Below are 56640 nucleotides of genomic sequence, written 5' to 3' on the forward strand. Positions count from 1 at the left end.
TTGAGGCGCAGGTCGGCGGTGACCACGGCCGGAAGCTTGACCTCGATGGTCTGCAACCCGCCGTCGACCTCGCGGGTGACTTTCGCCGCGCCGCCGTCGATCTCCAGCTTCGAGGCGAAGGTCGCCTGACCCCAGCCCAGCAGCGCCGCCAGCATCTGGCCGGTCGCGTTCATGTCATTGTCGATCGCCTGCTTGCCGGCGATGATCAGCTCGGTGCCCTCGGCTTTCGCCACCGCCGCGAGGATCTTGGCCACCGCCAGAGGCTCGATGTCCTGATGCACATCATCGGCCGCGACCACCAGGATCGCCCGGTCCGCGCCCATCGCCAGCGCCGTGCGCAGCGTTTCCTGCGCCTGCTTCACACCGATCGAGATCGCGATGACCTCTTCGGCCTTACCCGCTTCTTTCAGACGGATCGCCTCTTCCACCGCGATCTCGTCGAAGGGGTTCATCGACATCTTCACGTTCGCAAGATCGACACCCGAACCGTCAGCCTTAACACGGGCCTTCACGTTGTAGTCGATCACGCGCTTCACTGGCACGAGAACCTTCATGATTTCCTCTTGATTTTGATCAGCAGACAGAGCGGAAGCGCGTGACGATGGTGTCGAGCACTTCACCCGGATCGCGTCTCCACCAGTTACCTGCCGAAAAGATCTCGACCTCGCAGAGGCCCTTGTAGCCCGCCGCTTCGACCGCTGAGCGGATGGCCTTCAGATCGGCCACGCCATCGCCCATCATGCCGCGATCCAGAAGCACGTCCGAGGTATCGGCCAGCCAGTCGCAGAGGTGATAGCCAAGAATGCGACCGCCCGCGCGGGCCAGTTGACGCGGCAGATCGGTGTCCCACCAGACATGATAAACATCGACCGCCACGCCAAGGTTCGGCGCGCCGATGGCATCGCAGATGTCCAGCGCATCGCGCAGGGTGGTCAGGCAAGAGCGATTGCCGCCATAGACCGGATTGAGCGGCTCAAGCGCCAGCCTGACGCCGCGCGCGGCGGCATAGGGCGCGGCCTCGGCCACGCGGTCGGTGACGATCCGCAGGCTGTCGGCAATGCCGCGGGTGCCGGGCTCAACCCCGCCGGTCACGATGGTCAGGACAGGCGCGCCGAGTTCGGCGGCCATGTCGATCGAGGCATGGAAGTCGTCCATTACCGCCTGACGACCTTGCGGCGCGAGGGGACCGACGAGGAAGGGCGTTCGGCAGAGCCCCGCAACTGCCAGTCCGGCAGCACGGGCATGGGCGGCGATTCTGGCAGCATTGGACCCAATCTCGCGCCGCCAGAAGACGATGCCGCCATAGCCGCGCGCGGCACAGGCGTCGATGGTGCGCTCGGGCGACCAGCCAGCGCCTGCGCCCTCGACATTATGCCCAAGCGTGGCGGTGTTCAGGGCCAATGCCGAGATGTCACGACTGAAATCGCGCATCATCAGGCCCCATAGACCGCCAGCAGGGATTTCATCCGCCGCACCGCAAGTTCCGGATCGCGCAGAAGACCCGAGCCATCGGCCAGCCGGAAGACTTCTGTGAAATAGGGCAAGGGCCGCATGGCGTGATGGCCGTTCAGCATGATGAAGTGATCCTGAAAGCCGTTCAGCCAGGCGAGGAAAACCACGCCGGTTTTGTAATACTGCGTCGGTGCGCGAAAGATGGTGCGGGCCAGCGGCACGGTCGGGTCCAATGTGGCACGGAAACCGGCCTTGTCGCCTTCCGCCAGCCGGTTCACCGCGAAGGCGGCGGCGGGGGCCAGCGGGTCGAAGATGCCCAGCAACGCATGGCTGAAGCCCTGCTCATCGCCCTCGATCAGTTCAGGATAGTTGAAATCATCGCCGGTATACATCTTCACGCCCGCAGGCAGGCGGCGACGCAGGGTGATTTCCTTGTCCTTGTCCAAGAGCGACATCTTGATGCCGTCCACCTTGGCGAGGTTTTGTTCGATCACCGCCAGAACGGTTTCCAGCGTGGCGTCGAAATCCGCGCCGCCCCAATAGCCCGCGAGCGCCGGGTCGAACATCTCGCCCAGCCAGTGCAGGATGACCGGCTGATCGCAGGCCGACAGCACCCGGCCATAGACATGCAGGTAATCCTCGGGGCTGGTGGCGACGCGGGCCAGCGCGCGGCTGGCCATCAGCACGATGCGGCCACCGACCGCCTGGATCGCCTCGACCTGCTCCAGATAGGCGCGGATGACATCGTCCAGCGTCTTTGCGTCGGCCGGGACCAGATGATCGGTGCCGCAGCCATTGCCAACCAGCGCCTCGGGCAGTTCAGCCCTGGTGCGCCGGATCAGCTCCAGCGCGCCCGGCCAGTCAAGGCCCATGCCGCGCTGCGCCGTGTCCATCGCCTCGGCAATGCCAAGACCAAGGCCTGCAAGATAGCGACGGAAGGCCATGGTCTTATCCCAATCCACCGCCGCGCGCCCGGAAGGATCATTGGCGGTGAAGGGGTCGGCCACCACATGGGCGGCAGAATAGACGATGCGGGCGGGGTTGGCGGGCAGCACGGCCTGCGCGATGGGCGTACCGTTCAGCATGTAATCGGCCATGCGGCCTTCGGCATCGGGAAGTGCAATCTTCATGGCAGCGCCTTTTCAGAAACGCGGAACCAGCATCCCAGCATCAGCCGAGATCGCCTGTCCGGTGGTATAGGGAAGCCGACCCGAGGCCAGCGATGCGATGATGGCGCCCATATCCTCGGGCTGGCCCACGCGGGGAAACAGCGTCAAACCGGCCTCGGCGCGCAGGCGATAGCCGTCGATCACGGGCGCGGTCATCTCGGTCGCGATCAGGCCGGGCTGCACGTCATAGACGGCGATGTTTTCGGGGCCGAGCCGCACGGCCAGCGCCTTCGACACCATCGCGGCAGCGGCTTTCGAGGCGCAATATTCCGCCCGCTGCACCGCCACCGCCACCGCGTTCGACGAGGTGACATTGACGATGGAATGAAACAGCGACGCGGGGCGCTCTCGCGCCATCAGGCGACGGGCGAAGGCTTGCGACAGGAAGAACATCGCCTTGCTGTTGACGCTGAGGCAGCGGTCCCAGCTGGCCTCGCTGACCTCCAGCAGGTCGCCGCGCTGCATCACACCCACGCCCGCATTGTTGACCAGCGTGGTCAGGGGTCCAAGCGCCTCCTCGATCCGGTGCAGTGCGGCGTCATGTCCGGCAATATCCGTCACATCGAAGGGTGCTGCGACGGTCGGCACGCCCAGAGCGGCGATGCGGGCCACCGCTGCCTGCAATTCGGCATCATCGGCGGGGCCATTCACGGCGACGGCGAAACCTTCGCGGGCCAGTGCCTCGGCAGCAGCCAGACCGATCCCACGCGATGAGCCGGTGACAAGGGCGACCTGTCTCATGCCTGCGCGCCCTTCTTCAGCAGTTCCCGCGCGATGATCATGCGCTGGATCTGGTTCGTGCCCTCATAGATCTGGGTGATCTTGGCGTCGCGATAGAGGCGCTCGACCTCGAAACCACGGATATAGCCCGAGCCGCCGAAGACCTGCACCGCATCCGCCGTGCGCGCCACCGCCATGTCGCCCGCAAAGCATTTCGCCATCGAGCAGGCCTTGGTCGCGTCCTGACCATGGTCGATCTTGGACGCCGCCGAATGAACCAGCAGCCGCGCGGCCTCGATATCCTTGGCCATGTCGGCCAGAAGCCATTGCACACCCTGGAACTCGGCGATCTCTTTGCCGAACTGCTTGCGCGTCCCGGCATAGTCCAGCGCGGCCTCCAGCCCCGCCTGACCGATACCCACGGCCAGCGCGGCAATGCCGACCCTGCCCTTGTCCAGCACGCTCATCATCATGTGAAAGCCGCGCCCGGCCTCGCCCAGCATCGCATCCGCACCCAGCCGCACATCGGTGAAGTTCAGCGCCCCCACCTGACTGGCGCGCTGACCCATCTTGTGCTCCTTGGGGCCACGCTCGACCCCCGCCGCATGCAGATCGACGATGAAAATCGACATGCCGCGATTGCCCGCCTCTTTGTCGGTGCGGGCCAGAACGAAGCCCAGATCGGCGACGGGCGCGTTGTGGATCCAGATCTTGCCTCCGTTCAGCACCCAGCCGTCGCCATCACGCTCGGCCGTGGTGCGGATGCCCGAGACGTCGGTCCCGGCCTCGGGTTCGGTGATGCAATAGGCCACCTTCTGCTGCATCGAGAGGATCCCAGGCAGCAGCTTGCGCTGCGCCTCGGTCCCGTGGCGCACCAGCAGCGTCGAGATCAGTTCCAGCAAACCACATTGATCGGCGACGCTGGCATAGCCGCGCGACAGCTCTTCCATCACCACGGCATAGGTCAGGGTGTCAAAGCCCGGCCCGCCCATGCCTTCCGGCACGCCGATGCCGAAAAGCCCCAGCTTCGCCATCTCGTCATAGATCTCGGCCGGGAAACGCTCGTCACGGTCCAGCGCCTCGGCGGCAGGCCGGATGACCTCATCGGCGAAAGCGCGGGCCATGTCGCGCACCTGCAACTGGGTATCGCTCAGATACATTCTCGAATCCCCTCCCGGTATGTAACTATCCGGTTACTTTATTTGAGGCGAGTTCAATGCGTCAAGCGCCAAAACCGACAGTGGTTTGGAAATCCACTTGATCCGCGATGCTGGCTCATGCCATTTATAACTGAATAGTTACTTAAGGGAGGAAGCTGATGACGCCATCCGACACACGCAAATTCGGCCGCACGGATCTGGAGGTGACCAGCTTCGCCTTCGGCACCGCGCCGGTCGGCAATATCTTCCGCGAGATCGACGACCAAACCTCGCGCGCCATGTTCGATCACGCCTGGGATGCGGGCGTGCGCTATTTCGACACCGCGCCAATGTATGGCCATGGTCTGTCCGAGCTGCGCACCTCCGAGGCCCTGCGCTGGCGCAACCGCGACGACTACGTCCTGTCCTCGAAGGTTGGCCGCCTGCTGCGCCCGGCGCGGCGCGACAGCATCGACTTCGCGCCCTGGGTCAATGCGGCGCCCTTCGAGATGGAGTTCGATTATAGCTACGACGGCACGATGCGCTCATTCGAGGACAGCCTGCAGCGGCTGGCGTTGGAGCATATCGACATCCTCTTCATCCATGACATCGACGTCTATACGCGCGGCGCCGCGCAGCCCGAAGTGTTCCGGCAGGCGATGGACGGTTGCTACAAGGCCCTGGCCCAGTTGCGTGACGAGAAGGTCGTGAAGGCCATCGGTGTCGGCGTGAACGAATGGCAGGTCTGCCATGAGGCGCTGAAGCAGCGCGATTTCGACTGCTTCCTGCTGGCCGGTCGCTATACGCTGCTGGAGCAAGACGCGCTCAATGAATTCCTGCCACTCTGCGAGGCGCGCGGCGCGGCGGTGGTCGTGGGTGGCGGCTTCAACTCGGGGATCCTCGCCACGGGCGCGACACCGGGCGCGAAATACAACTACGCCCCTGCCCCGGCTGAAATCATGGACCGGGTGGCGAAGATCGAGGCGGTTTGCGCCGAATACGGCGTGCCTCTGGCGGCGGCGGCGCTGCAATTCGTCGTGGCGCATCCGGCTGTTCCTGCCTTCTGCGCGGGCACGCGCACCGTCGAGCAACTCGATCAGAACCTCGCGTGGTTCCAGCACCCCATCCCGGTCGACTTCTGGGTGGCGCTGAAAGGAAAGGGCTTGCTGCGCGAGGATGCCCCGGTTCCTGCCTGAACCTGAGGGGCGCCGGTGTCGCCACCGGCACCCCTTGACGTGATCAGCCGCACCAAACAGCCCGGCAAGGGAATCTTGTTCCTCGGCCTTCACTCGGCTTTCTGTGACCCGCTGATCCTATCAAACCTTGCGGGTCGTTTCTCGCGAAACGCCGAAAGCCCTTCGCGCAGATCGCTGGAGGCAGCAGCCACGCCGCCCGCTAGCACCTCAAGCACGCGCTCGCGTTCCTCACCTTCCGCCGCGTTGATCAGCATCTTGGTGATTTCGGTAGCACGCGGCGCGCGGGCGGTCACCTTCGCGGCCAGCGCCTCGGCGGCAGCCATGCCCTCGCCTGTCGGAACCACCTGATCGACCAGCCCAAGGCGCTGCGCCTCCTCCGCGTCGAAAACCTCGCCGAAAAGCGCCATGCGCCGCACCACACCCGCGCCGAAGCGCCGCACCGTACGCTGCGTGCCCGACCAGCCGGGAATGATGCCCAGCGAGGTTTCGGGCAGGCCGATCCGGACATGCGCCTCGGCCAGCCGATAGTCGGCGCAGGCGGCCAGTTCCAGCCCGCCGCCCAGGCAATGCCCGTTCAGCACGGCGATCACCGGCTGCACCAGACGGGCCAGCGCGTCGAACGCGGCATGGCCGTCGCGCAGCCAGTGGCGGCTAAAATCGTCTGGCGGCAGTTGCGACCAGGCGGCGATATCGCCGCCTGCGCAGAATGAGCGCCCACCCTCGCCTGTCAGGATCACCACCCGCGCATCGGATCGCTCGATCCGGTGGCAGAGCGGCAGCAGTGCCTCGACCATATCGGCATCCAAAGCGTTCAGCTTATCGGGCCGACGAATGGTCAGTCGCGCGATGCCCGCGTTGATGGACAGGTCAAGACGCGGGTCCACGGTCACAGTGACAGCCCCATCGGGGCATCGCGAAACAGCGCCGCATCCATCTGCTTCAGATCCGCCGCCACGCGCAGCGGCGTCGCAGCCTGATCCAGCACGTCGCGTTGCAGATCGATGCCCGGCGCAATCTCGGTCACCACCAACCCCTCGGGCAGCAGGCGCAACACGCAGCGCTCGGTCACATAGGTCACCTCCTGCCCCTGCGCCACCGCGCGACGACCCGAGAAGCTGACCTGATCAACCTTCGGCACGATCTTGGCCACCTTGCCCTCGCGGTCGATCACAAGCTGGCCGGCATCGACGCGCATCTTGGCCCCGGCGTTGAAATTCCCCGAGAAAACGATCCGCTTGGCGCGTGCGGTAATGTCCACGAAACCGCCCGCGCCCGCCGTCCGGTGCGGCGTTGCGGCAAGGCGGCTGACATTGACCGAACCCTCGGCGTCGATCTCCAGGAAGGACAGCAGCGAGCAATCGAACCCGCCCGCCTGAAAATAGCAGAATTGGTGCGGCGAGGCGACGAAGGCCTCGGCATTGCTGGCGCAGCCGAACTTAAAATCCAGCAGCGGCACACCGCCGACCGCGCCCTGCTCGATCACCCAGGTGACCGCGCCGTGCAGCCCCTCCTCGATCAGGATGCGCGGCACATTGGCCGAGATGCCGAATCCGATGTTCACCGCCCAGCCCGTCCGAAGCTCTTGCGCGACGCGGCGGGCAATGACCTTGCCCGGATTGAACTCGGCCGGGCTGAAACTCGACAAGGGCCGGAAGACCTCGCCCGAGATGGCCGGGTCGTGCGGCGTCGCGGTGGTCTGCAGCTGATCCGGCGCCTCGACGATGACATCGACCAGAATGCCCGGAACCTTCACATCATGCGGTTTCAGCGTGCCCTGCGCCGCAATACGCCGGACCTGAGCGATGACGATGCCGCCGCAGTTATGCGCAGCCAGCGCCATTTCCATCGCGCCCAGCGTCGCGCCCTCATCCTCGAAGGTCAGGTTGCCATTCTCATCTGCCGTCGTCGCGCGGATCAGCGCCACATCGGGGCGCAGCGCGGGAAAGTAGAGCCAATCCTCGCCCTCGAAGGCCACACGCCGGACGATGGGGGTGGCGCGGGCGGTGTCATTCATCGCGCATCCGTCCAGCGCGGGATCGACAAAGGTGTCCATGCCCACCTTGGTCAGCACGCCCGGGCGCTGCGCCGCGCCCTCGCGCAGCATGTCGAAGACCACGCCCGAGGGCACGTTATAGGCCGCTACCTCTTCCGCCAGGATGCGCTGCCAGATCTTCGGCGGCTCGGCATTGGACGGCCCCGAAGGATAGGAGCCGCCGATGATCCGCGTGATCATGCCGGGATGGGCGATGTGATCGACGCCCGGAGTGCCGAACATGTCGCCAGCGGCAATGGGATGGATCGTCGTCAGGTCGCGCGGGGCACCATCTTGCGCAAACCGCGCACCCAGTGCCGCCAGAAGCCGATCCGGGCACAGCAATCCCGAAGACGAATTCACCGCGATCACCGCGCCATCGCGGACCAGTTCTGCTGCCTGACTGGCGGTCCGGATTTTGGACATTGCGCTCCTCCTTCGTAATTGCGTCTAAGTAACTAACTGGTTATCTATATATCTATGATCGACCCGCCTCGACAAGAGGAAAACCGGGACCTATGCAACGCAAGAAGATGAAAGGGGAGGACCAAGATGAACATTCTGCTGCAACCCGATTTCGTGCAGGGATTCGGCACGTTTCCCTTGAAAGGGGACAGCCTGAGGGACGCCATCCATACGGCGGTCGAGGCAGGCTACCGCACCTTTGACACGGCGCAGGCCTATGAGAATGAGGCGGAAACGGGTGCCGCCCTGAAAGAGACCGGCATTGCACGCGACAAGTTTTGCATCACCACCAAGGTGAAGAACGACAATTTCAGCGAATCGCACTTCCTGCCCTCGGTCGAGGCCAGCCTGCGCGCCCTTCAGGTCGACCGGGTCGACGTGCTGCTGCTGCACTGGCCGCCCGCCGGGGGCGAGATCACGCCCTCGCTGAAGCTGTTGCAGAAGGCTTATGACGCCGGGCTTGCCAGCAACATCGGCGTGTCGAACTATACGGTTGCGATGATGCGGCAGGCGCGGGCCATCGTGGACGCTCCGCTGGTCGCCAATCAGGTCGAGTTTCATCCGCTGCTGGATCAGTCGCGCCTGCTGGACGCGGTCGAGGAAACCGGGATCCCGCTCTCGTCCTACTGCTCGCTGGCGCGCGGTGAGGTCTTCAAATATCCACTGTTCGCCGAAATCGGCCAGACGCATAGGAAATCCGCCGCTCAGGTCGTCTTGCGCTGGATCCTGCAAAAGGGTGTCAGCATGAACACCATGTCCACCAAGCCGGAGAATATCCGCGCCAATCTGGAGATCACGGATTTCACGCTTTCGACCGAGGAAATGGCCCAGATCGACGCGCTGAACCGCGTGAACTACCGCATCGTGGACCGCGACCGGGTGCCCTTCGCGCCCGTCTGGGACTGATCCGTCGGGGCGCGGCGACGGCCGCGCCCCGAAAACGCTTCAGCGATTACCACGGATCATGTCAGATGCCTTTTCGGCAATCATGATCGTCGGCGCGTTGGTGTTTGACCCGACCAGCGAGGGCATGACCGAGCTGTCGCAGATCCGCAGCCCGTCGAGCCCGTGGACGCGCAACTGCGGATCGACCACCGACATCTCGTCCCGGCCCATCTTGCAGGTGCAGGTCGGGTGGTAAGAGGTACGGCCGTACTGGCGCGCATAAGCCTCGTAATCCGCCTGCGTGCGCACATTCGTGTCGGGAAAGCGCAGCTCGCGGATGTATTTCCCCAGCGAATGCTGGCTGAAGATCTCACGGCTCAGCTTCACCCCTTCGGCCGAGATGCGCAGATCCTCTGCCTCGGCCAGGAAGTTCGGGTCGACCACAGGATTGTCGCGCGGATCGGAGGAGCGCAGTGTCACCGTGCCGCGCGATTTCGGACGCAGGGTATAGCTGTTGAGCGTGATCCCCGAAGAGCCCTTCGGCACCGATGGCACCCCCGCCTCGGCCCCCGCTCCGGCCAGGAAATGAAATTGCAGATCGGGACAGGGGGCGCTCCGATCCGCATACCAGAAGGCCCCGCCCTCGACCACGTTCGAAGCCACCGGCCCCGAGTTGAACAGCAGATATTGCAGCCCGGCCCAGATCATCCAATGCGGCTTGCCATAGCGGTCAAGGCTTTCATGCCCCTTCAGCTCGGCCACGATGTCGATGCCGAAATGGTCCTGAAGGTTCTGGCCGACGCCGGGCATATCCTGCACCACCTCGATGCCATGACTGCGCAGGTGATCGGCGGGGCCAATGCCCGACAGCATCATCAACTTGGGCGTGCCGATCGCGCCCGAGGTCACGATCACCTCCTGCCCGGCCCGCGCCACCACCGGAGTGCCGCCCTTGCCAGCGATATATTCGACGCCGACCGCGCGGCTGCCCTCGAACACCAGCCGCAGCACCAGCGCGCCGGTCAGCACCGTCAGGTTCGGGCGGGACAGCACCGGGCGCAGATAGCCGACAGCCGCCGAGCAGCGCCGGTTGTTGCGGATCGTCGTCTGATAAAGGCCCGCCCCTTCCTGCCGCGCACCGTTGAAATCGGGGTTATAAGGGATGCCAGCCTCCTGGCAGCTCTGCACGAAGGCGCGGCTCATGGCATTGGGGCTCGTCAGGTTCGACACGCCCAGCGGGCCATCCGTGCCGTGCCATTCGCCCGAAAGGATCGTGTTCCCTTCCGAGCGATGGAAATAGCGCCGCACCTCATCCGAGCCCCAGCCCTCGGCCCCCTCCTCGACCCAGCGGTCGTAATCGGACGGGTGGCCTCGGGTGAAGATCTCGGCATTGATCGAGGAACCGCCCCCCAGAACGCGCGCCTGCGCATAAGGGATCTCTCGGTTGTTGGCATGGCGCTGTGGCGCGGTCACCAGCCCCCAGGTCAAGGGCCCGGTGGTCATTTTGGCGAACCCCACCGGCATATGGATCAGCGGATTGCTATCCTTGCCCCCGGCCTCGATCAGGCAGACCCGCGCCTGACTGTCCTCGGACAACCGCGCGGCCAGCACGCAACCCGCCGAGCCGCCGCCGATGATGACGTAATCATATCCCTGCGCCATGATGCCTCCTTCAGCCGATCCAATGCGTGCGCTTACCGATCTCGACATGGACCGACTTGATCTGGGTATATTCCTCGACGCCATAGATCCCGGCCTCGCGGCCCCAGCCCGATTGCTTGAAGCCCCCCAGCGGCATCTCCGGCCCACCCGCCATGATCGTATTGACCCAGAAACGCCCCGCGCTGACACGCCGCGTCACCGTCAGTGCCTTGTCCAGATCTTTCGTCCACAACGATGCCGCAAGCCCATAGACCGTATCATTGGCTAGGGCGATAGCCTCGTCCATGGTCTCGAAGCGGAAGGACGACAGGACCGGGCCGAAGATCTCATCCCGTGCAATCGCCATGTCGCGGCGCACACCAGAGAACAGCGTCGGCGCGATGAAACGACCCGCGCCGATCTGCAGCACCTCGCCGCCGGTCAGCAGGCGCGCGCCTTCCTGACGGCCCTTCTCGATATAGCCCAGGATGGTGTCGTTCTGCGCGGGCGTGGTGATGGCGCCGACCTGCGTGGCCTCGTCCAGCGGATCGCCGATGCGGATGCGGCGCATCTTGTCGACCAGCAGCCGCTCGAACTCATCCGCCACCGAAGCCTCGACAATGAGCCTGCTGGACGAGACGCAGCATTGCCCGGTGTTGAAGCTGATCCCGAAGGCTGCGGCATCGGCGGCATCCTCAAGGTCGCAATCGGCAAAGACGATGATCGGGTTCTTGCCGCCCAGTTCCAGCCCCAGCTTCTTGAAGTTGCTGTCGGCGGCGGCATGGACGCAGGACCGCCCCACCCCGGTCGAGCCGGTGAAGGACAGCATGTCGATATCCGGATGCTCGGCCATGGCCTGCCCGACCGTCCGGCCCGATCCGGTGACGACGTTGTAGACGCCCTTGGGCAGCCCCGCCTCGGTCAGGATCTCGGCCAGGATCAGCGTCGTGGCACTGGTCACCTCGGAGGGCTTCACCACCATCGTGCAGCCCGAAGCGAGGATGAAGGGCACCCGCTCGCACAGGATCAGGAAGGGGAAGTTCCAGGGCGTGATCAACCCGACGACGCCAATCGGCTCACGCAGGACCATGCCGAACAGCCCATCGCCCAGAGAGTTGAAACTGTCGCCATGCAGCAGACGCGCGGCACCTGCGGCGGTCTCGAAACAGGCGATGCAGCCTTCGATCTCGGCGCGGGCCTGCGCAATGGGCTTGCCGTTCTCCAGCACCTCCCAATAGGCGACCTCGTCCCGGCGGCGGCGCAGGATATCGGCAGCGCGCAACAGCACGCCCGCACGATCGGCGCCCGAAAGCCCGGCCCAGCTGCGATCCTCGAAGGCGCGGCGAGCGGCAGCGACCGCATCATTCAGGTCGTCCGTGGTGCAGCGCGCCACCCGCGTCACCGGCACGTCATGCGCGGGCGAGCGCTGTTCCGCCATCTCACGGCCATGACGCCATTCGCCGTCGATGAAAAAGCCGAACTCGCGCGGCGATTCTGGCAGGGAAAGGGTGCGGGCGATCTGGTCCATCATATCGGGTTCCTTGGAAATTCTGGGGTGTCAGTTCTGCGAAATGACAATCTGGGTCTTGAGATCGGCGGGCCGCTCGGCCAGCGTCTCGAACGCCTCCTGGATCCGCTCCAGCGGATATGAGGCGCTGGTGAAGGCCTCGGTGCGGAACCGGCCATGCACCAGCAGGGCCAGCGCGTCATGCATGTCCTGCCCCATGCCCGCGACGGACCCCTTCAAGCTGTTTTCCTCAAGGATCGTGCGCAGGATCGGCACTTGCACCGCCTCTTCCGGGCCGGTCAGGCCAAAGAAGGCGACATGGCCGCCCTTGCGGATCAGGTCGAACGCGGTGGCGTAAAGCGCCGGGTGACCCACACTTTCGATCACCAGATCCGCGCCCCGGCCATCCGTCAACTCGAGCACCGTCGTTTTCAGTTGCGCGGGATCGCTGATCGCGGCATCGGCACCTGCGTCGAAGGCCATCGTGCAGCGTTCTGCCGACAGATCGGCCACGATAATCGGCGCGGCCCCCACAAGCCGCATCATCTGCACATGCAGGTTGCCGACCGGCCCCGCCCCCAGCACCACGACCGATTGCGCGATCCCGGCCTGCGCCTTGCGCGCGGCGCGAACCACGCAGGCGACCGGTTCGGTCAGCGCAAGGATCTCGGGCGCGATGTCATCGGGGGTAGGAATGACCAGCCGCCCGGGGAGCGCCACGAATTCGGCGAAAGCACCGTCACGGGTGATGCCAAGCTGTGCCATGTCGGGACAGTTCAGCACCTCGTTGCGACGGCACCAATAGCAATGCCCGCAGCCGATGTTGATGTCGGCGACCACCATCTGGCCCTGCATCAGATGGCCCATGTTCGCGCCCGCTTCCTCGATCACGCCGCAGAACTCATGGCCCGGAATGATCGGCAGGTCGTCGGCGGCATAATGGCCGTGGAACATGTGAAGGTCGGTGCCGCAGATGCCGGTCCGGATCACGCGGATCAGCACGTCATCGGGACCGATCTGCGGGCGCGGCACCTCGCGCAGCTCGAATTTGTGCGGAGCGGTCAGGACGGCGGCTTGCATGGTTTTCATGGCATCCTCACTTCACGGTACGCAGTTTGGATCGGTCGATGGTCAGCGCGATCGCCGCGATCAGGACCAGACCGAACAGCATCTGCTGCTGCGTCGCCTCGATCCCCAGATACAGCATCGAGGCACGGATCACGGCCACGATCAGCGTGCCGATCAGCGTGTTCAGCACCCCGCCGACACCACCGGTCAAGGGTGTGCCGCCGACCAGCACCGCGACGATGGCGGGCAACAGGAAGCCGTTGGCGATGGTCGGAGCGCCCCCCGACAGCTTGACCGAGAACAGAAGGCCCGCAATCGCCGCCAACGCCCCGGAAATGGCAAAGGCCAACATCTTGTAGCGCCCGACATTGATGCCCGATGCCTTGGCCGCCGGTTCGCCCGCACCCACGGCCTTCAGCACCCGGCCAAGGACCGTGCGGCGTTCGATGAACAGGCAAAGCGCCAGCAGGGCGGCGGCCAAAAACAGCTCGTTAGGGACGATGCCGGTATGGCCGATCATCCAGCCGAAGGTGGCGTTCCTCTGCTCGGCATCCATGTTCAGGGCGCGGTTGCCCGACAGCCATTGCGCGACCGAAAAGCAGACCCCGCCCACCGCCAGCGTCGAGATGAAGGACGGCACGAACAGCCGCGTGGTCAGGAAGCCCGAGAGCATCCCCAGCCCGAAGCCCGCCGCGATGCAAAGCACCGCGACCCAAGCCCCCAACGAGGCCAGATAGATCGAGGCGATGACCGTGATCATGTTGGCCATCGACTGCACCGACAGGTCGATGCCGCCGATATAGATGGCGAAGGTCAGCCCAAGTGCCATGATGAACAACGGCACGATATCGCCCGCGAGGCTCAGCAGATTCGCGGGGCGCAGGAAGTTAGGATCCACCACGCCGACCACGGCGGTCAGCACCAAAAGGGTGATCCAGGGAAGATGCGGTTTGATGCGTTGCATGGTCATCTGCGCCTCAGATCATGTGATGGAGAAGGTCATAAAGCGACGGCTTCGCGCCCGGCTGGCAATCGAAGCGCTGCCGGATCTCGCCATCTTTCAGGACGACGATGGTGTGCGAGAGGCCGATGGCCTCTTCCAGCGTGTCGGCCACCAGCACGATGCCGGTGCCGTCGTCGCTCATGTCGCGGATCATGTCGTAGACGTCTTCCTTGGCCCCGATGTCTAGGCCCCGCGTCGGGTGGTCCAAGAGCATGATGTCGGACCCGCCCGAGCGCCATTTTGACAGCACCACCTTCTGCTGGTTGCCGCCCGACAGATTGCCGCAATCGGCGAATTCGGAATGGGCCTTGATTGACAGCTTGCTGATCCAGTCCCGCGCCAGCGCCTTCTCGCGTCCGACGTCGATCACGCCCGCTTTGGAATAGCGGCCAAGCTGCGACAGGGTCATGTTCTCATAGACATTCATGCCTGCGACGATGCCCTCGATCTTGCGTTCGCGCGGCACATAGCCCACGCCCATCGCGACCGAGCGGCGCGGGTTGAAGCCCCGAAGCGCCTCGCCCTTCATCTCGAAATGACCCGAGAGCGGGGCCAGCATGCCATAGATCGTGCGCAGGATCGCCTCACGCCCCGAGCCCTCGGTCCCGACCAGGCACAGCACCTCACCCGGATGCAGCGTCAGGTTCAACTTGTGCGGACGGCCCGGCAGGACCACATCGCGCATCTCGAACAGCTTGCGCGAGCGGTCATAGGGCTTCTGGCGCTGCTCGCGGTAATATTCACGGTCGACGTGGCGACCGACCATCTTGTGCTGGATCGCGCTCGCGTCGGCCTCGGCTCTGGCGACGACATCCATCACCTGCCCGTCCTTCATCACATAGATGCGGTCCGACAGCTCCATCACCTCATCCATGCGGTGGCTGACGAAGATGAAGGACGCCCGGCTGGTCAGTTCGCGCACCAGCTTGAAGAGCAGCTTGACCTCATCCTCGGACAGGACCGAGGTGGGTTCGTCCAGCAGGATGACCAGATCGCCCTCGACCCGCTCTTCCAGCGTCAGAACCTTCGCCAGTTCGACCAGTTGCCGCTGCGCGAAGGACAGCGCCGAGGTCACCGTCGCCGGATCGATGTCCAGCTTGACCTTGGCAAGCTGCTTTCGCGCAGCCGCCGCCATCGCCTTCCAGTTCACCACGCCCAGCCGGGTGAACTGCGCCTCATAGCCAAGGAAAATGTTCTCCATCACCGTCAGGTTCGGGATCAGCGATTGTTCCTGAAACACCATGCCGATGCCGCGCTTCATTGCCTGACGCGGATTGGCGAAATGCACGGGCTTGCCATCGATCAGGATCTGGCCGCCATCGGGCTGATAGGCACCATAGATCACCTTCATCAGCGTCGATTTTCCGGCGCCGTTTTCGCCCACCAGCCCAACGATCTCGCCGCGCTTGATGTGGAAGTCGATGGCCTTCAGCGCATGGACGCCGGGGAATTTCTTGTCGACCGAGCTTAGCTGATACATGCCGCCCTCACTTCGCGAAACTGACAAGGCGACGGTCGGTGGACAGCACGACCGCGATGATGACCAGGACGCCCAGCAAGCCGTCCTGCAGATAGTTGGGCAGGCCGATGACGACCATGCCGTTGCCGATGACATTGACGATGAGGACGCCGACGACCGCATTCAGCACGCCGCCGATCCCGCCCCACAGGGCGACGCCGCCGACAACGACCGAGGTGATGGCAACGAACATCAGGTTCGCGCCGGTCACCGACTCGGCCTGTCCCAGACGCGCCACCTGAAAGATCGCGGCGATGGCGTAGAAGACCCCGGCCAGCGCAAAGCCCGCCAGCCGCACCCGGCGCACGTTGACGCCCGAGGCATGGGCCAGCTCTTCTCCCCCGCCGACGGCGTAGAAGTTGCGACCCAGCGTCGTGTGGTTCTGGATGAACCAAGCCAGCAGCACCAGCGCGGCGGCGATATAGACCATCAGCGGAAAGCCAAGGATCCGCCAGGTCAGCAGGGCGCGGAAGACGTCATCCTCGATGCGGACGATATCGCCCCCGGTCACCAGCACCGCGGCACCCGTGCCCACAAAGCCCATCGCCAGACTGGCCATGAATGAAGGGATCTGCAGCCGCACATGGACCATGCCGGTCAGCCATCCGAAGAAGGCCCCGCACAGCAGGATCGCCGGAATGGCCAGCCACGCGCCCGCGCCAAGGGAACCGCCCAGCCGCAGGAACAGCAGGCAGAACAGCACCGCGCAGAGCGACACCACCCCCTCCATCGACAGGTCGATCGAGCCCATGACGATGATGAACGTGACGCCAAGCGCCACCATCATCGCCGGTGTCGAGGCCAGCGCGATCCGGGCCAGATTGCGTTGCGACAGGAAGGCGGGATTGATCGCCGCGAACAGCACGACCAGCCCCAGCAGCACGAGGGCCGGAGCCCATCGGATGACATTCTCGCGGGTGAGCTTCATCTTCAACAGTTCTCCTCAACACTGTCGGGCCGCGCGCCCCGACGGGCGGCGGGGAGGACCGCATCGCGGTCGACCCATCGGATTTTCAGAACTCAGCGATACTGGATCTGGCCGTTGCTCGGCCCCCAGAAGTTGGTCCAGTCATAGGCGGGCGTGGCGTCCAGATACTGCGCCTTGAACTCGGCCGCGTCCTTCTGGGTGATCAGAACGGTGGGACCGTAGAACTCGCGATGCTCCTGCGGTTCCTCGGAGGGTTTGAACGTGCCGATGGCCGCATGATAGGCCAAGGCCGCCGAGATGCCGCCGCCCCAATAGGGGTTGGTAAAGACCGTGGCCAGCAACTGGCCATCCATAACCAGCTTCACCGCCTCGGGGTTGCCATCATAGGCGACGATCGGCATGTCGGTGATGCCTTCGGCCCGCAGCGCCTCGATCACGCCATAGGCGATGTTGTCGGCCGCGCAATGGATGCCGGTGATCCGGTCGCCGTAGCGGGTCAGGAATGAGGACATCAGTTCGGCCGCCTTGGTCGTGTCCCAATCGGCGGGCTGCGCGTCCAGCAATTCGATCTCGGGGAAGTCCTTCAGCGCGTTCTGCAGCCCGGCCAGCCGCTCGACCGCCGGATTGTTCGCGGCGATCCCACCCAGATGCACGACGCCGCCCTTGCCGCCCATCGCCTCGAACAGGATCCGCGCTGTCTGTTCCGAGGGCTGTTCGTCGGACCAGGTCATGTGGCTGACGTAGTTGTCGCCGAAATCCCAGGGGTGCAGGTCGTCGGTCTTGTTCCAGATCGTCGAGATATAGGCCCCTGCCGCCTGCACGGCCTCGACGACGGGGCGGGCGTTGGGGCTGTCGTTCGGGTCGCAGGCGATGGCGCAATTGCCGCCTGTCTTGGCCAGAAAGGCCTTGATATCGGCCAGCGATTTTTCCGACGAGCCCTCGCTGATCAGGTTGACCATGTCGGACTTGCTGCGACCGATGGATTCGACAAAAGCCTCGCCCCCCGACACGACCGCATTCCAATAGGCCGAAGCACGGTCGCGATAGCTCCATGCGATGGCCGGGTCGGTCAGCGCGGCGCGCGCCTGACCGCGCCCGAATATGGCTGGCGCGGCCAGTGTCGCCATACCCGCAGCCCCCGCCAGCAGCAGCTTGCGCCGGGTCATGACCTCGCGGTCGATATAGTCCTTGATGAATGTGGACATTCTGAGCCTCCCCATGAGGCGCTGCCCGGATCTCTCCTCAGACCCTCGGATGGCAGGCGCCGCCAAATCAATGCACCATCTGGTTACTTGTTTTGGCAATATCGAGTCAAGCATGATAATTAACCGGATAGTGCGTTAATTTGTCCAGCACGTCTTGCGTCGGCTTGGGACTGCTATAACCTTCACGGGATAGAGGACCAGCCGAATGACCGGAGAGATAGCGTGACCGCAGAAGCCAAGACGCCAGCGCGCAGCAAGCCCCGCATCCGCGATGCCGACGCGACCAAGGCGCGCATCCTCAAGGCGGCGCTGAACGAATTTGCCCGCAATGGCTTTGGCGGTGCCCGCGTCGATGTCATCGCCGAGAAGGCCGATGCCAACAAGCGGATGCTCTATCACTACTTCGGCAGCAAGGAGGACCTGTTCCAGACCGTGCTGGAGAATGCCTATATCGACATCCGCGATGCCGAACAGAAGCTGGCGCTGGATCACCTGCCGCCCAAAGAGGCGCTGGCGCGGCTGGTGCGCTTCACCTGGGAATATTACCTGAAGCACCCCGAGTTCATCACGCTGGTCAACAGCGAGAACCTGCACCGGGCCAAGCACCTGAAGAAGTCCGAGATCGTCAAGATCTACAGCCGCCGCTTCGTCTCGATGGTCGACACGATCCTTGAGCGTGGCGTGGCAAGCGGCGATTTCCGCTCTGGCATCGATCCGGTGCAGCTGAACATCACCATCGCCGCGATTGGTTATTACTATCTGACCAACCGCTTCACAGGCTCGATCATTTTCGAGCGTGACCTGATGGCGAAAGAGGCGCTCGAAGAGCGCCTCCGTTTCAATATCGACACGATCATGCGTCTGGTCTGCACCTGACGCGCGTCAGATCTGGCCAGCCAGCCCCAGGCTGTGAAGTGCAGCCTGGGCGCATTCGGCATCCTCATGCCCCTGCGCCCCGGAAACACCGACCCCGCCCACAATGGCCCCGTTGTGAAGGATGGGCAGCCCGCCCTCCCAGGTGATCAGCCGGGGACGGTTTGCCAGACCGACCCTCAGCTCATCCATGCTGTTCATCCGGGCAAAGAAATCCGCGGTCGAGCGCTGCATGGTGGCCGCCGTAAACGCCTTGTCGGTCGCAAAGCCCAGCGTCTGGGCCGCAACGCCGTCCATGCGCGCCGAGGCCAGCACCTCGCCGCCCGCATCGACGACGACAACCGCCACCAACCAACCGCGTGAGGCCGCATGGTCAAGCGCGTGATGGACCAGACGCAAGGCCGGGGCCGATCTCAGCACCGGCTTCATCTCGACAAGATCAGCATAGTTCGCCTGATCCATCCTCAACCCCATTTGTTCGGCAGCCAGGTCACAATGGACGGGACCGCGATCATGATTGCCACCAGCACAAGAAGCATGATGAAGAACGGAATGGTCGCGGCAAAGACGCGCTCCATCGGCAGGCGGGACACCAGCGCCACGCCATAAAGCGCCACGCCAACGGGCGGTGTGATCAGGCCAAGCACGCAGACGATACAGAACAGCACGCCAAGGTGCAGCGGATCAATTCCAAATGCCGTAACCAGCGGCGCAATGGCCGGAACCAGCATCAGGATGATCGGGGTCGCATCCATGAACAATCCCAGCACCAGCACGACCAGCAGGATCGCGATGAAGACGAGTGTCGGGCTGGACACCATCTCGGTGACCTGCTGCGCCAGCATCATCGGGATCTGTTCGCGCGCGATGACCCAGGCATCCAGCCCCGAGACCGAGACGACCAGCATCAGCGCGCCCACCGCCGTCCCCGTGTGAACGAGGCTGCGGTAGAAGTCGCTGAACTTCAGCTTGCGATAGACCAGCCCCAGAAAGATGACATAGACGACGGCGATGGCGCTGGCCTCGGTCGGCGTCAGCGCGCCCGAGAAGATGCCGCCGATCACCAGAACCGGGGTCAGCATCACCAGCGAGGCGCGCCAGAAGGTGGTCAGCACGCGGCCGAACGAGAACGGCTCGCCCCGGCCATAGCCCCGACGCGCGCTCAGCCAGCCCACGGTGATCATCAGCGAAACCGCCATCAGCAGGCCCGGCACGATGCCGCCAAGAAACATCTTGCCGATCGAGACATTGGCCGTCGCGCCATAGATGATCATGATGATCGAGGGCGGAATGACCGGGGCCATCGTCGCCGAGCTTAGCGTGACGGCAGCGGCGAAATTCGGGTCATAGCCCCGTTCACGCATGGCGGCCACGGTCATCTTGCCGACCCCTACCGCGTCAGCCGCAGCCGAGCCCGACATGGCAGAAAAGACCATCGAGGCCAGCACGGTCACATAGCCAAGCCCGCCCCGGACATGCCCGATGACCGCCTGCGCGAAATCGAAAATCCGCGCCGTGGCGCCGTAGCGGTTCATCAGCGCCCCCGCCAGCAGGAACATGGGCACCGCCAGCAGGATGGATTCGTTGACCGTGCCCAGCATCCGCTGTGGTGCCAGCTCCAGCGGAATGCCGCGCAGCCACAGATAGCTGGCCGCAGGGGCACCAAGCGCAACAAAGATGGGCGCGCGCAGTATGATAAGGACGATGATCGCCAAAAGGATCCAACCGATCATATCTGCCTCCTATTCTTCGAAATCGGGATGCGCGCCGTCGCCGACATGTTGTCGGCGTAGGACGAAGCAAAGGGCGTGAAAGGCCAGAAGCGTCATGCCGACCGGCAGCGCCGCAGTCTGGGCCCAGGCCGGAATGCCCAGCACGGGCAGGGTCTGCCCGCCCCGGAACACCATGCGAAAGCCTGCCTGGGCAAGAACGACCGCAAGCCCGATCGACGCCGCATCCGAGACATAGCCGAAGAGCTTTTGCAGCGGCGCAGGCACATGGTTATAGACGATGTCCACCATGAAATGCTGCGACACATACAAAGCGCGCGCCGCGCCGATAAAGATCAGCCATGCGAACAGAAGCCGCCCGGCCTCTTCGGTAAAGGCCAGCGGCGCTTGCAAGACGAAGCGGAACAGCACCTGCATCGCCAGCATCACGATCAGCGCAAGGAGCGTGCAGAACAGGATCAGCCCTTCCAGGCGGACGACAGATTCCTCGATTTTGACAAGTGTTTGCGACATCAGTTCCTCGCCCTCTCGTGACGGCTGTGCGAAGCAGCCGTCATCAGGTCGTTTGCGCGTCGGGGATCACTGCGCATCGCGGATCCGCTGGACCAGATCAGCGCCATAGGTCTCGGACAGCTTGTCGACGACCGGCTGGACTTTCGCGGCGAAAGCGGCGCGGTCGACCTCAACCACATGGACGCCGTTTTCCTTCAGATAGGCCAGGTCGCTGTCAAAATTGGCCTTGAAGAGGCCCCGCTGCATCTCGGTCACCTCGGCGAAGATCCGGTCGAACTCCTCGCGCTGTTCGGGCGAGAGGGCCTCCATGGCACTGCGATTGGCCAGCACGGGCTTATAGAGGAAGAAATGCCCCGTCAGGCTGAAATTCGGTGCCTGCTCATAGAATTTGACGTTGCGATAGCCCGAGATGTCGTTCTCGGCCCCGTCAATCGCGCCGGTCGCAAGCGAGGTATAGACCTCACCATAGGGCATGGCAGTGGCCAGCGCGCCCATGGCATTGAAGCTGTCAAGATAGACCTGACTACCAATGACGCGGATCTTGCGCCCCGCCAGATCGTCGGGGGTGGTCACGGGCGCGCCGCGCGTGAAGACATGGCGCAGACCGCCGCTCCACCAGCCCAGCACTTCAAGACCGGTCTCGGCCTCGATCTTCGCCTCGATCTCCTTGCCGATCTCTCCATCTGCGACGATCCAGGGATGGGTATCGCCGTCGCGGAACAGATAGGGCAGATCATAGACGCCAGCCGAGGGCGCGAAGGTGGACAGCGACGCCGTCGCCACCGTGGTCATCGTCAGCGCCCCGAAGCGCACCTGTTCCAGCGCGTCGGTTTCGCCGCCCACCTGTCCCTGCGGAAAGACCTGCAAGGCAATGCCGGTCGTGCCCTCGCCAAGCCGTTTCGCCAGTTCCTGGAACGCAACGTTCGAGGGCTCGCCCGGCGGGTTCACATGCGCAGCAGTCAGTTCCAGCGCCGCCGCCTGGGTCACGCTCAGCGCCAAGGCCAGCCCCACGGCTGCCAGTTTCTTCTTGATCATTCTAGTCCTCCTCCCCTCCCGCCATGCGGGGTTACTTTAGCTCAAATTGAAAAACCTCAGGGTTTCAGCCACTTGCCCGTCAAGGACCTCGCGTCCCGGCACAACCGCGCCACCCGCCGCCTCGGCCGCCTCAAGCAGCCTTGTGCGCGCCGGTTGCATGATCATCTCGACCAGCAGCTTGCCGGGGCCAAAAGCGTCGGGACTGATCGGCAGCGGATCGCCCTCGGCCATCCCGGCCGGAGAGGCATTGACGAAGATGGTTACCTCTTGCGGATCCAGCCGCCCGGTGCTGGCCTCGACCCCGGGGAATTCACGCCGCAAGCGGCTGGCCAAATCGGCGGCGCGCCCGGCGTCCAGATCATCCACCGCCAGTCGCGCAGCCCCCGCCTCGGCCAGCGCCGCCGCGACCGAAGCACCCGCGCCCCCTGCCCCGACCAGCTGGACCGTCGTGCCCCGGATCTCGGTGTCCCGTGCCCGCAGGGCGGCCACACAGCCAACGCCATCCAAAGCGTCCCCGGCCCATTGCCCGTCACCAATGGGACGGATGACATTCGCTGCTCCTGCCGCCCGGGCACGCGGCGACAGCACCTGGCACTGATCTGCCGCCAGCGGCTTGAACGGGATGGTGACGATCAGCCCGCCAAGGTTCGGCACATGCCGCAGGGCATCGAACACCTGCGCGCCCTCGGTCGCGTCGATCTGGAACGGGACAAAGACCGCATTCACGCCATGCGCCACGCACCAATCCGTATAAAGGCCCGGCGATTTGACCTGCGCGATCGGGTCTCCGACCACCAGATAGAGCGCGGTTTTTCCGTCGATGTTCATGCTAGAGCCTCGCCATGGACAAGCCGCCATCGACCGACAGCACGGTCCCGGTCAGATAGGGCAGATCTCCCGCAGCAATCGCCGCGACCGCTTGCGCCACATCATCGGGCTGCCCCACTCGGGGCGTCAGGGTCAGCCCTTCATCCCGGATGCGGCGGGCATATTCCTGAATGACCGGGGCGGAAAGATCGGTCTCGATGATCCCCGGGCGGATATCGGCAACCTGCACCCCAAGAGGCGAAAGCTTCATCGCGAAGACCTTGACCACCATCGCAACCGCCGCCTTCGAGACGCAATACTCGGCCTTGTTCAGCGAGGCCGCCTCGGCATTGGCCGATGAGATGAAGATCAACGAGCGGTGACGCCTGTCCGCACCAGAGCCTGCCACCCGTCGGGCAAACTCCTGTGCCAGAAAGAACGGCCCGCGCGCATTCGCCGTCATGCAGTGATCGAAGCTGTCCGTCTCGACCTCCAGAATGTCCGACCGCCGCAGCGGCCCAACCCCGGCATTGCAGACCAAGCAATCCAGCGGCCCGAGTTCCGCTTCAATCCGATCCAGCACCGGGCCATGGTTTTCGGGCTTCGACATATCACCGGCCACGGCCATCACATGACCACCTGCCTTGCGCATTGCATCCAGTGCACGGTCCATGCCCGGCCCCTCTTCGCGACCGTTGATCGCGACGGCGAACCCCCGATTGGCCAGTTTCATGGCAATCGCCACCCCGATCCCGCGCGTCGACCCCGTCACCAAGGCCACGCCTGATTGCGCTTTTGTCCGCAACATCTCTCTCCCCCGCAGAGCGTCAAAGCCGAAGATTTCGGCTGATGAAGCTCAGGAACCAATCGATTCCACTCGACTTAAGTAACTGTCTAGTTCGTTACTTTTTGCAAGAGGATATCGTCAAGTTTTTTGTCGTTTCGAGGGCTAGTTCGAACGCCACATCCACCCGCATCCAGCGCATGGACACGAGCGGCAGATGTGCACAGTGCTTCGGCTGGACCGAGGCTTTCACGGCATTCCGTAAGAAATGCGGCTCTAGCCAGCCTGTGGCATGTTCCGGATCAGGGTACCCGGCCCTTCAGGATTGGCTGCGAGCAGGCAAGTAATGCCTGCCAACATGCTTCCAAGCTTGTCGACCGGCATATGCGGAAGCATCGTGCGAACCGTCAGCGGGTCGTAGAAGCGAAAATACAGCCGTGCATTGCGGCTTTCATCGACGACCATCGTGAAGCGACGCAAATGCGCGCGCACCCCCTCAAAGCCAAGCGCGCTGCGCAGGAAAATCGCCGCGCCATCCCTCCATAGGCAAGGGGCATTGCTGACAGACCGAGGCAAACGCTTGAACACCAAATCTCAGGGCATATGCGCCGCCATCTGGTCCGCCATGAGCGGCCTGTCTTCCGGGGGCCTTCCCGGCCCCGGCACGCCGACGACACGGGGCGCGACCCGACCCGACGCAGGAGACAATTCGCTGGGTCATGGCAATGGCGTCGACAATGACCTGAAGAATGGATCGACCGGCGCGCAGGATGCGGGCTCGGACGCGCGCGACAATGCCAGCAGTTCCGCGCTGAACCAGACGGTTGCCGAATGCCCCGATTGCAAGGTGGCCATCGTGATCGGCGACAGCTCCGCCTCGCAAGAGGCGCATTCGGAGCCGATGGACGTCGCCGAATGGACCTATAACGACGATATCGCCAAGCGCACGGTCGAACTCATCAACAGCCAAAGCGGCGGCAAGATCACGGCCGAGATCTTTCATCGCGTCAGCGCAGGCAGCTATTCGCGCGAGATGGCGACCGTATATGCCAAGGTGAACGAATTTCTGGCCGAGGTCCCCAGCCAGAAGCGGATCGCGATTGAGCTGCACTATAACTCGGTCAAATCCACCGCAGCGCGCTTTTCCGAAGTGCTCTACAAGGGCGACATCAGCTATGCCCAGAACAGCGTGAAGCTGCTGGCGGCGATCTTTGGCGGCAAGGATCAGGTCCGGCGCTATAGCTCGAACCCACGCGGACAGGCGACCTTCACGAACGGCCCGACCAATACCTACCTGATGGAGCCGTTCTTCGGCAGCAACCCCGCCTCGGCCGCAATCGCCATGTGCGAAGACGGCAAGCAACAGCTTGCCCAGGCCTACGCAACCTCGCTGATCGATTGGATAGGTTGATGATGAAAGCCCTCTGCCCCGCCGCCTTCGTGCTGGCCCTGCCTGTCGAAGGCCAGGTCGCGCTTTGGGACATGCAGGCCGACCCGCCGGTCGCGCTGGCCCAGAACCCGCCCGGCAGCGTCCTGCCCGGGACGTGCTATCAGTTGTCGGGCAAAAAGCTGACCCCACTGCAGCCCGCGACCGCCTGCCTTAACTATTATACATCGCCCGGAGATCTGGGGGCGCTTGAGCCCTTCTCGGCCACCGGCACCATGGTCTTCAACGACCACGCACCCGATTACGCGCTTCTTAGGCTGGAGCTGCGCGGTGTTCAGGGCACCGAGGAATGCGGCGAGCGCGAAACCTGCGATACGCTCTATCTGGCCGGGTTTGCAAATGACAGTCTGACCGCGCAGGCGATGGAGCCGACGCGGGCGGGCCAGAGGGTGTCGCTGACCGGGCGCAAGAACACCCCGACCCGACTGAACTCCGCACATACGGTCGCTTCGGTCCCCTACCTTAGGGCCGATCGCCGGTTTCCCGATCTCACTGGCAAGTCTCAGCGACATCGAGCTGTGGGTGAGCTTCGGTTTCTATGGCAACTCCGACCAGTACTTGAGCGTAAGAAGGGCGAAAATCGACAGATATACAGAAATTGCGCGCTCGTTGGCCTATGAGAATGATCCCGACCCTGAACGGGTGCCGAAATCCTTCGACGAAGAACTTGCGGACTATCTGGACCGAACAAGCTCTCTGGTCATCAAGAACGCGGTCGCAGGGGACGGGAGGTTCGAAGCTCACTGCGAGCTCATCCAAAGCCCCGGCGATCTCGGCAAGGTTGCGGTCACAGTGAAATACAGCCGCGGCTGGCTTTCCAGCAAACAGCAGGCATCATCCATCCAGAAGGCGTTCGTCTCGCCGGGTGTTGTTCGGATCACCCCGGTTGCGCCCGGAGGTCGGAAATGGTCAGACGTTCACGTAGATGTCGAAGTATCACGCCGAAACGGCGGCAAGCATAGCGAGAATGAAAGTTTTGGTTTTGGCAAACTCTAGCAGCGGTCCCGGCTGGCGGTTCGCAACCGAATTGATTGACGAAAACCGCGTCACCGATAATCCCGGCTATTTCAACCGGATGTGGCGCTCGGCGCGTCCTGTGGGCCCCGATGTGCTTGAGGTCTGCAGCTACCACGACCGCAGGGTGCGCATCCTCTGCTGGATTTTCGGGTTGCTGGCCGCGGTGATCGCGGGCTTCTCGGGCATGGTCATGGACAGGGCCGACTACCCGTTTGCCGATCAGATCGACGCGTTCAGGGTTCTGACGGATTATCACGGCGTCCTGGCCGAGGAATATGCCGCCGAGCCGCGCCGCGAAAGTCTGCAGGCATGGCTGGCCGACTATGACCAGATGTGGCCGCTTCATCGCGATCACGCCATCCGGACGCTGATCGGCACGTTCATGTTCACCGTCCCGCTTTGGCTTTGCGCGCTTCTCTGGCCCCGGCGCGCCCCCCTGAGGATCGACCGCAGACGCTGGGTCGCCTACACCATTCTGAAGGGAGAGCTTGCGCTGTCCCGCATAGACACCGGCCCAGAGGCCGCGACGCCCTTCGTGACGCGCACGGCACCGGCCCCGCCCCTCACCTTCACCAATGCGCCCTATGACGGGTTCGGCCCGCTGCTGACCGGATTGATCGGAACCAGATCGGCCAAAATGCGGATCTTCTGGATGGGCACGCAGCCCGTCACCAACCCGAACCAGAACGGCGATCTGGCAGATCTGGTCAATCTGTTCACGGATGATCGCGTCGAGCAGAGCCGCTGGCTTCCGCTGCTTCGCCGCCGCGGGTTCCTGCCTGGCGATCTCCTGCGCGCCCTCGACCGCATCAGCTTGCGCCGCCGCCCCGATCTAGACAGCGTCGCAGTGCAAGAGCAACTGGATCGCGCGGCCCCGCAGGCAGTTCAGGTTGGCGATCCGATCCTGTCGAGAAGCTAGGGGTTGGGCTAAGTGGCGAGGCGTCATCCAGACGCCAAGAGCCCATTCCCCTCCGGCACTTCTGCTGTCAGATTGGCGCCATGCAGCGCAATTCGTTCCCTCTGTATACGCCCACCAAGCTCGCCCTTCTGGGGGCCGGGGGGCTCGTGCTGCTTCTGACCATCATGGGCATCGCGCAGCACCGGGCACTGACGGCAGAACTCGCGCAAGAGACCATGGTTCTGCACCGGCTGGCCTCGCAGCGGGCAGATCAGCATGACGCACATCTCACGGCGCTGTCGGCCATCGCCACGGCCAGCGACGATCCCGAACAGAAGCTGTTTCAAGAGGTGGCAGAGACCATCACCCGCTTCTTTCCGCGCATCACCGCGATTGCGCTGGTGCCCTTGCAGCCGGATCGCATCGCGGTGGGGGCGGCGCTGACGCCGGGGCTTGCGGCGCAGATCGCCGAGACCGCCAAGGCCTCGGACGGGACGATCACCCTTCTGCCGGACCCGGACCGGGCTGGCCATTACATCATGATCAAGCGCAGTCCCAATTCCGACGCCGCGCGCTATGGGCTGATCCTCTCGATTGACGCGGCGCGGCTGCTGGACGATGCCGGTGCCTTCTGGACCCAGCCGGGTACCGGGTTATCTCTCTCACTGCCCGACGGAACGCCGTTGTTTCAGCATGGCAAGACAGGCGATCTGACGCAGAGCAAGACCTTGGGTAGTGCCTCGCAACCCTTGATCCTGACGACCAGCCGAACCGTCACGCTGTTCGACATCTTTCCGCCCCTGCGCAGCGCGCTGATCCTGCTGGCCGCTGCCTTGGCGGCCCTTGGCATCCTGGCCTTCGTAAGGCAGCGGCGGCAGGCGCGACATGCGCTGGAGCAGGCCCGGCTCAGTGCGCTCGACTCGCGCCTGGCCCATGCCGCCCGCGTCAATGCGATGGGTGAGATGGCCAGCGGCCTTGCGCATGAGCTGACCCAGCCCCTGACCGCCATTCTGGCGCAGGCGCAGGCCGGGCGGCGGTTGCTGACGCGCGACGACCGCGAGCGGCTCTCGTCCACGCTTGACGACACGGTCACCCAAGCCCGGCGCGCCTCGGTCATTCTCGAACGTTTCCGCAACTGGTCCCGGCCGCAAGCCACACCGGCGCAGCCCTTCGACCTGCGCGATGCGCTGCGCAATGTCGCAGCGCTGCTCGATCCGCAGGCACGCGCGCAGAATGTCGCGCTGACCTTTGAGCTGCCGCCCGCGCCGGTCATGGTTCGCGCCAATCCGGTCGAGATGGAGCAGGTCGCCTTCAATCTTCTGCGCAACGCGCTGGAGGCGCTGGTGGACACGCCCGAAGGTCAGGTTCGGACCCGACTGCAAAGCTCGGGCGATCAGGTGGTGCTGACCATCCGCGACAATGGTCCCGGCGTCGCGCCCGACCTTCGCCCCCAGCTTTTCACCCCCTTCACCACCTCGCGCGCGGATGGCACCGGGCTTGGCCTTGCCCTCAGCCAGCGGCTGGTCGAGCGCGCGGGCGGTGAGATCGTGCTGGAGGACAGTACCCTAGGCGCAAGCTTCCGCATCACCCTGCCGTTGGCCCAATCGGGGAGCGCGCCATGAACCATCCCGTCTATCTGGTCGATGATGACAAGGCGGTGCGGGATGCGCTGACGCTGCTGCTCTCCACCGTCGACATTGCTGTGACCAGCTTTCCAGACCCGCAGGCCTTCCTTGCGCGTCTGCCGCAGCTCCAGCCGGGCTGCCTAATCCTCGACATCCGCATGCCCATTGTCTCGGGCCTGAAACTGCAGGAAAAGCTGGCCGAGATGGCAATCGACTGGCCCACCATCATCATGTCGGGCCATGGTGATATCGAGGCCTGCCGCCGCGCCTTTCGCAACGGGGCCATCGACTTTCTGTCAAAGCCCGTCGATGAGACTGATCTGATCGACGCCATCCAGAAGGCGCAGGCGATCCTTGATCGCCAGCTGGATCGCCGGGCCGAGGTGGCCGAGACGCTGGCCCTGCTCTCGGCCCTGACCCCACGAGAAGCCGAGGTGCTGGAAGGCATCGCGGCGGGCTTCACCACACGGCAGATCGCGGAACGGCTGGCTCTCTCGCCCCGGACGGTGGAAAGCCATCGTGCGTCGATTGCGGGCAAGATCGGCACGACCTCGCAGGCGGAAATGACCCGCCTCTGGCTGGAAGGCCGAGGCGTTCCGTAGTTCTACGGAAGCGCCCGCAAGGCCTACGAATACCCCCCTCGCGGCTGTCGGATTAGCGTCCCGTCATCACTCATGACAGGAGAACCCGATGATCCGTACCACCGTTTTCGCCGCCATCCTGCTGGCCCCTTTCGCAGCTGCTGCCGAGGATCTGCCGACCGCGCCCTATCTGCCGCTGGATCTGGCGGTGAAGGCCGCCGATGCCGCGCTGAAGGTCTGCGCCGCCGAGGGGCATAACGTCAGCGTCGCCATCGTGGCGCGCGATGGCGCGACCAAGGTGCTGCTGAAGGCCGACAATTCCGGCCCGCATACCGGCGCCAGCGCGACCGGCAAAGCCTTCACTTCTGCCGCCATGGGCCGCGATACCGCTGGCTTGGCTGGCTTCATCGCCTCGGCCCCCGAGAATGCCGGCCTGCGTGACATGGATGCGCGCATGGTCATTCAGGCGGGCGGTCTGCCGATCCGCATGGGCGAGGCGTTGGTCGGCGGTATCGGCGTCGGCGGGGCGCCCTCGGGTGATATTGACGCCACCTGCGCGGCGGCTGGCCTGAGCGCCATCGGTGCGGCGCAGTAAGCGAGGCATGGAAGGCGGCCAACTGGCCGCCTTTTTCATTTGCCGCCGAGGCTCATCCTTACGATCGCCGCGACAATCGCCTGAAAACTGCGCCGCGCCCGGTCGCTGCTGCGGCGGGCGCGCAGATAGCCGTGCGGCAGTTCCGGCTCATTGCGCCACTCGGCCACCACGCCCGCATCGTTCAGGCGACGCGCATAGGCAGGGCCATCGTCGCGCAGCGGATCGACATTCGCGGTCACGATGAAGGCGGGTGGCAGGCCCGACAGGTCCGAGGCCAGCAAGGGCCGCGCAACCGGATCGGTCACCAGCCCCTCGCCATGCAGCGCGGTCTGATAGGCGTCGAGGTCGATGGTGCGCAGAAGCGGCGCCTCGGCCATTTCCGAATAGGACAGCCACGACCGATCCCCGCCAAGGCCCGGATAGATCAGCACCTGCCCCAAAGGCTCATGCCCGCCGCGTTCGCGCAGGCACAGCCCCGCGACCAGCGCCGCGCCCGCGCTGTCACCCACGACCACGCCCGGACGTTCGACCGCGCGCCAGACCGCTGCGACATCGTCGATCTGCGCGGGCCAGCGATGCTCGGGAGCAAGGCGGTAATCGACCGCGATCACCTGCAACCCGGTCGCATCGGCAATCTCGGCGCAGACATCGTCATGGCTGTCGAGACCTCCGACGACGAAGCCACCGCCATGCACATAGAGCACGAAAACTGGCGTCTTCTCACCATAGATGCGGCAGGGCACGTCTGCGATGCGCCGATCCGCGACCGGCAGATCCTCGGGGCGGGCGGCGCGGAAGGCCGCGCACATGATGTCGTAATTGCGGCGGTTGTCCTCGGCCGTGGCGAGGTTTGAATCGGCGGGATAGGAATCTTCGGTCTTGCGAATGAAATCCAGCACCTGCGGGTCGCTGATCATGCGGCACCTTCTGCAATCCGACGGGTCAGCCAGTCGGGGTCGGGTTGGGGAACCGAGGCCAGAAGCTCGGCGGTGTAGGGGTGGCGCGGCGGGTCCAGCACCATCGACTTCATGCCGCGATCCATGACCTGGCCATAGCGCATCACCACAACCTCATCGGCGATGGCGCGTACGGTTTCGATGTCATGGGTGATGAACATATAGGAGACGCCGGTTTCATCCTGCAACCGGCTGAGCAGGCGCAGGATGCCCTCGGCGACCAGCTGGTCCAGCGCGCTGGTGACCTCATCGCAGATGATGAATTCCGGGTCGGCGGCCAGCGCGCGGGCAATTCCGATGCGCTGTTTCTGCCCGCCCGAAAGCTCGCCCGGCAGACGGTCGAGGAACTTCTTCGGCTCCAGCTCGATCTGGTCCATCAGCTCGTGCAGCCGTTCGGTCTGCGCCTTGCCCGACAGGCCGCGATAGAAGCCCAAGGGCCGCGACAGGATCTGGCGGATGGTCTGACGCGGGTTCAGCGCGGTATCTGCCATCTGATAGATCATCTGGATCTGGCGAAGTTGGTCCTTGCTCCGGTCCTGAAGCCGCGCGGGCAGCACCTGCCCGTTCATCTCGATATGGCCCGATTGCGGGGGAAGCAGGCCGGTAATGACCCGCGCCGTCGTCGACTTCCCCGACCCGGATTCGCCCACAACCGCGACCGTCGCGCCCTTGGGGATCGAGAATTCGACATCCTTCAGCACCTGAATCGCACCATAGCCCGCCGTCACGCCCGCCACGCGGATGGATGCGGGCGCATCATCGGCCAGCTTGCGTTCCGGTCTGCGGAACTCGCGCACCGCCCAAAGCGAGCGGGTGTAATCCTCGCGCGGTGCCGCCATCATCTCGCGCGTCGGCGCCTCCTCGACCTCGCGACCATCGCGCATGACCTTCACGCGGTCGGCCATCTGCGCCACGACAGCAAGGTCATGGGTGATATAGATCGCCGCAGTCCCAAGGCTTTGCACCGCCTGCCGGATCGAGGCCAGAACCCCGATCTGCGTGGTCACATCCAGCGCCGTTGTCGGTTCGTCAAAGACGATCAGGTCAGGCTTGCAGGCCATCGCCATCGCAACCATCGCCCGCTGCAACTGCCCGCCCGAGACCTGATGCGGAAAGCGCAGCCCGAAATTGTTGGGGTCCGGCAGGTGCATCTTGGCGTAAAGCTCGCGCGCGAAAGCCTCGGATTCCTTGCGCGTCGCGGTGCCGTGGATCTGCGGGCCTTCGCAGAACTGCTCCAGCAGCCGCCATGCCGGGTTGAAGCTCGCCGCCGCCGATTGCGCGACATAGGCCACGCGCGCGCCGCGGAAATTGTTGCGCAGACGGTCCGACATGGACAGCAGGTCCGTGCCCTCGAACAGGATCTTGCCGCCCGCGAAACGCAGCCCCGGCGCGGCGTAACCAAGCGCCGCCTGCCCCAAGGTCGATTTCCCCGCGCCGGATTCCCCGATCAGGCCCACGACCTCGCCCCGGTTCACCTGCAGATCGACCCCGTGCAGGATCGGCGTCCAACCGGTATCTGTCTTGGCCTCAACCTTGAGGTTTTGGATATCCAGAAGCATGGCGTCAGTCCTTCAATCCCGAGGCGCGGTGAAGCAGCCAGTCGACCACGAAGTTAACGGCGACGGTCAGCACGGCAATGCAGGCGGCAGGCAGCAGGGGCGTCGTATCGCCGAACGAAATCAGCGAGGCATTGTCGCGCACCATTCCACCCCAATCCGCCAAGGGCGGCGGCAGGCCAAGGCCCAGAAAGCTGAGGGCCGAGATCGTCAGGAAGGCAAAGCAGAAGCGCAGGCCGAATTCGGCGATCAGGGGGGCGGTGATGTTCGGCAAAACCTCGCGCCGGATGATCCACCACGTCCCTTCGCCGCGCAGCTTCGCGGCCTCGACATAATCCATGACCATGACGTTCATCGCGGTGGCACGTACCAGTCGGAACACGCGGGTCGAGTCCATGATGGCGACGACCACGATCAGGTTCATGACCCCCGGCCCAAGCGCCGACAGCGCCAGCAGCGTGAAGATCAGCGAGGGCACGGCCATCAGGATATCGACGATGCGCGACAGGATCATATCGACCCAACCGCGCCGCGCGGCGGCCAACAGACCCGCGATGGAACCGATCAGGAAGGCCAGAACGGTCGTCATCAGCGCGACGCCGACGGTGTTTCGCGCGCCCCAGATCAGGCGCGAAAGCATGTCGCGGCCAAGATTGTCCGTGCCGACAAGGAAGGCACCGCCCCAGGGCTCGAACTGCGCGCCGACGATCTCGGCCTCGCCGTAGGGGGCAAGCAAGGGCGCGAAGATCGCGACCACGGCATAGACGGCGATAACCACGATCCCGAGCATGGCGGTAAAGGGCATCGAGCGGATTGTCCGGGCAAGTTCCATGATCTTACCTCGGATGCAGCAGGCGCGGGTTCGTGGCAATCGCCAGAACATCGGCCAGAATGTTGATACAGATATAGACGGCGGCAAAGATCAGGGCGCAGGCCTGCACCACCGGCATATCGCGGTTCGTGACGCTATCGACCATCAACTGGCCAAGGCCAGGATAGACGAACACCACCTCGACAATGACGACGCCGGTGATCAGCCAGGCCACGTTCAGCGCAATCACGTTGATGATCGGGGCCAGCGCATTCGGCAGCGCGTGACGGGTGATGATGCGCCATTTCGAGACGCCCTTCAGCCGCGCCATCGCGATATAGGGCGCGCCCAGCACGTTGACGACCGCCGCGCGCGTCATCCGCAGCATATGGGCGGACACCACCAGAACCAGCGTCATCGCGGGCAGGAACGCCTTCTGGACCAGATCCATCAGCGAGGGGTTTGACCCCGGATCGGCCATCGACGGGAACCAGCCCCATTGCACCGACAGCCAATACATCAGGATATAGGCGATGAAGAATTCGGGGAAGGAAATCGCGGTCAGGCTGAGCGTGTTGACCCCCCGGTCGAACCACGACCCGCGCCACATCGCCGACAAAAGCCCCAGCAGCACCGACAGCGGCACCGCGATCACGGCGGCATAGGCGGCCAGAAACAGCGTGTTCGGCAGCCGCGTCGCCAGCAGGTCGGCGACCGGGCGACCATTCGCCAGCGATTTGCCGAAATCGCCCTGCAAGACGCCGCCGATCCAGTGGAAATAACGGGTGATCAGCGGCTGATCCAGACCCAGATCCCGCCGCATCGCGGCCACGGTTTCAGGCGTCGCTGATTGTCCAAGGATCTGCTGGGCGATGTCGCCCGGCAGCAAGCTTACGGCCAGAAAGACCAGCACCGAGATGATGAACAGCGTAAAGACGCCAATAGCGAGCCGCTGCACGATCATGCGGCCAAGCGGGTGTCTTTTCCGCGGCTCTGTCATGCGGCGGCCTCCGTGGCGCGCAATTCGCGGATGCCGCGGCCCGCATGATCAAGCGGTGCGGTCGCCAGATCCAGCGCCTCAATCTCGGCAAGTTTGGCCAGCAGGACATCCTGCATCGGCACGACCTTGCCCGCGTTTGTATCCACATGGACCAGCATATGTTCCCCCGTTGCGACTTCAGAGCCGTCTTCCCTCAGAAGGCTATGATGCAGGCGGAAACGCTTCTTGTCATGCCCCAGCAGGCGGGTTTCGACGGTAATCCTTTCGCCCGCCGCAACCTCTGACAGATGCCGGATATGGGTTTCGACCGTATAGGCAGAGAGGCCCTGCCCCCGATACGCCTCATCCAGACCCATATGGATCAGGAAGGCATCGGTCGCGTCGCCCATGACCTGAAGATAGCGGAACTCGGTCATATGGCCGTTGTAATCGACCCATGAACCGCCCACGCGGGCTTGGTGCAGACGCAGCGGATAGCCCGGCTCGGCGGTGACGCCGCGCGCGTAGTAACGGTTCTCCATCTGCGCGACGGATTGCCCGGCGCCCCAATCATTCGCCTTCAGCGCGTGGAAAATGCCGATCAGGTTGTCGTCGCGAATACGCTCCAACTCGCGGATGGAATGCATCCCCGACTGTTCGTCCGACTGATCCGCGATCATATTGACCAGCCGATCATCCAGATCGGGCACATCCATCAGCTTCGTCCAAGGCCATTTCAGGGCCGGACCGAATTGAGCCAGAAAATGCTTCATCCCGGCCTCGCCGCCCGCGATGCGATAGGTCTCGAACAGGCCCATCTGCGCCCAACGCAGGCCGAAGCCATAGCGGATGATGTCGTCAATGACCTCGGTCGTGGCGATGCCGTCATTGACCAGCCACAAAGCCTCGCGCCAGACCGCTTCCAGCAGGCGGTCGCCGATATGGGCGTCGATTTCCTTGGCGATCTGGACCGGCTTCATGCCGATGCTGGTCAGGATTTCACTGGCGCGATCCGCAGCCGCCCCGCCGCCGACCACTTCGACAATCGGCAGCAGATAGACCGGGTTGAAGGGATGGGCGACCACGATGCGCTCGGGGTGCTTTGCCCCCTCACGCAATTCGGACGGCTTGAAGCCCGAGGTCGAGGACCCGATCACGGCGCTTGGCGGAGCGGCAGCCTCGATTTCAGCGATGATCTTATGCTTCAGATCCAGCCGCTCGGGGACGCTTTCCTGAATGTAATCCGCCCCCTCGACCGCATCCGCGATCGAGGCGCTCCAGATCAGCTTGCCAGGGGCCGGCAGAGGGGCCTGAAACAGCCGCTCATAGGCGCGGCTTGCGTTCGCCATGACCTCGCCCACGATGCGTTCCGCCTCGGGGTGAGGGTCAAAGATGCGCACATCATGCCCGTTCAGGATAAACCGTGCGATCCAGCCGCCGCCGATCACACCGCCGCCAATTGCCGCAATCTTCATGCCGCGTACCACCGTTCCACAAGTTTCCAGCCGTCGAAGAAGCGGTCGCCCGCGACCTTGCCATGCGCGACCTTATCGTTATGCGCATCGACGTAATTGACGAAGACCGGGATGATCGTGCCGCCGTCCTCGCTGACGAGGCCCTGCATTTCCGTGTACATCTCGCGGCGCAGGTTCTCGTCCAGCTCGGCCCGCGCCTTCAGCAGCAGCTCATTGAAGCGCGCATTGTCCCAATGGCCTTCGTTCCATTCCGCACCCTTGGAATAGACGAGGCTGAACATGTCATCCTCGGTCGGGCGGCCGTTCCAATAGCCCATGCAGAAGGGCTTTTTCAGCCAGACGTTGGACCAATAGCCATCCTCGGGCTCGCGCTTGACGTCGATATTGATGCCAGCCGCCTTGGCCGACTGCTGGAACAGCTGCGCCGCATCGACCGCCCCGGTGAAGGCCGCGTTTGAGGTCGAAAGCTGGACATTCAGCGTGTCCATCCCCGCCTTTTTCAGATAGGATTTCGCCTTCTCGGGGTCGTATTCATGCTGCGGCAGGTCGGCGGCATAATAGCGGTTCGCGGGTGCAATCGGGCTGTCATTGGCGACCTTGCCATAGCCGCGCAGCACCTTGTCGACCATTTCCTGACGGTTGATCGCGTATTTCAGCGCCAACCGCACGTTCACATCGTTGAAGGGTGCCACGTCGCAGAACATCGGCAGAGTGTAATGCGCAGTGCCGGTCGTCTCGACCAGTTCAATGCCGGGGCGGCGCTTCAGCAGGTGGATCGTGCCCAGATCAGGGCCGTTGATCGCATCAACCTCGCCGGTGATCAGCGCGTTCTGGCGTGCGGTCGGATCGCCAATGGCCAGCAGCGTCACATCATCGAACCACGCCCGATCGGCCTTCCAGTAGTCGTCGCGTCGCTTCAGGGTGATGCGCACGCCCGGCTCATGCTCGACCAGAGTGTAACCGCCCGTGCCAAGGCCCGACTGCCAGTCCAGCGTCCCGTCTTCCTTCGCGGGCATGATGATGAAGTGATAATCCGAGGTCAGATAGCCGAAATCGGCATTCCCCGACTTCAGCTCGAACACGACGACATTGTCGCCATCGGCGCGAATATCCGCGACCTGCTCCAGCGTGCCTTTCGCGCCCGAGACGGTGTTTTCGCCCCGGTGATGGTTGAAGGACGCGATCACGTCCTTCGCCGTCACCTTGCGACCGTCGCCAAACGTCGCGTCGCGGATCTTGAAGGTCCAGATCTTGGCCTCGGCATCCGGCTCATAGCTTTCGGCGAGTTCGGGCTGGGCTTTGCCATCCGCGTCAATCTCGACCAGGTTGTTGCAGACGGCCAGCATCGCCGTCACCACTGGACCCGCCGCGAAGGTCGCGGGGTCGATGGTGTCCGAGGTCGCCCCGCCCGATTGCCCGATCCGGAAAGAGCCGCCCTTCTTCGGCGCGGCCTGCGCGAATGCGCCACGCGGCAGGATCAGACCCGCCGCCGTCATCCCCGCAGCACCGGCCAGAAGGCCGCGACGCGAAATTCCATGTTTGGTTGCGTTCATCTTGTTGCTCCCTGTTGTGACGCCCGTCCTTTAGCGGCGGGTCAGTTTCAGCTTTGCGCGGACCTCATCGGGGCCAAGGATGCGGCTGCCCATATTGGTCAGGATCGTCGCCGCGCGCTCGACCAGATCGCCGTTGCTGGCCAGAACGCCCTTATCCAGCCAGATATTGTCCTCGAGGCCAACCCGGACGTTCCCGCCCACCAGCGCCGCTTGCGCGACATAGGGCATCTGCATCCGGCCAATCGAGAACATCGAATAGACCCAGCCCGCCGGGATATTGTTGATCATCGCCATCAGGCTGTTCGTGTCATTGGGCGCGCCGTAAGGGATACCCATGCACAGCTGGATCATCACCGGATCGTCGATCAGCCCTTCGTCGACCAGCGTTTTCGCCAGCCACAGATGGCCGGTGTCGAACACCTCGATCTCGGGGCGCACGCCCGCCGCCTGAATACGCTTGGCCATCGCCCGCAGCGTGCCGGGCGTGTTGGTCATCACATAATCGGCTTCGGCAAAGTTCATCGTGCCGCAATCCAGCGTGCAGATTTCCGGCAGCAGTTCCTCGACATGAACCAGACGCTCGGTCGCGCCGACGATATCGGATTGCGGCGACAAAGGCAGCGGCGCCTCGGCCGATCCCAGCACGATGTCGCCCCCCATCCCCGCCGTCAGGTTCAAAATGACGTCGGTATCCGAGGACCTCACCCGCTCGACCACTTCCCGATACAGCGCCGGATCGCGCGAGGGCGCGCCGGTTTCCGGGTCACGCACGTGGACATGCGCAATCGCCGCGCCGGCCTTCGCGGCCTCGATACAGGCATCGGCAATCTGTTTCGGCGTGATCGGCACAAGGTTCGATTTCTTGTGGCTTTGGCCAGAGCCGGTGACGGCGCAGGTGATGAAAACGTCGGGGTTCATCGAATTCTCCAGTGTCGGTGTTACCCTCACGTTACGGTGATTCCGCTGGCGTGATTTGCATTTTTCGCCATATCATTTGCTGATGCAGCCAATTTCGCCCTTCCATCTGACGTTCTTGCTGTTCGAGGGCTTCTCGAACATGGTCCTTGCCAACGCGATCGAGCCTCTGCGCGCGGCCCGTGACCTGTCCGGCCAGCGGCTGTTTTCATGGCAGATTGCGTCGATGGAAGGGGGCAGCGTCCTTAGCTCTTCGCGGCTGACGGTCGGCTCGGATGTGGCGCTGGACCGGGTCGGGGCGACCGATGCGCTGATCGTGGTTTCGGGCTATGGCATCCGCGACCACCTGCGCCGCAAGACGCTGCAAGGGCTTCTGAACAAGGCCCGCGGCCTGCCCCTGATCGGCGGCTTCGACACCGGCGCATGGATGCTGGCCGAGGCGGGTCTTCTGGCCGGTCGCCGCGCCACGATCCACTGGATGGAGACCGAGGCGCTGGCCGAGGCCTTCCCGGAGATCGAGGTCATCGCCGCACCCTATGTCACCGACGGCAACACCGTGACCTGCGGCGGCGCGCAGGGCGTGCTGAACTGGTCCTTGGACCTGATCGGTGCCCATGCCGATGACGCGCTGCGCTATGACGTCGCGAATATGTTCACGCGCACCCATGTCGCGCCGACCGAATCCAGCTCGCCCCGCATGACCGACCGCGCCCTGCCCGCACCGATGATGCGTGCCGTCGTCGCGATGCGCGAAAGCGCCGAAAACCCCGAGCCATTGTCGCGCATCGCCGATCGCGCCGCGCTGACCACCCGCTCGATGGACCGGCTGTTTCACACCCATCTGGGGATGCCCGCCGGTCGCTATTACCGCATCATCCGCCTGTCCCACGCCCGCGCTTTGGCAATCGAGACCAGCCTGCCCTTGGAAGATATCGCCGCCCGCACCGGCTTTGCCTCAGCCGCGACACTCGCCCGTGCCTATCGCGCCCATTTCGGCGAGACCGTGCGGGGCACACGGCGCGGCTAGCTCAGGCCGTTCAGCGCCCCTTCCAGACCGGATCGCGCTTTTCGGCGAAGGCCTTCGCGCCCTCCAGTTGATCCTCGGACCGATAGAGCTTCTCGACCGTCGCGAACTGGCTTTTAGTGATGCGGTTGAGGGCATCTTGAAACTTCATATCCTCGGCCTCGCGCACGATCTCCTTGATCGCAGCAAAGACCAAAGGCGGGCCAGCGGCCAGCTCATCCGCCAGCTTCCGCGCTTCGACCAGCAGTCGGTCAGCAGGCAGGATGCGGTTCACCAGCCCCCAACGCGCGGCTTCCTCGGCATCGATCCAGCGCCCGGTCAGCAGCATCTCCATCGCGATATGATAGGGGATGCGCTTCGGGAGTTTGATCGAGGCCGCGTCGGCGACCGTCCCCGACCGGATCTCGGGCAGCGCGAAAGTCGCGTGCTCGGCGGCAAGGATAATGTCGCAAGACAGCGCCAGTTCCAGCCCGCCGCCACAGCAAATGCCGTTGACCGCAACGATCACCGGCTTGTTCAGGCCGCGCAGTTCCTGCAAGCCGCCAAAGCCGCCGACGCCGTAATCGCCATCGACCTCATCGCCATCCGCCGCGGCCTTCAGGTCCCATCCGGGGCAGAAGAACTTCTCGCCCGCCGCCGTCAGGATCGCGACCCGCAGGTTCGAGTCGTCGCGGAATTGCGTGAAGCCCTCGCCCATGATCCGGCTGGTCGCAAGGTCGATGGCATTGGCCTTGGGCCGGTCCAGCGTGACCTCCAGCACATGGCCGCGCGTTTCGGTTCGGATCGGGTTCATGGCTCTCCCTTTCGGATCAAGGCATCGACGGCAACCGCGCCATCGGGCAAGCAAAGCAGCGGGTTGATTTCAACTTCCGACAGCCCCGGCGTCGCGCGCACATAATCCTGCACGGCCAGAACCTGGGCGACAATCGCATCCAGATCAGCCCCCGGCGCGCCGCGCCAGCCTTGCAAAACCTGCCAGATGCGCAGCCGCGTCAGCGCCTCCCGGATGTCGTCACCGGTCACCGGCAGCAGCAGATTGGTGCTATCCTTCCAGACCTCGGTCATCACGCCCCCCGCGCCAAGGGTCAGCAGATAGCCATGAACCTGATCGCGCGTCACGCCGACCAACAGTTCCGTCACCACGCCACCGATCATCTGCTCGACGAGATAGCTTCGGGCCCCCATCCGCTCCGCCGCCGCAAAGACCTGCTCACCCGAGATCAGGTTCAGCGCAACCGCCCCGGCTTCGGTCTTATGCGCAAACCCCTCGCCCTTCAGAACGACAGGAAAACCCATCGCTTCGGCAGCCTTCGCCGCCTCATTCGCGGTCACGACGCGCTGTGTACGCGGTGTGCACAGCCCGTGCACAGCCAGCGCCGCCTTCGCCTCGCCCTCGGCCAGCGTTTGCAGGCCCTTCGGCTCGCCCCCCGGCGACCACACCCTTTCGCGGTGCACAGGCACCGGCTGCGCCGCCGCGGCAATCGCCGCCAGCGCCTCGGGCATGCCGTTGAAAGGCGTAATCCCGCGCCGCACACAATCCTCGGCAATGTCTTCGGGCATATTCTCGGGCAGGCTCGCGATCAGCCCCAAAGGCACGCCCAGATCCTGCGTATCCTGCAGCGCATCCAGCACGTCCTGCCATTCCTTCGCGGTGCAGCGATCGAGGCGCGGATAGTCCAGAACGACGCAAACCATCGCCAGCGAGGGATCGACGGTCGCCCGGAAAGTGGCGGTCAGTGCCTGCCGGTTTCCCCAGATATAGGTGTGATAATCCAACGGGTTGGAGAGCGCGACCTTCGGCCCCAGCACCTCGCGCAGACCCGCTTTCTGGCGCGTGTTCAGCGCTGGAAACTCGACGCCCGCCGCCAGCCCGCCATCCGCCATCAGGCTCGCCTCACCCCCGGAACAGGAGAGCGACGCAATGCGGTTCGAGGGCAGCCGCCCCGCGACATGCAGCAGTTTCAGCGTCTCAACCATGACCGCAAGACTATCGACCTGAATGACGCCCAGCCGCTTCAACAGCGCCCGTGACGCCGCATCCGATCCAGCTAGCGAGGCCGTGTGCGACACCGTCGCCGCCTGCGCCTGATCCGAAGCCCCAACTTTCAGCGCCACCACCGGCTTGCCGATTTCCAACGCAAATTCAGCCAGTTGCTGGAAATCGTCCAGATCGCCGATCCCCTCGATATGCAGCCCCAATGCCGTGACCCGAGGATCGCGCAGCACCTCCCGCCCGATCTGCGACAGGCTGACCCGCGCCTGATTTCCCGCCGTCACCGCATAGGCAATCGGCAGGCCCCGTCGCTGCATCGTTACATTGATCGCGATGTTTGATGATTGGGTGACAATCGCCACGCCGCTTTCAACCCGCACCATCCCATGCTGATCCGGCCACAGCGCCGCCCCGTCCAAGGCATTGATAATGCCGTAACAATTCGGCCCCAAGAAGGGCATTTCGCCCGCCGCGGCGATCAGCGCATCTTGCAGATCCGCGCCATCATCAAGCTCGGCCGCCGCCTCACGGAACCCGGCGGCAAGGCAGACCGCGCCCCCTGCCCCGATGGTGGACAGCTCGCGCATGACGCTAATCGTCGCCTCGCGATTGACGGCGATATAGGCCGCATCCAGCACGCCGGGCAGCGCCGAAACCGTTGGAAACGCAGGCAATCCCGCCACTTCCGTCTGCGTCGGATGCACCGGCCAGACGTCCCCCTGAAACCCGATCCGGCGACATTCGCGCACGATGTTCTGCGCCCAAAGCCCGCCGCCGATCACCGCAATCGAGCGGGGCCGAAACAGCCGCTCCATCACGCACCCAAGGGGCGGAAGATTTCGCGCCCGATGATGTGGCGCTGGATTTCGGAGGTGCCGTCCCAGATCCGCTCGACCCGAGCGTCGCGCCAGAAGCGCTCGATGGGGAAATCGTCCATCAGCCCCATGCCACCGAAGATTTGCAGCGTCTTGTCGGTCACCCGCGCCAGCATCTCGGTCGCGTAAAGCTTGGCGCTAGCGATCTCGCGGTTCGCAGGCAAGCCTTGGTCCAGCCGCCACGCGCCAGAGAGTGTCAGCCAATCGGCGGCATCGATTTCGGTAATCATATCAGCGACCTGAAAGCTGACGCCCTGAAACTTCGCGATGCTTTGGCCGAACTGCTTGCGCTGCGCCGCATAGTCGACGGCATAGTCAAAGCAGCGGCGCGCCCGTCCGACAGCGAAAGCGGCGACGGTCAGGCGGGTGGCGTAAAGCCAGTCGTTCATCACCTTGAAGCCGCCGTCGACCTCACCCAGCACCTGCGCATCGGACAGGCGGCAATTGTCGAAATAGAGCGTGTAATTCTTGTAGCCCCGATGCGAGACGGAATTGTAGCCATCCCGCACCTCGAACCCCGCAGCACTCCGGTCGACCAGAAAGCAGGTCAGCCGCTTCTTCGCCCCCTGAGGCGTCTCATCGACCCCGGTCGCGACAAAAATGATAAAGAAATCAGCATGCTCCGCACCAGAGATGAAATGCTTCGAGCCGTTGATGACCCAATCGCCCCCGTCCCGCACGGCCTGACATTTCATGCCGCGCACGTCAGAGCCTGCATCCGGCTCGGTCATCGCCAGCGCATCCATGCGCTCACCCCGCACGGCGGGCAACAGATAACGCTCGCGCTGATCCCCCACGCAGGCCATCAGGATATTCTGCGGCCGGCCAAAGAAATGCGTCAGCGCCATCGAGCCGCGCCCCAGTTCCCGCTCAACCAGCGTGAAATCCAGATGCGACAGACCCGCGCCGCCGACCTCCTCGGGGAAATTCGCGGCGTAGAAGCCAAGGTCCAATACCTTGCGCTGGATCTCTTGCCCCAGCTCATGCGGCACCTGCCCCGTGCGCTCGACCAACGCCTCATGCGGATAGATTTCCTTCTCGACGAACTCGCGCACAGTGCGGACGATCATCTCCTGTTCCTGGCTCAACCCGAAATCCATCCGCATTCCTCCCTTGCCGATTCCCTCATGAGGATGAGACAAGACAGCAAAGCTCATCATGCGGATTTGGTCCAAGATCATGCAAAAATGGAAATCCGACGAAAAATCGCGTGAAATTTCGGTGGTGCTGTTCGACCAGTTCTCGAACCATTGCCTGGCCAATGCGATCGAGCCCTTGCGGGCCGCGAATACGCTGTCGCGGAAGACGCTTTATCGCTGGCGCTTTTTCAGTATCGATGGCGCGCCCGTCGTCTCCTCCAGCGGTCTGCCCGTGACACCCGAGGCGGCATTGGCCGCGTCAGGTCCGGGCGATTGCCTGTTCGTCATGCCGAGCTATGATTTCCTGCATCACACGAACCCGCGAAACCTTCGCGCGCTGCGGGCCGCAGCGGGGCGTCACGCCTCGGTCGCGGGCATGGATATGGGGGCCTGGCTTCTGGCTGCGGCGGGACTTCTGGATCAGCGCCGCGCCACGGTTCACTGGGACGAGTTGCAGGCCATGGCCGAGGCCTTCCCCGAGGTCGAGGTCGTCCCCGACCGTTTCGTCATCGATGGCGACCGCCTGACCTGCGGCGGCGTCACGACCACCTTCGATCTGATCCTGCATCTGATCCGCCAGCACCATGGACCCATGCTGGCGCTGGAGGTTGCAGCGCTGTTCATGCATGGCACGCGCCCGTCCGAGCCCGACTGGCTGGCCTCGGATGACCAGATGCTGCACGCCGCCGTCGCGCTGATGCGCCGTAATCTGGAAGCGCCCCTGCCGATGCCCCGGATCGCCACGACGCTGGGGCTGTCGCTGAAAGGGCTGGAGGCCCTGTTCGCCCGCGAGGTCAGCGCGCCCCCGCTAGCCATCTATAAAACGCTGCGCCTGCGCGAGGCGCGGCGTCTGGCCGAGCATTCGAACCAGAGCATTGCCGAGATCGCGACCCGCTGCGGCTACTCTGACCCCGCCGCCATGACCCGCGCCTTCCGGGCCGAGTTCGGCCTGACGCCCAGCCAAAGCCGCCAGACGGCACTGGCCGCGCATCGCCGCTAGCCTCACGACAGCCGATGCCGGAACAGCCATGCGGCCAGCGGCAGCGTCACCGCCGCGACCGCCAGCAAGGGCAGGAAATTCGGTGCGATATCGGTGAAACTCGCGCCCTCCAGATAGACGCGCCGCACCGTGTCGATGCCAAAGCGCAAGGGGTTGGCGTAGGTGGCCCATTGCAGCACCTCAGGCATGTTCCCGACCGGGGTCAGCAATCCCGAAAGCAGCATCAGGGGCATGATCAGCATGAAAGTATAAAGCATCGCCTGCTGCATGCTGAGCGAGACTGCCGAGATCGAGAGCCCAATCCCGACCGAGGCCGTGGTGAAGGTCAAAAGCCCCAGATAGAGCAGCCCGACCGATCCGGCTATGGGGATGCGGAACCAGAACAGGATGATCAGAAAGATGATCGTCGACTGCACGAGGCCGATGAAGATCGAGGGCAGCGCCTTGCCGATCAGGATCTGCAAGGGCGAAAGCGGCGTCACCAGAAGCTGGTCGAAGGTGCCCTGCTCGCGCTCTCGGGCGACCGACAGCGCCGCCAGCATCAAGGTCTGCAGCATGCTGAGCGAGGCGATCATCGCGGGCATCAGATTCCAGCGCGATTCGTAATTCGGGTTGAACCATGCCCTGCGCACCACCTCGACCGGGGGCGCATGGCCAAGATCTGCGTTGTAGCGCGCCACAATCGCGGCGATCTGGCCCCCTGCCGCGCCCGCCGTGGCAGAGTTGCGACCGTCCAGAATGACCTGCATCGGTGCCTCGGTCCCGGCGGCGAGTCTCGCGGCAAAATCGGGCGGGAAGGTGATGACCATCAGCGCCGCGCCACTGTCGATCTGCGCCGCAATCTGGTCGCTGCTCTCCAGCGTGGCAATGCGGCGCAGAACGCCGGTGCCCTCGATCCGCGCGAGGATCTCGCGCGACGGCGCGCTGCGGCTTTGGTCCAGCACGGCAAAGGGCGCGTTCGTCAGATCATAGGTCGCGCCATAGCCAAACAGCAGCGCCTGCATCAGCGCAGGCGCGAACAGCAGCGCGCGGCTGGAGGGGTCTTTCAGAATGGCCAGCATCTCCTTTCGGATCAGCGCCATCAGACGGATGAGCCAGACCCTCATGCCGCTAATCCAGCCGCTTGGCGAGCATCCGCCACGAGAGGTAAATCAGCAGCACTGCGTAAAGCGCCAGAATGGCATTGGCCCGCAGGATCTGCGGCCAGTAATCGCCCGCCATGAACAGCGTCTTGATCAGCCCCATGAAATGGGTCGCGGGCAGGATCTGGCTGACCATCTGGATCACCGGCGGCACGTTTCGCAGATCGAAGACAAAGCCCGACAGCATCATCGCGGGCATGAAGCTGGCCAGCAGCGCCATCTGACTTGCCGCGAACTGGTTGCGCGTCACGCCCGAGATCACCAGCCCCAACGCCAACGACACCAGCAGATACAGCATCGACGACAGGGTGATGATCCACAGCGAGCCGCGCATCGGCACACCGAACAGATAGCGCGCCGCGATCAGGCACATCACCAGATCAATCGCGCCGATGACCAGATAGGGGGCAAGCTTGGCCAGAACCAGTTCCAGCGGGCGCATGGGCGTGACGAAGAGCGCCTCGAGCGTGCCCCGCTCCCACTCCCGCGCGATCAGCAGCGAGGTCAGGAAGGCACCGATCAACGTCATCACCAGAACGATCAGGCCGGGGACCAGAAACCATGTGCTGGTGTTCGCCTCGTTGAACCAGACGCGCTGGACAACCGTGACGCCCGAGGGGGCCGCGCTGCCCTGCCGGTCGGCGATATGGGCCAGCGCCATCTGGATCGCGCCAGTTGCATAGCTTTCGATGGATTGGGCGGTGTTGGAATCGACGCCGTTGAGGATCAGCTGCAGCTGCGCGCCACCGCTGACCACATCGCGGGTAAAATCCGGCGGCACGCGGAGGATCGCATCCGCCCTGCCCACGCGGATCATCCCCTCGGCCTCGACCATCGAGTTGGTCCAGATCGGGTCTAGATAGTCCGAGCCCGCCAGCCCCGCGACGATGCTGGAGGTCGCGGCCGAGCTGTCCTCCATCACCACGGCGATGCGGCCGTTCCGGACATCGAACGAAAGGCCATAGCCGAAGAGCAGCACCAGCACCAAGGGCAGCAGCAACCCAACCACCAGATTGCTGCGATCGCGCAACATCTGGCGGGTTTCCTTGCGGACCAGCGCGACCAGCCGCCGTCTGGAAAAGCCCCCGGCGCTCATGCCGCCACCTGCCCGGCGCGGCGCGCCCGCGCCGCCTCGACAATCGCGATGAAGGCGCTGTTCATGTCCTTCGCGCCCTCAGGCCCGGCCTTTTCGCGCACCTCGCGCGGGGTGCCGATGGCCAGCATCTCGCCCGCGTCCTGAATGGCGATGCGGTCGCAATATTCGGCCTCTTCCATGAAATGGGTGGTGATGATGATGGTCACACCCGTCTGGGCCAGGGCGGTGATCGTGCGCCAGAAGGCGCGGCGGGCCAGCGGGTCGATGCCGCTGGTCGGCTCATCCAGAAACAGGATCTCGGGGCCATGCAAGAGGCCCGTCGCCATGGCGAGACGCTGCTTGTAGCCCGCAGGCAGAAGGCCGCTTTTCGCCGCGGGTTCCAGATCAAACTGCCGGGTCATGGCGGCGATCCGGTCCCGCAGATCCCTGCCCGCAAGCCCGTAGGCCCCGCCGAAGAATTGCAGGTTCTCGCGCACCGTCAGATTGCCATAAAGCGAGAACTTCTGCGCGACATAGCCGATGCGGGCGCGGGCCTGCGCGCGGGCGTGGCGCAGGTTCAGGCCCGCCACCTCCAGCTGGCCGCTGGTCGCGGGCAGAAGGCCGCAGAGCATGCGGAAGGTCGTCGTCTTGCCCGCGCCATTGGGGCCCAGAAGGCCAAAGACCTCGCCCCGCGCGACGTCGAATGAGGTGCTGGCAACGGCGGTGAAATCGCCGAATTTGCGCACCAGATCGCGCACGACGATGACCGGGCCGTCGCCCCTGCGCGCGGGCATGGCAGGCGCTGGCTGGGTTGGAGGCGTGCTGATAGGCTGGCCCTCGCTTTCCCCCCGCAGAAGGATCATGAAGGCGTCCTCCAACTCCTCGGGGCGGGGCTGGACGGCGGCACCGCCCAGCAGATCGGCAAGATCGGCACCCGGCTGCTGGATGAAATGGACGTTGTCGCCCTGCGGCACGGCATCGATGATGAGGTCCGGCGCGTCGATCAGCCGGGCCTGCAACTGCCGTGCGGGCTGACCCGCAGGCGGGGTCGCGGTGAAGGTCAGACCGCTGGCCTTCTGCCGCAAGGTTGCGGGCGGGCCCTGATCCAGCAGCCGTCCCTCGTTCATCACGAAAACCTGCGCGCAGCGCGCAGCCTCATCCAGATAGGCGGTGCTGATGATGACGCTGAGGTGATCCTCATCGACCAGCTGCTGGATGATCTTCCAAAGCTCGCGCCGCGACAGCGGGTCGACCCCGACGCTCGGCTCATCCAGCAGCAGCAGATCGGGTGAGCGGACCAGCGTGCAGGCCAGCCCCAGCTTCTGCTTCATGCCCCCCGACAGCTTGCCTGCAGGCCGCGCGGTGAAGGCAGCAAGGTCGGTCATCTGCAGCATGCGGGCAAAGCGCTGCTGCCGCTCGGCCAGCGGCACGGCATGCAGATCGGCGTAAAGGACAAGGTTCTCCTGAACGCTCAGATCCTCATAAAGGCCGAATTTCTGCGGCATATAGCTGATGCGATCCTGCACCGCCTGCGGGTCGCGGATCACATCAATGCCCAGCACCTGCAGCGCACCCGCATCGGGGCGCAGCAGCCCCGCGATCATGCGGATGAGAGTCGTCTTACCCGCGCCATCGGGTCCGACCAGAGCCGTCAACTCGCCCGACCTGATCTCCAGCGTCAGCCCGTCAACCGCCGTGACCGTGCCCAGATCGCGGTCGTGGAAGCGCTTTTGCAGCGCCTCGGCCCGGACGGTGAGGCCGGTCATGGCGCTATCGAGACCGGCAGGCGCACGGTCACCGGCTGGCCAAGGCGCAGCTGGTCCTGCGGGTCCTCGATGGTCAGTTGCACCTCATAGACAAGGCTGGTGCGCAGATCCTCGGTCTGGACCGATTTCGGCGTGAACTCGGCCACCGAGGAAATATATCCGACCTTGCCGCTGAAGGGCTGGTCCGGCTGGCTGTCGGTCGCAACCTGACCGGTCATCCCCGGTTTGATCCGGCCCAGATCGGCTTCGCGGACATAGACGCGCACCCATTTCGGCTGCGTCAGCGCCAGTGCAAAGACCGGCGCGGCGGGCGTCGCCATATCGCCCGGCTCGCGCAGGCGAGAGCGCACGACGGCATTCTCCGGCGCCCGCAACTCACCCTGAGCGACCTGATATTGCAGCAGTTCCAGCTTGGCCTCGGCGGCCTGCACTTCGGCCTCTGCCGCTGCGATCTGTTCAGGGCGCGACCCGGCCAGCAGCAGGTTCAGCCCGGCGCGGCTTTGATCGACGGCGGCGGCGGCACGCTCGGCCTCGGAGGTGGCCTGATCCAGACTTTGCTGCGTGGCCGCACCGCTGCGCCCGGAAATCAGCTTGGTGATCCTATCCCTTTCCCGCATCGCCTGCGTGGCCGAGGCTTCAGCCGAGGTCAGCATCGCCTGCGCCTGCGCGATCTCTTCGACCCGGGGACCGCGCTTCAACTGCGCCAGATTCTGCCGCTGGGCTTCCAGCGCCGCGGCCTGCGCCTTCGCCTGCAATTCAAGCGCGCGCGTATCCAGCCGGGCGATGACCTGACCGGTGGTGACGGCGTCCCCCTCCTGCACCGCAATCTCGGAGATTCGGCCGCTGCCATCGAAGGCCAGCGCGACCTGTCGGATATCGACATTGCCATAGAGCACCAGATCGCCGCCGTCAGGTCGGTCTTTTTGCTGCCACCAAAACCAAAGCCCGGCAGCCAGAATCGCGATCAGCACAAGCGGCAGAAACTTCTTCATCGCAGGCTCCTCTGCCGTATTTCGCAGATTGGATAGACGTTAGATTGAAATCAATTTAATCTAATGGAAAATATCTGTCGAGTCCCGGATCGTGAGGAGAGGTGATCGCATGGCCAATCTGCCCAAACCCGGGCGCGCGCCCAGATCGGACGGGGTCGCCACGCGGCAGCGGATTCTGGACAGGGCGGGCGAGGCGATTGCCGCGGCAAGCTTTGCCGCGACCTCGAACAAGCAGATCGCCGCTGCCGCCGGGGTGAACCTTGCGACGATCAACCACCATTTCGGCAATCGCGACGGCCTCTATCAGGCCGTGCTGGTCGAGGCGCATCGGCGGCTGATCGACGCCTCGGACCTCGAACTCGTGTTGGCCTCGGGGCAGACGCCCGAGGCCAGGCTGAAAGGGCTGCTGCGGTTTCTGCTGCGCGGCTCGGCCACGGCGCCGCGCTGGCCGCTGAGCGTCCTTGCGCGCGAGATCATGTCGCCCAGCCCTCATCTTCTGGCGCTGCAACAGATGGAGGTTCTGCCCAAGATCAACATGATCCTGCCGATCCTTGGCGAGCTGACGCATCTGCCCCTCGATGACCCGAGGCTTCTGTTGATCGTGCCGATGATCGCCGCGCCCTGCGCGTTGGTCACGATTGCCGGACAGGTCGCCTCGCCACTGACCGACCGCATCGCGACCCTGTCGGAAGAGGACGCCGTCGAGACGATCCTGACTTTGGTTTCCGGCGGCATGGCTGCGATCAGGTCCATGCGCGGCGGCTGACGCAACGGCACAGCGACGGACGGGCAGCCGTGAGTTGTCATTTGTTACAAAAAGGAAAAACTTTGCACCTAATGGTTCAGCCGTTACGGTCGGACCAAGAACACTCATCCGTTTGGCTGAGGAGGACGGCCCGACGTGATGATCATAATCTGACCAACGGAGGATGGCCGATGCGCTACTCACCTATCCTGATCGCGGCTTTTGCACTGTCGCCGCTTGCAGCCGAAGCGAAAACCGAGATTACCTGGTGGCACGCCATGTCGGGTGCAAACAACGAAGTGGTCGAAAAGATCGCCGCCGATTTCAACGCCAGTCAGGAAGAATATGAGGTGAAGCCCGTCTTCAAGGGCACCTACCCCGAGACGCTGAACGCGGGCATCGCCGCCTTCCGCGCAGGCCAGGCCCCCGACATCATGCAGGTCTTCGACGTCGGCACCGGCGTCATGATGGCCGCGCAGGGTGCGGTCAAGCCGGTCGCAGACGTGCTGACCGAGGCTGGCTATACCTTCGACAAAAGCCAGTATCTTCCGGGGATTGTCGGCTATTACTCGACGCCGGACGGGACCATGCTGTCCTTCCCCTATAACTCGTCCTCGCCGATCCTTTACTACAATAAGGACATCTTCCAGAAGGCCGGGCTGGACGTCGACAACCCGCCCAAGACTTGGGCAGAGGTTTGGGCCGCCGCCCGCAAGATCAAGGAAAGCGGGGCTGCGGAATGCGGCTATACCTCGACCTGGCTGACCTGGATCCACACCGAAAACTTCGCCGCCTGGAACAATGTCGCTTGGGGGACGAATGAAAACGGTCTGGCCGGAACGCCGGAACTGCAGATCGACAGCCCGCTTTACGCCAAGCATTTCCAAGAGATCGCCGATCTCGCGAAGGAAGGCGTTTTCGTCTATGGCGGCCGCACGTCGGAAGCCAAGCAGAACTTCACCTCGGGGCAATGCGGTATCCTGACCGAAAGCTCGGGCGGGCTTGGCGATGTCATCAAATCGGGCATCAACTATGGCACCGGCCAGCTGCCCTATGACGAAACCGCCGAGGGCGCACCGCAGAACACGACGCCGGGCGGGGCCTCGCTTTGGGTGATGGCCGGGAAATCGGACGAGGTCTACAAGGGCGTGGGTGAGTTCTTCAACTACCTCTCGCAGACGCCGGTGCAGGAATATCTGCACCAGCAATCGGGCTATCTGCCGGTGACTTTCGCCGCATATGAGGCGACCAAGGCCTCGGGTTTTTATGACAAGAACCCGGGCCGCGAAACGCCGATCCTGCAGATGATGGGCAAGCCCCCGACCGAGAACTCGAAAGGCGTCCGCGCCCCGAACCTGCCGCAACTTCGCGACATCCAGAACGAGGAATATGAGAAGATGCTGGACGGTCAGCAGACCGCTGCCGAGGCGCTGAAGAACGCGCAGGAACGTGGCAATGCCGCGATCAAGGAAGCATCGGGCGGCTAAGGCCTGCATCTGACCATCGCGCTCCCGCATTGCGGGGGCGCCTTCGTTTCAAGGACATTCGATGCGCAGAACGGTTTTCCCGAACAAGCTGCTGCCCTGGCTTTTGCTGGCGCCGCAACTTGCCGTGACGCTGATCTTCTTCTATTGGCCCGCGCTTCAGGCCTTCCGCCAATCCATGCTGAAAGAGGACGCCTTCGGCCTGTCGACGAAATTCGTGGGGCTCGCGAATTTCCGAAAGGTGCTGGCGGACCCCGCCTATCTGAACGCGCTGAAGGTGACGGTCGTCTTCTCGCTGGCGGTGGCGCTGTCGGCCATGGCGATTGCGCTGTTTCTGGCCGTGCAGGTCGAAAAGATCAGGTGCGGCAAGGGGTTTTACCGCACGCTGATGATCTGGCCCTATGCGGTCGCGACCGCGATTGCCGGGATGTTGTGGCTGTTCCTCTTCAACCCCGGTTTCGGCACGCTGGCCGCGCCGATGCGCGCCTTGGGCTTCAACTGGAACCCGCTTCTGAAAGGCGATCAGGCGATGGGACTGGTGATCGCAGCGGCGACGTGGAAACAGATCAGCTATAACTTCCTGTTCTTCGTCGCGGGTCTTCAGGCCATCCCGAAATCGCTGATCGAGGCCGCGGCCATCGACGGCGCCTCGCGCCGCCACGCCTTCTGGACCATCGTCTTCCCGCTGCTGGCGCCGACGACCTTTTTCCTGCTGGTGGTGAACACGGTCTACGCGCTGTTTGACACCTTCGGCATCATCCACGCCGTCACCGGAGGCGGCCCCGGTCGCGCGACCGAGACGCTGGTCTACAAGGTCTATAACGACGGTTTCGTCAATCTGATGATGGGCGAAAGTGCGGCGCAATCGGTGATCTTGATGGTCATCGTTATCGCCCTGACCGCGATCCAGTTCCGCTTCATCGAACGGAGGGTGCATTATGGCTGACAGCCCCCTCGACCCGCGCGGCGGCGCACGGATGCTGGCGCATTTCTGGATGATCATGGGCGTGATCGTGATCGTCTTTCCGATCTATTACGTCCTCATCGCCTCGACCCATACGACGCAGGAAATCCTGCGCCCGCCCTTGCCGTTGACACCGGGCAGCGCGGGGCTCGACAACTACCGAGCGGCCTTCAATGGCGAGATCCGCCAGATCGGCGGGGTCAGTGTCTGGGTTCTGCTGATGAACACCACGATCATGGCGCTTGGCATCGCGGTCGGTAAGATCGTGATCTCGATGATGTCGGCCTATGCCATTGTCTTCTTCCGTTTTCCGCTGCGCGTGGCCTGCTTCTGGCTGATCTTCATCACCCTGATGCTGCCGGTCGAGGTGCGGATCATGCCAACCTATAAGGTCATGGTCACGCTTGGCCTGATCGACAGCTATGCGGGGCTAATCATGCCGCTGATCGCCTCGGCCACGGCAACGCTGCTGTTCCGGCAGTTCTTCATGACCATCCCCGATGAACTGCTGGAGGCCGCGCGGGTTGATGGCGCAGGTCCGTGGCGGTTCTTCCGCGACATCTTGTGGCCCCTGTCGCTGACCAATGTCGCGGCAATCTTCGTAATCCAGTTCATCTATGGCTGGACGCAATATCTGTGGCCGCTTTTGGTCACCAATTCCAACGACATGAACACCATCGTCATCGCGCTGAAGAAGATGATCTCTTTCGCCGATGCCCAAACCCCCTGGAACCTCGTCATGGTGACCTCGGTCCTGGCGATTGCGCCGCCGATCCTCGTTGTGGTGCTGATGCAGCGCTGGTTCGTCAAAGGGCTGGTCGAGACGGAGAAGTAAATGGCCCGCATCATTCTAGACAATCTGCGCAAAAGCTATGCGGGGACCGAGGTCATCCACGGCGTTTCCATGGACATCGCCGATGGCGAATTCGTGGTCATCGTCGGCCCCTCGGGCTGCGGGAAATCCACGCTTCTGCGCATGGTCGCGGGGCTGGAGGCGATCAGCGCGGGCACCATCACCATCGGCGACCGGGTGGTGAACGATCTGGACCCGCGTGAGCGTGACATCGCCATGGTCTTTCAGAACTACGCGCTTTACCCGCATATGACCGTGCGCGAGAATATGGCCTATGGGCTGAAGATCGCGAAGATGGACAAGGCCGAAATCGCCCGCCGCGTCGATGCCGCCGCCAAGATGCTGGAGCTTGGCCCCTATCTGGACCGCAAGCCCCGCGCTCTGTCGGGTGGTCAGCGCCAGCGCGTCGCAATGGGCCGCGCGCTGGTCCGCAACCCGGCGGCGTTTCTGCTGGATGAGCCGCTGTCGAACCTCGACGCCAAGCTGCGCGTCCAGATGCGCTTGCAGATCAAGGACCTGCATCTGAACACCGGCCAGACCTCGCTTTACGTGACCCATGATCAGGTTGAGGCGATGACGCTGGCCGACCGCCTGATCGTGATGAACAAGGGCGTGGCCGAGCAGATTGCAACGCCGATCGAAGTCTATGAGCGTCCCGCGACGGAATTCGTCGCGGGCTTCATCGGCTCGCCCGCGATGAACATCATGACGGTGACGGCCTCGGGGGGTGAGGTCGCGTTTCCGGGCGGCACCCGCATGACCCTGCCCGGCCTTCCCGATGGCGAGCTGCGCCTTGGCATCCGGCCCGAGCATCTGAATCTCGCCCAACCGGATGAGCCGGCGCTGCCGGTCCTTCTGCAATCGGTCGAGCATCTGGGCGCGGACGCCTTTGCTTACGGTGCGCTGCAAGGCGCGGATGCGCTGTTCACCATCCGCCTGCCCGGGAAAACCACGGCTCAACGCGGCGACACCCTGCGCGTCGTGCCGCAGCGCGAATATCTTCACCTCTTCGACCCCGCGACCGGGCGGCGACTGGACTGATCCGGCTGGCGCGCAACGTCTTCCTAGACAGGCAATCTCGCGGGGCCATACCATCCAATGGAATCAGCTCCACATCCGCGCGCTGTGGCAGGCTGATCAAACCGGAGGAGGAAAATTCATGCATAACAAGCTGACGGTCGCCATCGCGGCTGCCATGTGTTCGACGGCGCTGATGGCGGTGCCCTCGCTTGCCGATCAGGCCCGCCCGCAGGTCTGTCTGGTGATGAAATCGCTCGCCAATGAATTCTTCAAGGACATGAGCATCGGAGCCGAGGAATACGCGAAATCCCGCGGCGACTTCGACCTGAAGATGGTCGGCATGCAGTCTGAAACCGATTTCGACGCGCAAGTGAATGCCGTCGACACCTGCATCGCCGAAAAGAAGGACATCATCGTTCTGGCCCCCGCCGACAGCCGCGCCATGGTCGGTCCGGTCAAGCGCGCGGTCGATGCCGGGGTGACGGTCGTGAACTTCGACGTGGCACTGGATGAGGAAGCCAAGAAAGCCGCCGGGCTGGATCTGGCCTTCGTCGGCCCCGACAACGCGGCAGGCGCGAAAGAGGCGGGCGATGCGCTGGCCAAGGCCCTTGGCAATGGGGGCAAGGTGGTGATCCTTGAGGGTAATCCGGGCGCCGACAACGGCATCCAGCGCAAGGCGGGATTTGAGCAGTCGATCAAGGACAACGGTCTGGAACTGCTGGATTCCCGCACCGCCCATTGGGAGACCGAGGAAGCCAACACCGTCTTCACCACCATGCTGACCGCGCATCCCGATCTGCAGGGCGTGATGGCCGCGAATGACTCAATGGCGCTTGGCGTCGTCAAGGCCATCGATGCGGCGGGTATGAGCGGCAAGATCCAGGTCGTGGGTTTCGACAACATCCCCGCCGTCAGCGCGCTGGTGAAAGAGGGCAAGGTGCTGGCGACCGTCGACCAGTTCGGCCGCGATCTGGCCTCGAACGCGATCGACCTTGGCATCAAATCCTTCAAGGACGGCAAGCCGCTGGAAGGCTGGGTCAAGACCCCGATCGAGCTGGTGACCAAAGACAACGTCAAATGAACCCTGACGGCGGGCCCTCGCGGCCCGCCGCTTCCACGCCCCCGAGGTGACGATGACCGACATGGCCCCCGGCGCTCCGATCCTGAGCGTCCGACATATCTCGAAGCAATTCCCCGGCGTGAAGGCGCTGGACGACATCTCGCTGGAGTTCAGACCCGGAGAGATCCACGCGCTGGCAGGGGAAAACGGGGCCGGGAAATCGACCTTCATCAAGGTTCTGGGCGGCATCATCACCCCCGATCAGGGCCAGATGGAGCTTGCGGGCCAGCCCTATGCGCCCTCGGGCCCGAATGACGCGATTGCCCGTGGCGTCCGCGTCGTTCATCAGGAATTCAACCTGCTGCGGCACCTCAGCGTCGCGGAAAACCTGCTGTTCGAGCGCCTGCCCCGCAAGCTGGGCATTCTTGTCGACAAGGCCGAAATGCGGCGACGCGCGCGCGACCTTCTGAACCTCGTCGGCCTGTCGCAGCTCGATCCTTCGACGCCGATCAGCAGCCTTGGCATCGCCCAGCAGCAACTGGTCGAGATCGCCCGCGCCCTATCCGATGACGCCCGCGTCCTGATCCTTGATGAACCGACCGCGACCCTGACCCCGCGCGAAACCGACCGCCTGTTCGAGATCGTCCATCGGCTGAAGGATCAGGGCACCTCGGTCCTGTTCATCTCGCACCATCTGGATGAGATTTTCGCCCATTGCGACCGCGTGACGGTGTTTCGCAACGGCAAACTGGTCGCGACACAAAAAACCGCCGAGATCGATACTGACGGGCTTGTCCGCCAGATGGTCGGGCGCGAGGTGATCCACGCGCCGATTGCCCGCAATGTGGATCGCTCTGCCACCCCTGCCCTGTCAGTCTCGGGCTTTCAGACGGCGATCAACGCCCGCCGTCCCGACATCGCCTTCGACCTCTACCCCGGCGAAATCCTTGGCATCGCGGGCCTTGTCGGCTCGGGCCGCAGCGAGGTTTTGCGCGCGATCTTCGGGGCCGACCGCCCCGCGCGCGGCCGGATCAGCCGCAATGGCCAGCCGGTCGCGATCCAGTCCCCGCGCGACGCACTGCGTCAAGGCATCTGCCTTGTCACCGAGAACCGCAAGGAGGAAGGGCTGATCCTGCCCATGTCCATCGCGGTCAATACGACGCTTGCGACGGTGCGCAATATCTCCTCGGGCGGGCTGCTGGATCGCGGCAAGGAACGCGGCATCGCGGGGCAGATGATGCGCTCGCTCGACACCCGCATGGCCAGCCTGCAGCAGGCGGTGGGCAGCCTCTCGGGCGGCAACCAGCAGAAGGTGGTCCTGGGCAAATGGCTGCTGCGCGACCCGCAAATCCTGATGCTGGACGAACCGACACGCGGCATCGACATCGGGGCCAAGGCGGAAATCTATACGCTGCTGCGGCAGCTGGCC

54 protein-coding genes (1 of these 54 only partly in view) are annotated in these 56640 nt (G+C 64.0%); 19 read left to right on the plus strand and 35 right to left on the minus strand.

Annotation, left to right across the window (positions count from 1 at the left end):
• From IQ24_RS14270 to IQ24_RS14290, 5 genes are all read right to left on the minus strand, one after another.
• On the minus strand, positions 1-554 hold a 554-nt coding region (locus tag IQ24_RS14270), incomplete at its 3' end, for an electron transfer flavoprotein subunit beta/FixA family protein (RefSeq protein WP_145398962.1).
• A gap of 19 nt (positions 555-573) precedes the next feature.
• Complete coding sequence (locus IQ24_RS14275) at positions 574-1431, minus strand: sugar phosphate isomerase/epimerase family protein (RefSeq protein ID WP_145398963.1); 858 nt, start codon at positions 1429-1431, stop codon at positions 574-576.
• A 2-nt stretch (positions 1432-1433) separates the two neighbouring features.
• The gene (locus IQ24_RS14280) at positions 1434-2582 is read right to left on the minus strand and encodes a dihydrodipicolinate synthase family protein (RefSeq protein ID WP_145398964.1); all 1149 of its coding nucleotides are present in this window, start codon (positions 2580-2582) and stop codon (positions 1434-1436) included.
• A gap of 12 nt (positions 2583-2594) precedes the next feature.
• A complete protein-coding gene (locus IQ24_RS14285) occupies positions 2595-3362 on the minus strand; it encodes a 3-ketoacyl-ACP reductase (RefSeq protein WP_145398965.1) in 768 nt (255 codons plus the stop codon).
• A complete protein-coding gene (locus IQ24_RS14290) occupies positions 3359-4501 on the minus strand; it encodes an acyl-CoA dehydrogenase family protein (protein WP_145398966.1) in 1143 nt (380 codons plus the stop codon). Before IQ24_RS14290 ends, IQ24_RS14285 begins: the two co-directional genes overlap by 4 nt.
• Positions 4502-4659: 158 nt before the next feature.
• On the opposite strand from IQ24_RS14290, the gene IQ24_RS14295 reads away from it, so the two are divergent.
• A complete protein-coding gene (locus IQ24_RS14295; RefSeq protein ID WP_145398967.1) occupies positions 4660-5676 on the plus strand; it encodes an aldo/keto reductase in 1017 nt (338 codons plus the stop codon).
• Between the two features lie 89 nt (positions 5677-5765).
• Here IQ24_RS14295 and IQ24_RS14300 read toward each other — a convergent pair whose 3' ends face one another.
• Both IQ24_RS14300 and IQ24_RS14305 read right to left on the minus strand, forming a co-directional pair.
• A complete protein-coding gene (locus IQ24_RS14300; RefSeq protein WP_199756584.1) occupies positions 5766-6566 on the minus strand; it encodes an enoyl-CoA hydratase/isomerase family protein in 801 nt (266 codons plus the stop codon).
• The gene (locus IQ24_RS14305; protein WP_145398968.1) at positions 6563-8134 is read right to left on the minus strand and encodes an acyl CoA:acetate/3-ketoacid CoA transferase; all 1572 of its coding nucleotides are present in this window, start codon (positions 8132-8134) and stop codon (positions 6563-6565) included. Before IQ24_RS14305 ends, IQ24_RS14300 begins: the two co-directional genes overlap by 4 nt.
• 126 nt (positions 8135-8260) lie before the next feature.
• Here IQ24_RS14305 and IQ24_RS14310 point away from each other — a divergent pair, with 126 nt between their 5' ends.
• On the plus strand, positions 8261-9079 hold the full coding sequence (locus tag IQ24_RS14310; RefSeq protein ID WP_145398969.1) for an aldo/keto reductase: 819 nt from the start codon (positions 8261-8263) through the stop codon (positions 9077-9079).
• A gap of 39 nt (positions 9080-9118) precedes the next feature.
• On the opposite strand, the gene IQ24_RS14315 is transcribed toward IQ24_RS14310, so the two are convergent.
• From IQ24_RS14315 to IQ24_RS14345, 7 genes are all read right to left on the minus strand, one after another.
• Positions 9119-10720 (minus strand): GMC family oxidoreductase, encoded by a 1602-nt coding sequence (locus IQ24_RS14315; protein ID WP_145398970.1) that lies wholly within the window; start codon positions 10718-10720, stop codon positions 9119-9121.
• 10 nt (positions 10721-10730) lie between these two features.
• A complete protein-coding gene (locus IQ24_RS14320; RefSeq protein ID WP_242008203.1) occupies positions 10731-12230 on the minus strand; it encodes an aldehyde dehydrogenase family protein in 1500 nt (499 codons plus the stop codon).
• 27 nt (positions 12231-12257) lie between these two features.
• Complete coding sequence (locus IQ24_RS14325; protein ID WP_145398971.1) at positions 12258-13295, minus strand: zinc-dependent alcohol dehydrogenase; 1038 nt, start codon at positions 13293-13295, stop codon at positions 12258-12260.
• 7 nt (positions 13296-13302) lie between these two features.
• The gene (locus IQ24_RS14330; protein WP_242008205.1) at positions 13303-14238 is read right to left on the minus strand and encodes an ABC transporter permease; all 936 of its coding nucleotides are present in this window, start codon (positions 14236-14238) and stop codon (positions 13303-13305) included.
• 13 nt (positions 14239-14251) lie between these two features.
• Complete coding sequence (locus IQ24_RS14335) at positions 14252-15757, minus strand: sugar ABC transporter ATP-binding protein (protein ID WP_145398973.1); 1506 nt, start codon at positions 15755-15757, stop codon at positions 14252-14254.
• Positions 15758-15764: 7 nt separating this feature from the next.
• The gene (locus tag IQ24_RS14340) at positions 15765-16724 is read right to left on the minus strand and encodes an ABC transporter permease (protein WP_242008219.1); all 960 of its coding nucleotides are present in this window, start codon (positions 16722-16724) and stop codon (positions 15765-15767) included.
• A 92-nt stretch (positions 16725-16816) separates the two neighbouring features.
• Positions 16817-17929, minus strand: coding sequence for a sugar ABC transporter substrate-binding protein (locus tag IQ24_RS14345; RefSeq protein WP_242008206.1), 1113 nt, complete (start codon positions 17927-17929; stop codon positions 16817-16819).
• A gap of 222 nt (positions 17930-18151) precedes the next feature.
• Between IQ24_RS14345 and IQ24_RS14350 the strand changes: the two genes are divergently transcribed.
• Positions 18152-18805, plus strand: coding sequence for a TetR/AcrR family transcriptional regulator (locus tag IQ24_RS14350; protein ID WP_145398976.1), 654 nt, complete (start codon positions 18152-18154; stop codon positions 18803-18805).
• Positions 18806-18811: 6 nt separating this feature from the next.
• Here IQ24_RS14350 and IQ24_RS14355 read toward each other — a convergent pair whose 3' ends face one another.
• From IQ24_RS14355 to IQ24_RS14385, 7 genes are all read right to left on the minus strand, one after another.
• Positions 18812-19264 carry a GlcG/HbpS family heme-binding protein gene (locus IQ24_RS14355; protein WP_158637529.1) on the minus strand — a complete coding sequence of 151 codons (453 nt, stop codon included), beginning with the start codon at positions 19262-19264 and terminating at the stop codon, positions 18812-18814.
• A 2-nt stretch (positions 19265-19266) separates the two neighbouring features.
• Positions 19267-20535 carry a TRAP transporter large permease gene (locus IQ24_RS14360; RefSeq protein WP_145398978.1) on the minus strand — a complete coding sequence of 423 codons (1269 nt, stop codon included), beginning with the start codon at positions 20533-20535 and terminating at the stop codon, positions 19267-19269.
• A 9-nt stretch (positions 20536-20544) separates the two neighbouring features.
• Positions 20545-21045 (minus strand): TRAP transporter small permease, encoded by a 501-nt coding sequence (locus IQ24_RS14365; RefSeq protein WP_145398979.1) that lies wholly within the window; start codon positions 21043-21045, stop codon positions 20545-20547.
• Positions 21046-21111: 66 nt separating this feature from the next.
• Positions 21112-22080: a TRAP transporter substrate-binding protein gene (locus IQ24_RS14370; protein WP_145398980.1), complete on the minus strand. Its 969-nt coding sequence runs from the start codon at positions 22078-22080 to the stop codon at positions 21112-21114.
• A 36-nt stretch (positions 22081-22116) separates the two neighbouring features.
• Positions 22117-22908, minus strand: coding sequence for a shikimate dehydrogenase family protein (locus IQ24_RS14375; protein WP_158637530.1), 792 nt, complete (start codon positions 22906-22908; stop codon positions 22117-22119).
• A gap of 1 nt (position 22909) precedes the next feature.
• A complete protein-coding gene (locus IQ24_RS14380) occupies positions 22910-23695 on the minus strand; it encodes a 3-ketoacyl-ACP reductase (protein WP_145398982.1) in 786 nt (261 codons plus the stop codon).
• A 252-nt stretch (positions 23696-23947) separates the two neighbouring features.
• Positions 23948-24259: a DUF4123 domain-containing protein gene (locus IQ24_RS14385; RefSeq protein ID WP_158637532.1), complete on the minus strand. Its 312-nt coding sequence runs from the start codon at positions 24257-24259 to the stop codon at positions 23948-23950.
• A 37-nt stretch (positions 24260-24296) separates the two neighbouring features.
• Here IQ24_RS14385 and IQ24_RS14390 point away from each other — a divergent pair, with 37 nt between their 5' ends.
• The 7 genes from IQ24_RS14390 (at position 24297) to IQ24_RS14420 (ending at position 29834) form a co-directional block, all read left to right on the plus strand.
• On the plus strand, positions 24297-25082 hold the full coding sequence (locus IQ24_RS14390; protein WP_145398984.1) for an N-acetylmuramoyl-L-alanine amidase: 786 nt from the start codon (positions 24297-24299) through the stop codon (positions 25080-25082).
• Positions 25082-25738: a hypothetical protein gene (locus IQ24_RS14395; protein WP_145398985.1), complete on the plus strand. Its 657-nt coding sequence runs from the start codon at positions 25082-25084 to the stop codon at positions 25736-25738. Before IQ24_RS14390 ends, IQ24_RS14395 begins: the two co-directional genes overlap by 1 nt.
• Complete coding sequence (locus tag IQ24_RS14400) at positions 25728-26114, plus strand: hypothetical protein (RefSeq protein WP_145398986.1); 387 nt, start codon at positions 25728-25730, stop codon at positions 26112-26114. The genes IQ24_RS14395 and IQ24_RS14400 overlap by 11 nt, the downstream gene beginning before the upstream one ends.
• The gene (locus tag IQ24_RS14405; protein WP_206751557.1) at positions 26101-27054 is read left to right on the plus strand and encodes a hypothetical protein; all 954 of its coding nucleotides are present in this window, start codon (positions 26101-26103) and stop codon (positions 27052-27054) included. Before IQ24_RS14400 ends, IQ24_RS14405 begins: the two co-directional genes overlap by 14 nt.
• Before the next feature lie 80 nt (positions 27055-27134).
• Complete coding sequence (locus IQ24_RS14410) at positions 27135-28655, plus strand: sensor histidine kinase (RefSeq protein WP_242008208.1); 1521 nt, start codon at positions 27135-27137, stop codon at positions 28653-28655.
• Complete coding sequence (locus IQ24_RS14415; RefSeq protein WP_145398988.1) at positions 28652-29260, plus strand: response regulator transcription factor; 609 nt, start codon at positions 28652-28654, stop codon at positions 29258-29260. Before IQ24_RS14410 ends, IQ24_RS14415 begins: the two co-directional genes overlap by 4 nt.
• Positions 29261-29348: 88 nt before the next feature.
• Complete coding sequence (locus IQ24_RS14420) at positions 29349-29834, plus strand: GlcG/HbpS family heme-binding protein (RefSeq protein WP_145398989.1); 486 nt, start codon at positions 29349-29351, stop codon at positions 29832-29834.
• Positions 29835-29869: 35 nt separating this feature from the next.
• Here IQ24_RS14420 and IQ24_RS14425 read toward each other — a convergent pair whose 3' ends face one another.
• The 7 genes from IQ24_RS14425 to IQ24_RS14455 are packed head-to-tail and all read right to left on the minus strand — an operon-like array spanning position 29870 to position 38082.
• Entirely contained in the window at positions 29870-30751 is an 882-nt protein-coding gene (locus IQ24_RS14425) for an alpha/beta hydrolase (RefSeq protein WP_145398990.1), read from the minus strand.
• Positions 30748-32349 (minus strand): ABC transporter ATP-binding protein, encoded by a 1602-nt coding sequence (locus IQ24_RS14430; RefSeq protein WP_145398991.1) that lies wholly within the window; start codon positions 32347-32349, stop codon positions 30748-30750. The genes IQ24_RS14425 and IQ24_RS14430 overlap by 4 nt, the downstream gene beginning before the upstream one ends.
• A gap of 4 nt (positions 32350-32353) precedes the next feature.
• Positions 32354-33178, minus strand: a complete 825-nt coding sequence (locus IQ24_RS14435) for an ABC transporter permease (protein ID WP_242008209.1) — start codon at positions 33176-33178, stop codon at positions 32354-32356.
• A gap of 4 nt (positions 33179-33182) precedes the next feature.
• Positions 33183-34157, minus strand: coding sequence for an ABC transporter permease (locus IQ24_RS14440; protein WP_145398992.1), 975 nt, complete (start codon positions 34155-34157; stop codon positions 33183-33185).
• A complete protein-coding gene (locus IQ24_RS14445) occupies positions 34154-35611 on the minus strand; it encodes a carnitine 3-dehydrogenase (RefSeq protein WP_145398993.1) in 1458 nt (485 codons plus the stop codon). The genes IQ24_RS14440 and IQ24_RS14445 overlap by 4 nt, the downstream gene beginning before the upstream one ends.
• Positions 35608-37164 (minus strand): ABC transporter substrate-binding protein, encoded by a 1557-nt coding sequence (locus tag IQ24_RS14450; protein WP_145398994.1) that lies wholly within the window; start codon positions 37162-37164, stop codon positions 35608-35610. The genes IQ24_RS14445 and IQ24_RS14450 overlap by 4 nt, the downstream gene beginning before the upstream one ends.
• A gap of 30 nt (positions 37165-37194) precedes the next feature.
• Entirely contained in the window at positions 37195-38082 is an 888-nt protein-coding gene (locus IQ24_RS14455; RefSeq protein ID WP_145398995.1) for a beta-keto acid cleavage family enzyme, read from the minus strand.
• 82 nt (positions 38083-38164) lie between these two features.
• On the opposite strand from IQ24_RS14455, the gene IQ24_RS14460 reads away from it, so the two are divergent.
• Complete coding sequence (locus IQ24_RS14460) at positions 38165-39106, plus strand: GlxA family transcriptional regulator (RefSeq protein WP_145398996.1); 942 nt, start codon at positions 38165-38167, stop codon at positions 39104-39106.
• Positions 39107-39116: 10 nt separating this feature from the next.
• Here IQ24_RS14460 and IQ24_RS14465 read toward each other — a convergent pair whose 3' ends face one another.
• The 3 genes from IQ24_RS14465 to IQ24_RS14475 are packed head-to-tail and all read right to left on the minus strand — an operon-like array spanning position 39117 to position 43071.
• Positions 39117-39896 carry a carnitinyl-CoA dehydratase gene (locus tag IQ24_RS14465; protein ID WP_145398997.1) on the minus strand — a complete coding sequence of 260 codons (780 nt, stop codon included), beginning with the start codon at positions 39894-39896 and terminating at the stop codon, positions 39117-39119.
• Entirely contained in the window at positions 39893-41911 is a 2019-nt protein-coding gene (locus IQ24_RS14470; protein WP_145398998.1) for an acetate--CoA ligase family protein, read from the minus strand. The genes IQ24_RS14465 and IQ24_RS14470 overlap by 4 nt, the downstream gene beginning before the upstream one ends.
• Positions 41911-43071 (minus strand): acyl-CoA dehydrogenase family protein, encoded by a 1161-nt coding sequence (locus IQ24_RS14475; RefSeq protein WP_145398999.1) that lies wholly within the window; start codon positions 43069-43071, stop codon positions 41911-41913. The genes IQ24_RS14470 and IQ24_RS14475 overlap by 1 nt, the downstream gene beginning before the upstream one ends.
• A gap of 79 nt (positions 43072-43150) precedes the next feature.
• Here IQ24_RS14475 and IQ24_RS14480 point away from each other — a divergent pair, with 79 nt between their 5' ends.
• Entirely contained in the window at positions 43151-44110 is a 960-nt protein-coding gene (locus tag IQ24_RS14480; protein ID WP_145399130.1) for a GlxA family transcriptional regulator, read from the plus strand.
• 2 nt (positions 44111-44112) lie between these two features.
• Here the strand turns inward: IQ24_RS14480 and IQ24_RS14485 are convergent, their stop codons facing one another.
• Genes IQ24_RS14485 through IQ24_RS14500 form a run of 4 tightly spaced genes read right to left on the minus strand, consistent with a single transcriptional unit; the run spans position 44113 to position 49085 of the window.
• Positions 44113-45216, minus strand: coding sequence for an ABC transporter permease (locus tag IQ24_RS14485; protein ID WP_145399000.1), 1104 nt, complete (start codon positions 45214-45216; stop codon positions 44113-44115).
• Positions 45217-45220: 4 nt separating this feature from the next.
• Positions 45221-46348 (minus strand): ABC transporter permease, encoded by a 1128-nt coding sequence (locus IQ24_RS14490; protein WP_145399001.1) that lies wholly within the window; start codon positions 46346-46348, stop codon positions 45221-45223.
• Positions 46345-48093: an ATP-binding cassette domain-containing protein gene (locus IQ24_RS14495; RefSeq protein WP_145399002.1), complete on the minus strand. Its 1749-nt coding sequence runs from the start codon at positions 48091-48093 to the stop codon at positions 46345-46347. Before IQ24_RS14495 ends, IQ24_RS14490 begins: the two co-directional genes overlap by 4 nt.
• Entirely contained in the window at positions 48090-49085 is a 996-nt protein-coding gene (locus IQ24_RS14500; RefSeq protein WP_145399003.1) for an HlyD family secretion protein, read from the minus strand. The genes IQ24_RS14495 and IQ24_RS14500 overlap by 4 nt, the downstream gene beginning before the upstream one ends.
• Before the next feature lie 109 nt (positions 49086-49194).
• On the opposite strand from IQ24_RS14500, the gene IQ24_RS14505 reads away from it, so the two are divergent.
• From IQ24_RS14505 to IQ24_RS14535, 7 genes are all read left to right on the plus strand, one after another.
• A complete protein-coding gene (locus IQ24_RS14505) occupies positions 49195-49851 on the plus strand; it encodes a TetR/AcrR family transcriptional regulator (RefSeq protein ID WP_145399004.1) in 657 nt (218 codons plus the stop codon).
• Between the two features lie 170 nt (positions 49852-50021).
• Positions 50022-51317: a sn-glycerol-3-phosphate ABC transporter substrate-binding protein UgpB gene (gene ugpB / locus IQ24_RS14510; RefSeq protein WP_145399005.1), complete on the plus strand. Its 1296-nt coding sequence runs from the start codon at positions 50022-50024 to the stop codon at positions 51315-51317.
• A 61-nt stretch (positions 51318-51378) separates the two neighbouring features.
• Positions 51379-52260 carry a sn-glycerol-3-phosphate ABC transporter permease UgpA gene (gene ugpA / locus IQ24_RS14515; protein WP_145399006.1) on the plus strand — a complete coding sequence of 294 codons (882 nt, stop codon included), beginning with the start codon at positions 51379-51381 and terminating at the stop codon, positions 52258-52260.
• Complete coding sequence (gene ugpE, locus IQ24_RS14520) at positions 52253-53113, plus strand: sn-glycerol-3-phosphate ABC transporter permease UgpE (protein WP_145399007.1); 861 nt, start codon at positions 52253-52255, stop codon at positions 53111-53113. Before ugpA ends, ugpE begins: the two co-directional genes overlap by 8 nt.
• Entirely contained in the window at positions 53114-54172 is a 1059-nt protein-coding gene (locus IQ24_RS14525) for a sn-glycerol-3-phosphate import ATP-binding protein UgpC (protein ID WP_145399008.1), read from the plus strand.
• A 118-nt stretch (positions 54173-54290) separates the two neighbouring features.
• A complete protein-coding gene (locus tag IQ24_RS14530; protein WP_145399009.1) occupies positions 54291-55232 on the plus strand; it encodes a sugar ABC transporter substrate-binding protein in 942 nt (313 codons plus the stop codon).
• Between the two features lie 52 nt (positions 55233-55284).
• On the plus strand, positions 55285-56640 hold the 5' portion of the coding sequence (locus IQ24_RS14535) for a sugar ABC transporter ATP-binding protein (protein WP_145399010.1). The gene runs 186 nt beyond the window's last position; the window shows 1356 of its 1542 coding nt (coding positions 1-1356); the start codon lies at positions 55285-55287; its stop codon lies off the right edge, out of view.

It is taken from the genome of Paracoccus sulfuroxidans (genome assembly GCF_007830335.1).
Classification (GTDB): Bacteria; Pseudomonadota; Alphaproteobacteria; order Rhodobacterales; family Rhodobacteraceae; genus Paracoccus; species Paracoccus sulfuroxidans.

Bases quoted from the DNA above. Each gene is read 5' to 3' on its own strand.
- IQ24_RS14390 (WP_145398984.1), top strand. From the start codon at position 24,297: ATGAGCGGCCTGTCTTCCGGGGGCCTTCCCGGCCCCGGCACGCCGACG.
- IQ24_RS14525 (WP_145399008.1), top strand. From the start codon at position 53,114: ATGGCCCGCATCATTCTAGACAATCTGCGCAAAAGCTATGCGGGGACC.
- IQ24_RS14375 (WP_158637530.1), bottom strand. From the start codon at position 22,908: ATGAACATCGACGGAAAAACCGCGCTCTATCTGGTGGTCGGAGACCCG.
- IQ24_RS14290 (WP_145398966.1), bottom strand. From the start codon at position 4,501: ATGTATCTGAGCGATACCCAGTTGCAGGTGCGCGACATGGCCCGCGCT.
- IQ24_RS14295 (WP_145398967.1), top strand. From the start codon at position 4,660: ATGACGCCATCCGACACACGCAAATTCGGCCGCACGGATCTGGAGGTG.
- IQ24_RS14440 (WP_145398992.1), bottom strand. From the start codon at position 34,157: ATGACAGAGCCGCGGAAAAGACACCCGCTTGGCCGCATGATCGTGCAG.
- IQ24_RS14530 (WP_145399009.1), top strand. From the start codon at position 54,291: ATGCATAACAAGCTGACGGTCGCCATCGCGGCTGCCATGTGTTCGACG.
- IQ24_RS14485 (WP_145399000.1), bottom strand. From the start codon at position 45,216: ATGAGGGTCTGGCTCATCCGTCTGATGGCGCTGATCCGAAAGGAGATG.
- IQ24_RS14380 (WP_145398982.1), bottom strand. From the start codon at position 23,695: ATGTTGCGGACAAAAGCGCAATCAGGCGTGGCCTTGGTGACGGGGTCG.
- IQ24_RS14360 (WP_145398978.1), bottom strand. From the start codon at position 20,535: ATGATCGGTTGGATCCTTTTGGCGATCATCGTCCTTATCATACTGCGC.
- IQ24_RS14395 (WP_145398985.1), top strand. From the start codon at position 25,082: ATGATGAAAGCCCTCTGCCCCGCCGCCTTCGTGCTGGCCCTGCCTGTC.
- IQ24_RS14330 (WP_242008205.1), bottom strand. From the start codon at position 14,238: ATGCAACGCATCAAACCGCATCTTCCCTGGATCACCCTTTTGGTGCTG.
- ugpA (WP_145399006.1), top strand. From the start codon at position 51,379: ATGCGCAGAACGGTTTTCCCGAACAAGCTGCTGCCCTGGCTTTTGCTG.
- IQ24_RS14280 (WP_145398964.1), bottom strand. From the start codon at position 2,582: ATGAAGATTGCACTTCCCGATGCCGAAGGCCGCATGGCCGATTACATG.
- IQ24_RS14340 (WP_242008219.1), bottom strand. From the start codon at position 16,724: ATGAAGCTCACCCGCGAGAATGTCATCCGATGGGCTCCGGCCCTCGTG.
- IQ24_RS14490 (WP_145399001.1), bottom strand. From the start codon at position 46,348: ATGAGCGCCGGGGGCTTTTCCAGACGGCGGCTGGTCGCGCTGGTCCGC.
- IQ24_RS14500 (WP_145399003.1), bottom strand. From the start codon at position 49,085: ATGAAGAAGTTTCTGCCGCTTGTGCTGATCGCGATTCTGGCTGCCGGG.
- IQ24_RS14310 (WP_145398969.1), top strand. From the start codon at position 8,261: ATGAACATTCTGCTGCAACCCGATTTCGTGCAGGGATTCGGCACGTTT.
- IQ24_RS14465 (WP_145398997.1), bottom strand. From the start codon at position 39,896: ATGAACCCGATCCGAACCGAAACGCGCGGCCATGTGCTGGAGGTCACG.
- ugpB (WP_145399005.1), top strand. From the start codon at position 50,022: ATGCGCTACTCACCTATCCTGATCGCGGCTTTTGCACTGTCGCCGCTT.
- IQ24_RS14495 (WP_145399002.1), bottom strand. From the start codon at position 48,093: ATGACCGGCCTCACCGTCCGGGCCGAGGCGCTGCAAAAGCGCTTCCAC.
- IQ24_RS14505 (WP_145399004.1), top strand. From the start codon at position 49,195: ATGGCCAATCTGCCCAAACCCGGGCGCGCGCCCAGATCGGACGGGGTC.
- IQ24_RS14320 (WP_242008203.1), bottom strand. From the start codon at position 12,230: ATGATGGACCAGATCGCCCGCACCCTTTCCCTGCCAGAATCGCCGCGC.
- IQ24_RS14415 (WP_145398988.1), top strand. From the start codon at position 28,652: ATGAACCATCCCGTCTATCTGGTCGATGATGACAAGGCGGTGCGGGAT.
- IQ24_RS14455 (WP_145398995.1), bottom strand. From the start codon at position 38,082: ATGAACCCCGACGTTTTCATCACCTGCGCCGTCACCGGCTCTGGCCAA.
- IQ24_RS14445 (WP_145398993.1), bottom strand. From the start codon at position 35,611: ATGAAGATTGCGGCAATTGGCGGCGGTGTGATCGGCGGCGGCTGGATC.
- IQ24_RS14430 (WP_145398991.1), bottom strand. From the start codon at position 32,349: ATGCTTCTGGATATCCAAAACCTCAAGGTTGAGGCCAAGACAGATACC.
- IQ24_RS14355 (WP_158637529.1), bottom strand. From the start codon at position 19,264: ATGGATCAGGCGAACTATGCTGATCTTGTCGAGATGAAGCCGGTGCTG.
- IQ24_RS14420 (WP_145398989.1), top strand. From the start codon at position 29,349: ATGATCCGTACCACCGTTTTCGCCGCCATCCTGCTGGCCCCTTTCGCA.
- ugpE (WP_145399007.1), top strand. From the start codon at position 52,253: ATGGCTGACAGCCCCCTCGACCCGCGCGGCGGCGCACGGATGCTGGCG.
- IQ24_RS14480 (WP_145399130.1), top strand. From the start codon at position 43,151: ATGCAAAAATGGAAATCCGACGAAAAATCGCGTGAAATTTCGGTGGTG.
- IQ24_RS14460 (WP_145398996.1), top strand. From the start codon at position 38,165: ATGCAGCCAATTTCGCCCTTCCATCTGACGTTCTTGCTGTTCGAGGGC.
- IQ24_RS14285 (WP_145398965.1), bottom strand. From the start codon at position 3,362: ATGAGACAGGTCGCCCTTGTCACCGGCTCATCGCGTGGGATCGGTCTG.
- IQ24_RS14425 (WP_145398990.1), bottom strand. From the start codon at position 30,751: ATGATCAGCGACCCGCAGGTGCTGGATTTCATTCGCAAGACCGAAGAT.
- IQ24_RS14325 (WP_145398971.1), bottom strand. From the start codon at position 13,295: ATGAAAACCATGCAAGCCGCCGTCCTGACCGCTCCGCACAAATTCGAG.
- IQ24_RS14335 (WP_145398973.1), bottom strand. From the start codon at position 15,757: ATGTATCAGCTAAGCTCGGTCGACAAGAAATTCCCCGGCGTCCATGCG.
- IQ24_RS14345 (WP_242008206.1), bottom strand. From the start codon at position 17,929: ATGTCCACATTCATCAAGGACTATATCGACCGCGAGGTCATGACCCGG.
- IQ24_RS14365 (WP_145398979.1), bottom strand. From the start codon at position 21,045: ATGTCGCAAACACTTGTCAAAATCGAGGAATCTGTCGTCCGCCTGGAA.
- IQ24_RS14275 (WP_145398963.1), bottom strand. From the start codon at position 1,431: ATGCGCGATTTCAGTCGTGACATCTCGGCATTGGCCCTGAACACCGCC.
- IQ24_RS14315 (WP_145398970.1), bottom strand. From the start codon at position 10,720: ATGGCGCAGGGATATGATTACGTCATCATCGGCGGCGGCTCGGCGGGT.
- IQ24_RS14450 (WP_145398994.1), bottom strand. From the start codon at position 37,164: ATGAACGCAACCAAACATGGAATTTCGCGTCGCGGCCTTCTGGCCGGT.
- IQ24_RS14475 (WP_145398999.1), bottom strand. From the start codon at position 43,071: ATGGATTTCGGGTTGAGCCAGGAACAGGAGATGATCGTCCGCACTGTG.
- IQ24_RS14370 (WP_145398980.1), bottom strand. From the start codon at position 22,080: ATGATCAAGAAGAAACTGGCAGCCGTGGGGCTGGCCTTGGCGCTGAGC.
- IQ24_RS14435 (WP_242008209.1), bottom strand. From the start codon at position 33,178: ATGGAACTTGCCCGGACAATCCGCTCGATGCCCTTTACCGCCATGCTC.
- IQ24_RS14410 (WP_242008208.1), top strand. From the start codon at position 27,135: ATGCAGCGCAATTCGTTCCCTCTGTATACGCCCACCAAGCTCGCCCTT.
- IQ24_RS14305 (WP_145398968.1), bottom strand. From the start codon at position 8,134: ATGTCCAAAATCCGGACCGCCAGTCAGGCAGCAGAACTGGTCCGCGAT.
- IQ24_RS14470 (WP_145398998.1), bottom strand. From the start codon at position 41,911: ATGGAGCGGCTGTTTCGGCCCCGCTCGATTGCGGTGATCGGCGGCGGG.